Origin of the sequence: Vibrio sp. bablab_jr001 (genome assembly GCF_016464285.1) — a bacterium.
Lineage (GTDB): Bacteria > Pseudomonadota > Gammaproteobacteria > Enterobacterales > Vibrionaceae > Vibrio > Vibrio fluvialis.
Map to the genome: position 1 here is coordinate 633621 of NZ_JACDWZ010000092.1, position 57671 is coordinate 691291.

Genomic DNA, 57671 nt, shown 5'->3' on the forward strand with positions numbered 1-57671 from the left:
ATCGCCATGCGCGCTCCTTTTCGTTAATGACAATAGAATGTTAAAAGTAACCATAAGAAAAAAGCCACTGAATCGTCAGTGGCTTTGAGGAGATTATGGCAGCTCGTCGAGATCTGCACCTTCTTTTTCCACTTGTGGTGGAAGCAGGTGCTCACGGGTAATCCCCAGTCTCAGAGCCAGAGCCGATGCGACGTAGATTGATGAGTAAGTACCGACGGTAATACCCAACAATAGTGCGGTAGCAAAACCATGAATGTTCGCGCCACCCTGTACAAACAGAGCAATCACCACAAACAACGTGGTTCCGGAAGTGATCAGCGTACGGCTCAGCGTTTGTGTGATCGAGATGTTCATGATCTCAGCCGGTTCGCCCTTACGCAATTTGCGGAAGTTTTCACGAATCCGGTCAAAGACCACGATAGTATCGTTGAGCGAGTAACCGACCACCGTCAGCAGTGCCGCGACAATCGTCAAGTCCACTTCGATTTGCAACAGTGAGAACACGCCAAGCGTAATGATGACATCGTGCGCCAGTGACAACACAGCACCGGCCGCCAGACGCCATTCAAAGCGCATTGAGACGTAAATCAGGATACAGATCAGTGATACGATGATCGCCAGACCACCCGCCTCTGTCAGTTCATCACCCACGTTAGGACCGACGAACTCGATACGGCGCATTTCCACCGCTTTACCGGTACCTTCTTTGATAGCATCCAGAATCTGGTTACCCAGTGTCTGGCCTGCCATATCATCACGTGGACGCAGACGTACCATGACTTCACGGGCAGAGCCAAAGTTCTGCACCGTTGCATCACCAAAACCTTTCGCTTCCAACGACGTACGAATCTCTTCAAGGTTCGCAGGCTGCTCAAAACCGACTTCAATCAGCGTACCGCCGGTGAAGTCCAGGCCCCAGTTCAGCCATTTGGTCGACAGCGTGAAGATCGAAGCTCCGATCATCAGCAGCGACAGCATGAAGGTGACCTTTGACCAACGCATGAAGTCGATCGTTTTCTCTGCTTTCAGAATTTGAAACATAATAATTCCTGGCCTTAGATCGACAATTTGTTGATGCGTTTACCGCCGTACAGCAGGTTGACGATGCAACGTGTACCGATGATAGCGGTAAACATGGAGGTCAAAATACCGATAGACAGCGTGACCGCGAAGCCTTTAATCGCACCTGTACCTACGGCAAACAGAATGATTGCCGTGATCAGCGTGGTGATGTTGGCATCAGCAATGGTACTGAACGCGTTAGCATAACCCTGGTGAATCGCTTGCTGAGGATTGCGTCCATCACGCAGCTCTTCACGAATACGCTCGAAGATCAAGACGTTGGCGTCGACCGCCATACCGACTGTCAGAACGATACCCGCAATGCCCGGCAGCGTCATGGTGGCACCTGGAATCATCGACATCACACCGATGATCAGCACCAAGTTTGCCGCAAGTGCAACGTTGGCGATCAGACCAAACTTACGGTAGTACAGCGCAGTGAAGATCATCACCGCCAGCAGACCCCAGATACATGCCTGAATACCCATATCGATGTTTTGCTGACCCATTGATGGACCAATGGTGCGCTCTTCAACGATAGAGATAGGTGCGATCAGTGCGCCTGCACGCAGCAGCAGCGCCAGGTTGTGCGCTTCGGCAACAGAGTTAATCCCGGTGATGCGGAAGTTACGGCCCAGAGCTGACTGAATGGTCGCCTGGTTGATCACTTCTTCATGCTTGGTCAGAATCACTTTGCCTTCAGCGGTTTTCTCGCCACTGTCTTTGTATTCAGCAAACACGGTCGCCATCAACTTGCCGATGTTCTTTTTCGAGAACGCCGCCATTTTGCTGCCGCCTTCGCTGTCGAGCGAAATGTTTACCTGTGGACGGCCGTATTCATCGGTGCTTGAACTTGCATCCGTGATGCTTGAACCGCCCAGAATCACACGTTTTTTCAGCACAACCGGACGGCCTGAACGATCCAGTTTGATTTCACTGCCCGCAGGTACACGACCTGAAGCCGCGGCCGCTAGATCAGCTTTATCATCCACTTCGCGGAATTCAAGCGTGGCCGTTGCGCCTAAGATTTCTTTGGCACGCGCTGTATCCTGAACCCCTGGCAGTTCAACCACGATACGAGTAGCACCCTGACGCTGAACCAGTGGCTCAGCCACACCCAGTTCGTTTACACGGTTACGCAGAATGGTGATGTTCTGTTCAACAGCGTAGTTACGGATTTCCTGCAGACGTGCCTCAGTAAAGGTGGCAGTCAGAATGAAACGACCTTCGGTGTCTGAAGGGACAAACGTCATATCACGGTGCTTGGATTCCAGTGCTTTACGCGCCTGATCGACCTGTTCGGCATCACGCAGCGTAATTTCCACTGAATTCGCCAGAGGACGAATCGCACGGTAACGGATTTTTTCTTCACGCAGTTCGCTGCGGAAAGCTTCTTCCTGCTGACCGATCAATTTCTCCATTGCCGCGTCCATGTCGACTTCCATCAGGAAGTGCACGCCGCCGCGCAGATCGAGACCGAGTTTCATTGGCGCAGCGCCAATCGATTCCAACCAATCCGGAGTTGAAGCAGCCAGGTTTAACGCCACAATCTTGTCACTGCCTAACGCTTCGCTGATCACGTCGCGGGCACTGATTTGAGTATCGGTGTCGTTAAATCGAACAAGAATGGATCCATTTTCGAGAGCAATGGATTTATGAGAAAGGTGCGCCGTATCGAGCGCTTTGGTGACAGCATCCAGCGTTGACATATCTACAGAGGCGCCACGCGCCCCTGTAACTTGAATAGCCGGATCTTCACCGTAGATATTTGGAAGTGCATACAAGGCAGAGATGGCAATGGCGAACACCACCATCAGGTACTTCCATAATGGATAACGGTTTAACACAGCGAGGATCCTCTAGCTGTTTTATAGAGATTTCAGTGTACCTTTTGGCAGCACTGCAGTGACGAAGTCTTTTTTGATCACAACTTCATTGTTTGTGTTCAGTTCGATTGAGATGTAGTCGTTGTCTTCTGCAATCTTCGTGATTTTGCCAACCAGACCACCGCTTGTCAGAACTTCATCACCTTTGCCCATGGAGGACATCAGGTTTTTATGCTCTTTCACACGCTTTGATTGTGGGCGGTAGATCATGAAGTAGAAGATTACCGCGAACATGCCCAGCATGATCAGCATTTCAAAACCACCACCTTGTGGGGCACCTTCACCTGCTGCATGTGCTACAGAAATTAGACTCATTGAGAAACGTCCTCTAAGTTATTGTTGTGTAATTTTCGATTCTATTGGGCTACGCCAGGTTAAATTCAAGCAGCTCAGTGCACAAATCCAACCTGGCGCACGAAATCACGCCTTTTCTTTTTGCAGCGGCGGCACTTCGCGGTCACGACGTGCGTAGAACTCCGTTACAAATTGATCAAAGCGGTCTTCATCAATCGCGCGACGAATGCTCTCCATCAGGCGCTGGTAGTAGCGCAGGTTATGGATCGTATTCAAACGTGCACCCAGGATTTCGTTACAGCGATCCAAGTGGTGCAGATACGATTTAGAATAATTTTTGCAAGTGTAACAGTCACAATGCGGATCCAGAGGTGATGTATCCGTTTTATGTGTTGCATTACGGATCTTGATCACACCGCCAGTCACAAACAGGTGGCCGTTACGTGCGTTACGCGTTGGCATCACGCAGTCAAACATGTCGATACCGCGGCGAACACCTTCTACTAAGTCTTCCGGTTTGCCCACGCCCATCAGGTAACGCGGTTTATCTTCCGGCAGTTGTGGGCAGGTATGTTCCAGAACGCGGTGCATATCTTCTTTCGGTTCACCCACCGCCAAACCACCGACTGCGTAACCGTCAAAACCGATTTCAGTCAGGCCTTTGACCGACACGTCACGCAAGTCTTCATACACGCCGCCCTGAACGATACCAAACAGGTTGTTCGGGTTTTCCAGCTTGTCGAAGTGATCGCGTGAACGACGCGCCCAGCGCAGCGACATTTCCATCGATTTCTTCGCTTCATCGTGCGTCGCCGGGTAAGGTGTACACTCGTCGAAGATCATGACGATGTCAGAGCCGAGGTCTTTCTGGATTTCCATCGACTTTTCCGCGTCCATGAAAATTTTATCGCCGTTCACCGGGTTGCGGAAATGCACCCCTTCTTCGGTGATTTTACGAATATCACCCAGGCTGAACACCTGGAAACCGCCTGAGTCGGTCAGGATCGGACCTTGCCAGTTCATAAAATCATGCAGGTCACCGTGCATTTTCATCACTTCCTGACCCGGGCGAAGCCACAGGTGGAAAGTGTTACCCAGCAGGATTTGCGCGCCCGTCGCTGCCACTTCTTCCGGCGTCATGCCTTTAACCGTACCGTAAGTGCCCACTGGCATAAATGCCGGCGTTTGTACTGTGCCACGCTCAAAGGTCAGTTGACCACGACGAGCGGTGCCGTCTTTCTTTTTCAGTTCGAACTTAAGTTTCACTAAAGCCTCCAAATGTCAGAGAAACAGTCTGACGGATTATGTATCTGTGCCGCGTCAGGCAAGCATCGATACCACATCGCCCGGATAAGTGTCCTGACGATTCATAATAGATTGTGTTTATGACGTCACGCCTGCCGAATTAAGCTTCGACGGTTCGTTTACGGATAAACATCGCATCACCATAGCTAAAGAAGCGATACTGCTGCGTTACCGCATGATCGTATGCGGCCATGGTGTGCTCATAGCCAGCAAAGGCGCTCACCAACATGATGAGTGTCGATTCCGGCAAATGGAAGTTGGTGATCAAGCAATCCACCAACTGGTATTCATAACCAGGGAAGATGAAGATCTCGGTGTCACCAAAAAACGGAACCAGCTCAGTGCCCTTTTTCAGCGCATCTTGCGCTGCGCTTTCCAGCGAACGGACCGACGTGGTTCCTACCGCAATAATGCGGCCGCCACGGGCTTTGGTCGCGGCAATCGCGTCCACTACCTCTTGCGGCACTTCAACGTATTCCGCATGCATGTGGTGATCGTTGATGTTGTCCACGCGCACCGGCTGGAATGTGCCCGCACCCACATGAAGAGTCACGTAAGCAAATTCGACACCTTTCGCCTTGATTTGTTCAAGCAGCGCTTGGTCAAAGTGCAGGCCGGCTGTCGGCGCAGCCACTGCGCCCGGCTTCTGGTTGTAGACGGTCTGATAACGCTCTTTGTCCGCATCGTCGTCAGGACGATCGATGTACGGCGGCAGCGGCATGTGACCAATCTGGTTCAGAATGTCCAGCACCACAGTTTCAGCGGTAAAACGAATCTCAAACAGCGCATCGTGACGCGCTTCCATGATGGCATGGAATTCATCGTTTTCGCCCAGAAACAGTTCGGTGCCTGGCTTGGGTGGCTTAGAGCAGCGCACGTGAGCCAGAATCGAATGTTCATCCAGCATACGTTCCACCAGCACTTCCAGCTTACCGCCAGACGCTTTACGGCCGAACATACGTGCCGGAATGACTCGAGTATTGTTAAACACCAGTAAATCACCCGGTTCAACACAGTTCAGGACATCCTTAAAGGTGCCATCAACCAGCTCACCGGTGTTGCCGTCTAGCTGCAGCAGACGGCTGGCGGTTCGTTCCGCCATCGGATAGCGAGCAATCAGCTCGTCCGGGAGTTCAAAATGAAAATCTGAAACTTGCATGACTCTTTCTTGATTCTCTTGGCTTTCGCCTTTCTCGGGATAGGTGCGACGGTTTATTTCGCGGCGCGGTAGTATATACCCAAGTCATCTCAAGATACAGGATTGTGCACAAGTCAGGCGGGCCTTGAAAAGCAAAGGATTGTAATCAAAAGTGACATGCCAATCGCTCCGCTCAGCCAGTGAGGCCATAAAAACCGACTTAACTCTCAGATAATTACCCACAAAAAAACTATAGTTATAAGCAAAGAAGCCGCCGTCATCGCCGAGCCCAGAAGCTCAGCCTAAAGAGGCGTATGACTTGCGGTCAGATGGGTATTTTACAGTCTCAGAAGAAACAGGAGTTGGTTATGATCAAGGTCGAAGACATGATGACTCGCAACCCTCACACCTTGTTGCGTTCCCATACCTTAGCCGATGCCCGTCATATGATGGAGGCACTGGATATTCGCCATATTCCGGTGGTCGATGCCAACCGTAAACTGCTTGGCATCGTCACTCAGCGCGACATTCTCGCGGCGCAGGAATCCAGCCTGCAAAGATTACCAGCCGAACAATCTTACACCGCCGATACCCCACTCTACGAAATGATGCACACGGAAGTGATGACGGTCGCGCCGCAGGCCGGATTAAAAGAGAGTGCCCTTTATATGCAAAAACATAAAGTGGGCTGTTTGCCGGTGGTGGCAAAAGGTGAGCTGGTTGGCATCATTACCGACAGCGATTTCGTCTCCATTGCCATCAACTTGCTTGAATTGGCCGAAGAAAGTGAACCGGATGAAATTGAGCAAGACAGTGATTTGGACACCACTGAGTTGTGATGAAAAACCAAAAAAAGAGCGACCGAAGCCGCTCAAAGAGTGTTGCACAGATTATCGTTTTTAACTCACTGAGGTAAGGGAACTCAGTTAAAACTGGTCTTCTTCTGTAGAACCAGTCAGGGCAGTGACCGATGACTGACCACCTTGGATGGTGTTGGTCATCTTATCAAAGTAGCCGGTGCCCACTTCTTGTTGGTGGGCCACGAAGGTGTAGCCTTTTTCTGCTGCCTGGAATTCACGACGCTGAACCATTTCCACGTAGTGACGCATGCCTTCACCCTGCGCGTAAGCGTGCGCCAGTTCGAACATGTTGAACCACATGTTGTGAATACCGGCCAGAGTAATGAACTGGTATTTGTAGCCCATGTCCGCCAGTTCCTGCTGGAACTTTGCAATGGTTTCCGCATCCAGATTTTTCTCCCAGTTGAACGATGGCGAGCAGTTGTAAGCCAGCAGTTGATCCGGGTACTGAGCGTGAATCGCTTCTGCGAACTTACGCGCCTCTTCCAGATCCGGTTTTGCCGTTTCACACCACACCAAATCAGCGTATGGCGAGTAAGCCAGACCACGGGCAATCGCCTGATCAATCCCGGCACGCACGCGATAGAACCCTTCTGCGGTGCGCTCACCAACGATGAAATCGGCATCGTATGGATCGCAATCTGAAGTCAGCAGGTCAGCCGCGTTGGCATCGGTACGCGCAATCACCAGAGTGGTGGTACCCGCCACGTCAGCCGCCAGTCGCGCCGCAACCAGTTTTTGCACCGCTTCTTGAGTTGGGACCAATACTTTACCACCCATGTGACCACATTTTTTGACTGACGCCAGTTGGTCTTCGAAGTGCACGCCCGCAGCGCCCGCTTCAATCATCGACTTCATCAGCTCGTAAGCATTCAGAACGCCACCAAAGCCCGCTTCCGCATCCGCCACGATAGGCAGGTAGTAATCAATACCGCCCTCATCTTCTGGTGATTTACCGCCAGACCACTGAATCTGGTCGGCACGGCGGAACGCATTGTTGATGCGCTTCACCACGCTCGGTACAGAGTCAACCGGGTAAAGCGATTGGTCCGGGTACATGGTGCCCGCGGTGTTGTTGTCCGCCGCCACCTGCCAGCCCGACAGATAAATCGCTTCGATACCGGCTTTCGCCTGCTGCACCGCCTGACCACCCGTCAGTGCGCCCAGACAGTTCACATAGCCTTTCTTGGCACTACCATTGACCAGTGACCACAGTTTGTCAGCACCGCGCTGGGCGATTGTATTAGCTGGTGTGACTGAACCACGCAGGTTCACTACTTCTTCGGCGGTATAGGTACGTTTTACGTTTTTCCAGCGTGGGTTAGTTGCCCAATCTTTTTCCAGAGCTTCAATTTGTTGGCGGCGAGTCAGTGTCATAATCTATCCCTTCTTGTAATACGCAGCGCTCGGCATGCGCATGGTCGTCCTTTTCGCTATCAGTACAACAGGCTCTGATATTGAATCGTTAGTTTCACGTTAGTGTTGTTATAAGTGGTATTACGCTAAGTAGTCGTAACCCGGTATGGTTAAGAAATTGGTCAGTTCATCACTGGTGGTCAGTGTTTCCATCAGTTGCGCGGCTTCTTCAAAGCGGCCTGCATTGAAACGTGGCTCACCGATTTCCGCTTTCACCACCTCGATTTCCTCCGCCAGATAATCGCGGAACAACTGTTTGGTCACCTGTTGGCCGTTATCGAGTGATTTACCGTGCTGAATCCATTGCCAGATAGAGGCGCGGGAAATTTCAGCCGTCGCGGCATCTTCCATCAGCCCGTAAATCGGCACACAACCATTGCCAGAGATCCAAGCCTCGATGTATTGCAGCGCAACGCGAATGTTGTGGCGCATACCCGCTTCAGTGCGCGGACCGTCACACGGTTCCAGCAATTCCTCAGCGTGAATCGGTGCATCCGACATGCGGCTGACATCTAACTGATTGCTGCGCTCACCCAGTACTTGGTTGAACACTTCCATTGCGGTATTTGCCAAGCCCGGGTGTGCAACCCAAGTGCCATCGTGGCCGTTGGTCGCTTCCAGCATTTTGTCGTTGCGAATCTTCTCCAGCACCTTGGCATTTTCTGCCGGGTCTTTCGCCGGAATGAAGGCCGCCATACCGCCCATCGCAAACGCGCCGCGTTTATGGCAGGTGTAAATCAGCAAACGTGAGTAGGCGTTGAGGAACGGTTTGTCCATCGTCACCACCTGGCGATCCGGCAGCACACGGTCGCTGTGTTTTTTCAACGTTTTGATGTAGCTAAAGATGTAATCCCAGCGGCCGCAGTTCAGCCCCACGATATGCTCTTTGAGTGAAAACAAAATTTCATCCATCTGGAACACCGCAGGCAGAGTTTCAATCAGCACCGTGGCTTTGATGGTGCCCGTTTCCAGTCCAAAGTAATCTTCGGTGAAGTGGAACACTTCACTCCACCATTTCGCTTCCTGATACGCCTGAAGTTTTGGCAGATAAAAGTACGGGCCACTGCCTTTTTTCAGCAACGCTTTGTAGTTGTTGAAGAAATAGAGCGCGAAGTCGAACAGAGCACCGGGAATTATCTGGCCGCCAAAAGTGACGTGTTTTTCTTTGAGGTGCAGGCCACGCACGCGGCAGATCAGCACCGCAGGGTCGTCCGTCAGTTCGTAACGCTTATCGTTGTCCGGGTTGGTGTAACTGATGGTGCCGTTAACCGCATCACGCAGGTTGATTTGGCCATCCAGTACTTTGTCCCACGCTGGCGCCATTGAGTCTTCAAAATCAGCCATGAACACTTTTACGTTCGCATTCAGCGCGTTAATCACCATTTTGCGATCCGTTGGACCAGTGATTTCTACGCGGCGATCCTGCAAATCTTGCGGAATCCCCAGGATTTTCCAGCTTCCTTCGCGAATATCTTGCGTCTCTTTGAGGAAATCTGGCAGTTGGCCTTGGTCGATCTGACTTTGTTTTTGTTCTCGCGCCGCAAGCAGCGTGTCGACACGTGAGGCAAACTGAGCACACAACTCAGATAAAAAGGTTTGGGCTTCCACAGGGAAAATCGCCTGATGTGCCGAAGACAGAGTTCCGGTCACCTCAAGCATGCCTTCGCTAGTAGTGGATTGGCGGTGTGCTAAATCTTTGTCTGGCGTTTGAGCAAGCATAACGTCCTTCCTTAGAATCGTTCTCAAGACCTCATTTGTAATTTTCAGACTACAAATTTCATCTTGCGTTTATTGGGCTAATTTGTTCCCCCGGTGTCTATACACTCCCTCAGAACCGGGTCATATTCAAGACTTTCTAACCTAGACATAAGTCTTACAAAACTTAATTAAACCTTACCCGATAAGGCGTTAAGCGAAAAGACCAAAAGTTAATCAAAGGTGAAATTTGAAGTTTTATTCCGTTTCAAACTCATGCTTGAAATGCTAGGTAAAAATGTAAGTTATTACGTAATAAAATTACATTAATTCTAAAGTGCAAAATCGATTTAAAACAGCACGGCACCGCATCACGACGTGGATCAAAGGTTGGGTTTTAAAGGCGGGAAGTGAAATCGCAGCGGATTTTTGAAACAACATCCGGTGTGAAATCTGTAAAATTTACTTTGTGAATTTTTACGATTTTATGAAAGGTTCAAAAATAAGTTTCTGTAAAATTTTACAATTAAAAAGTAACCAACAGAGGAATAAACCAGAAAACACGCCAGACTCAGCGTGTTTTCACTAGGATTTTTTTATCTTGCTGGTACGACTATTCGCTATAGCAGTTCAGAAACTACATCTGCCAAGCGTTCAAAAGTGTGACTGCGCGACGAACTCGGTCGCCATACCAAGCCAATTTCACGATACGCCTGTTGTCCTGGTGGGTCGATCACCACCAAATTCTGGTTGTCCAACAAACCATGTTCAATCGCCATCTGCGGAATAAACGTTGTGCCGAGGCCATTGGCCACCATCTGTACCAGCGTATGTAAACTGGTGGCGGTAAAAGGGTTAATTTTCTCTTTGTCGGTCAGTTTACATGCCGAGACCGCATGCTCTGTCAGGCAGTGTTCGTTTTCCAACAGGAACACCGACTCGTCCGGCAAATCATCGTATTTGATGGGTACGCGAATACCATCCGCCTGATGACGACTGATCACCATGCGAAACGGATCCTGGCCAACCACCCGGCTTTCCATATTGCCAATCTCCATCGGCAACGCGAGGATCAGCACATCCAGTTCACCATTACGCAACGCCGTCAGCAGATTAGCCGTGGTGTCTTCACGTAACAGAAGATGCAGGTTGGGATAGCGCACATTCACTTCCTGAACCAGATCGCACAGCAGAAATGGCGCGATGGTCGGAATACAACCCAATTTCAGCTGCCCTTCCATCTCTCCGCCCTGACACTGTTTCCCCAGTTCAATCAGATCCTGACCACGCGCCAACAACTCGCGGCTGCGTTTTACAACCTGTTCGCCCGCATGAGTGAACACCAGCGGACTTTTCTTATCTTTCTTTTCAAATAGCGGGCAACCAATCAGCGCTTCAAGGTTCTGAATGCCTTTACTCAAAGTCGACTGGCTGACAAAACACCGCTCCGCCGCATCACTGAAATGACGAGTCTCATGCAGTGTCACCAGGTAATGCAGTTGCTTCAAACTAGGCCATTTAATCATCGTGTTTTAGTCTTTGTTCTGTATCCATTTTTTTCATCGAGCAAAAGATAAGCTCATCGCTTTTTTCGATTAACTCAATCTATTTAATTCGCTTTTTTCTATACTACATTCTGTACTATAGTTTGTCTCGTACATACACGGACTGGGTCCGCTATTGTCTGCGGTTCCGGAACTAACCATTAATCTTAGGAGCAAAAAAATGGTACTAGTAGGTCGTCAAGCCCCTGATTTTACTGCTGCAGCAGTGCTAGGTAACGGTGAAATCGTTGATAACTTCAACTTCGCTGAATTCACTAAAGGTAAGAAAGCGGTTGTTTTCTTCTACCCACTAGACTTCACTTTCGTTTGCCCATCTGAACTGATCGCATTCGACAAACGTTTCGAAGACTTCAAAGCGAAAGGCGTAGAAGTAATCGGCGTATCTATCGACTCTCAGTTCTCTCACAACGCATGGCGTAACACTGCGATTGAAAACGGCGGTATCGGTGAAGTTCAATACCCACTGGTTGCTGACGTTAAACACGAAATCTGTAAAGCATACGACGTAGAGCACCCAGAAGCGGGCGTTGCTTTCCGTGGTTCTTTCCTGATCGACGAAGACGGCATGGTACGTCACCAAGTAGTTAACGACCTGCCACTAGGCCGTAACATCGACGAAATGCTGCGCATGGTTGACGCTCTGAACTTCCACCAAACTCACGGTGAAGTATGTCCTGCACAGTGGGAAGAAGGTAAAGCTGGTATGAAAGATTCTCCAGCGGGCGTAGCTGCTTACCTGTCTGAGCACACTGCTGACCTAGGCAAAAAATAATTGAAACACTTAAACACCCGCGCTCAACTCGGGTTTGTGGTTGGAATCTTATAAGCGAATAACGCAACGCCAATCAGTTTAAGTAAAGTCATTTCAAGCCCCGGACATTGTCCGGGGCTTTTTTACATCCTTTACCCTGCAATATAGGGAAACATGCACCCACAAAGTTTACCCCTATTTCTCACCCCCGGCAGACAGACGAGACAACTCAGGCTTGCTACACTTCGTCCACTGTTTCTCATGAGTAATCTGACAATGTCTTATCAACTTGAAGTGTGTATCGACAATATTGAATCTCTGCACAATGCGATGGCAGGCGGCGCGACGCGTATTGAACTGTGCTCCTCATTGGCCTTGGGTGGCTTAACTCCCAGCTATGGTTTTATGCAGCAGGCGGCAAAGGTCGCGAACATTCCGGTGTATGCCATGATTCGGCCACGTCAGGGCGATTTCTTCTACAGCGATGAAGACATCGCCATCATGAAGCTGGATATTCACGCCGCACACCAGGCCGGGCTGCAAGGCGTGGTGCTGGGGTTACTCAATCAAGATGGAAGCATTGATGCTAAGCGCAGCCAAGACTTGGTCTCACTGGCACAGTCGCTGGGCTTGGGCGTCACTTTTCACCGCGCGTTCGATCAGTGCAACGATGCGTTTTCCGCACTGGAAACGGTCATTTCGCTGGGTTGCGAACGCATCTTGACCTCAGGACTGGCGCGCACAGCCCCGCAAGGCGCGAACATGCTGACAGAACTGGTTCAACGCAGCGCCGGGCGCATCGCGATCATGGCGGGTGCTGGCGTCAATGCCGACAACGTCGGCCAATTGGCGCAGACTACCGGAGTCACTGAATTGCACTTGTCTGGCAAAACTACACGTGCCAGCCACATGGCTTTTGTTGCTCCAGAGAGCAAAATGGGCGCCAGCGATCAAGACGATTTCATCGTGCCGATCACCGATACCGATGCGATTCGCCGCACGGCATCCGTTCTGAAATCAATCAGCTAGCTCTGTTTATCCCCTCCGTCGGTGCTATGATTTTGTTATCAACGGAGGGAACTATGACCAAACTAAAAAGAAAATTTTATGAGCAGGAGCTGGAGCGTCTGCAAGTTGAGCTGGTGAAACTGCAAGAGTGGGTCAAACACGAAAAACTCAAAGTCGTGGTGATTTTTGAAGGGCGTGATGCTGCGGGCAAAGGCGGCGTCATCAAACGCATTACCGAAAAACTAAACCCGCGGGTGTGCCGCGTGGCCGCGTTGCCGGCTCCCACCGAAAAAGAGAAAACCCAGTGGTACTTTCAGCGTTACGTGACGCATTTACCTGCTGGCGGTGAAATCGTACTGTTTGACCGCAGCTGGTATAACCGCGCCGGAGTCGAGAAAGTGATGGGCTTCTGCACGGGCGAAGAGTACGAAGAGTTTCTGCGATCCTGCCCGGAGTTTGAGCGCATGCTGCAACGTTCCGGCATCATTCTGCTTAAATACTGGTTTTCTGTGTCCGATGAAGAGCAGGAAAAGCGCTTTCTGGAACGGATCAAAACCCCAATCAAACGCTGGAAATTCAGCCCGATGGATCTCGAATCCCGCCACCGCTGGGCCGATTACTCCAAAGCCAAAGACAAGATGTTCGCCTACACCGACACCAAACATTGTCCGTGGTGGGTGGTACCGTCAGACGACAAACGTCGTGCGCGCCTCAACTGCATCAGTCATCTGCTGAGCCAAATTGAGTACCGCAACGTTGAGTATCCGCCAGTCACTCTGCCGGAATTGAATAAAGAGGGTTACGTCCGCTCACCACTAGATGAACAGACGTTTGTGCCGCTGAAATATTGATGGGTGAGTGGTTAGCGCAGGGCGTCATTGATGCCCTGATCGCCTAAATGACGCACGTCTTTGCCTTTGACGAAGTAGATGATGTATTCGCAGATGTTCTGACAGCGATCCCCCACCCGTTCAATCGAGCGCGCCGACCACATGACTTGCAGAATATGCGGAATATTTTTCGGGTCTTCCATCATGTAGGTCATCAACTGACGGATCACCGCTTCGTACTCTTTATCCAGCTTGTCATCGAGCTTGTACACCTCAGCAGCCGATTCCACATCCATGCGCGCAAACGCATCCAGCACCTGATGCAGCATCGCAATCGCCTGACGACACAACGGCTCCAAAGACACCTGAAATTTACTCTCTTTGGTCGACGGACTTTCAATCGCCACATACGCCATTTTGGTCGCCACATCGCCGATGCGTTCCAGATCAGTGATGGTTTTGATGATCGCCATAATCAGGCGCAGATCTTTGGCCGTAGGCTGACGTTTGGCAATAATGCGCGTGCAGGCTTCGTCGATCGACACTTCCATCGCGTTGACTTTGTGATCATCGCGCACCACTTTACGCGCCAGCTCAATATCATCTTTATTGAGCGCCTGCATAGCAAACGACAACTGCTGCTCCACCAATCCACCCATGGTTAATACATGAGTTCGAATAGACTCCAGCTCAACGTTAAACTGCCCTGAGATATGTCGTCCTAATTGCATGATGAATCCTTCGCTTGTTGCCGGTTAGCCGTATCGGCCAGTAATGTAGTCTTCGGTCTGTTTTTTCAATGGTGACGTGAAAATAGAATCGGTATCTGAGTACTCGATCAATTTTCCCATATGGATAAAGGCAGTGTGGTCGCTGACCCTTGCTGCCTGTTGCATATTGTGGGTCACGATCACTACGGTGTATTTGGTTTTCAGATCGTGGATCAGCTCTTCAATCGTGAGCGTCGAAATCGGGTCCAGAGCCGAGGTGGGCTCATCGAGCAGCAACACTTCGGGCTCAATCGCAATCGCACGTGCGATCACCAGACGCTGCTGCTGACCGCCAGACAGACCAAACGCGTTTTCATGCAGGCGGTTTTTCACTTCATCCCACAGGGCGGCCGCGCGCAATGAACGCTCCACCGCATCGTCCAGCGTACGGCTGTTTTTGATCCCCTGAAGGCGCAGTCCGTAGACAACGTTCTCGTAAATAGACTTTGGAAACGGGTTCGGGCGCTGAAACACCATCCCCACCCGGCGGCGCAGAGTCGGCACGTCCACTTCCGGCAGATAGACATTCTTACCGTGCAGTTTGACTTCGCCCTCAACCCGGCAACCTTCCACCAGATCGTTCATGCGGTTAATGCAGCGCAGCAGGGTCGATTTGCCACAGCCCGACGGGCCGATGAACGCCGTGACCTGACCTTTCGGAATCCGCATCGAAATATCGCTCAGCGCACGGGTCTGGTTGTAAAACAGATTTAACCCTTCGATCGCGATCGCGGTCTGTTTGTCGGTTAAGTTGTTGACATCCAGAGGTGGTTGGTACCCCAGTGTTTGGTTGACAGAAAACATGTTTAATCTTGTCCTAAGGTTCGATATTTCTCACGTAAATTATTACGAATGCTGATGGCCGTGAGGTTCAACGCCACAATGACCGTCACCAGTAAAAATGAAGTGGCGTACACCAACGGCCGCGCGGCCTCAATGTTGGTGGTCTGAAAACCGACATCATAGATGTGAAAACCAAGGTGCATGAATTTGCGCTCCAGATGCACAAACGGGAACTCGCCATCCACCGGCAGACTGGACGCCAGTTTGACCGCCCCCACCAGCATCAGTGGTGCCACTTCGCCTGCCGCACGGGCAATCGCCAGAATCAGTCCTGTAATCATAGCAGGGCTCGCCATCGGCAGAACAATGCGCCAGATGGTTTCAAACTGCGTCGCACCCAGTGCCAATGAGCCATGACGTACGGAGATCGGAATGCGCGTCAGGCCCTCTTCGGTCGCCACGATCACGACCGGCAGTGTCAGGACCGCCAGCGTTAGAGCCGACCATAAAAGCCCCGGCGTGCCAAATGTCGGAGCAGGCAAACGCTCGGCATAAAACAGGCTATCGATGGAGGCACCGATGGTATAAACGAAAAAGCCGAGACCAAACACGCCGTATACGATCGATGGTACACCTGCGAGGTTAATTACCGCTACGCGAATGATGCGGGTGAACGCATTATCTTTGGCGTATTCGTGCAGATACACTGCCGCGACCACGCCGAGTGGCATGACGATAATCGACATGATCAACACCAGAAAGACCGTACCGAAAATCGCCGGGAAAACGCCGCCTTCCGAGTTGGACTCGCGCGGATTGTCCGACAGAAAGACCCATACCTGCTTACCCCATTGAACGATTTTCTGCGTCAGGTTCATGTCGTTCGGGAACCAGTAATCAAGGATCTGACTCAGCGGAATACGCACGGTATCGCCTTTCATATCCTGAGCAATCAACACCTGGCGCTCCATCTGAGCACGCAGCGAGTCCAGATGCTCTTCAGCTTTGGCCAGTTGCTGATCCAACTGCGCTTTGCGCTGCTGGTACTGGGTCAGATACGCCTCGTCCAGCTTGCCATTCAATTCGCGGCGCCGCTTTTCCAGTCGCAGCTTTTCAATGCTGCTGCCAATGACACGAATCTGTTCATTGACCACCTGATCGATCTGCTTACGCAGCACATCCGCTTGCTCCAGACCTTGCTCAAGCAGCGTATCAATATGTTCGCTGACATTGCCATTGACCTGTTCATATCCGACAGGCTTACCGTAAAACTGACCGTCACGGGCACGTTCTATCACAATCCAGCCATGCGGCTTGGTCGGCTCAGACAATTTCATGCTCAGCATCGAAACAAAATCAGCGCCATACAATTCGCGGTTGGCCACTTTAATACTTAAGCGGGTCGCTGTGCCTGTATCTTTAACCGCAGCGGGCAGGTCAATCCCCATCTCGCTCAGATGGCTCACGGGCACCGACTCGGTGGCGTACAACTGCCCCACTAACGTTTGGCCGTTGGCGTCTTGCCATTGGTATAAAGGCGCCGGCCAGAAATAGGTTAAACCTTTCCAGCCAATCAACAACAACAAGCCGAGAACGGAAATCAGACTGATACTGACCGCCCCACCCGTTAACCATATCCATGGGGCGCCGGAGCGAACCCAATTTATCGTTTTCATCGCATCCCCCACTACAGCGCACGGTACTTGGCACGCAGTCGCTGGCGTACCCATTCAGCCAGGGAGTTGACTGCAAACGTGAAGATAAATAGCAGCAGGGCTGCCAGGAAAAGAATACGGAAATGCGAACTGCCCACTTCAGACTCCGGCAATTCCACCGCAATCGTCGCCGATAAAGTGCGCATCCCTTCCAGAATGTTCCAGTCAAGGATCGGCGTATTGCCTGTCGCCATCAGCACGATCATGGTTTCACCGACCGCGCGGCCAAGGCCCATCATCACCGCTGAGAAAATACCCGGACTGGCGGTGAGCAGCACCACATGTGTCAGAGTCTGCCAGGGCGTCGCCCCCAGGGCCAGAGAGCCGTCGGACAGATGCTTCGGCACAGAGAAAATCGCATCTTCGGCGATGGTGAAAATGGTTGGGATCACTGCAAAGCCCATCGCAAACCCGACCACCAACGCATTGCGCTGGTCAAAATCGATACCGTGCTGCGCGAGATAGACGCGCACGTCGCCGCTAAACAGCCACAGCTCGATTTCACTGCTGTAGGAGAGAATCGTTGTCGCCACGGCCAACAGAACAGGGATCAGGATCAGCGCATGCCAGCCGCCAGCCATTTTACGCAGCACGGTCTTTGGCAGTTGTGACCACAACAATCCGATGATCACGGTCGACAGCGGCAAAAACAGGAACAGGGCCACGATGGACGTCAGGTGGCTTTCCACCAACGGCGCAAACCACAACCCGGCCAGAAAACCGATAATCACCGTCGGCAGCGCTTCCATTAACTCGATAGTGGGTTTCACCACACGGCGCATTTTCGGCGCCATAAAGTACGCGGTATAAATTGCGCCAAATACCGCCACCGGTACGGCAAAGAGCATCGCATACAGCGCCGCCTTCAGCGTACCAAACGCAATCGGCACCAAACTGAATTTGGCCTCAAATTCATCGCTGGCCGATGTGGACTGCCACACATACTGGGGCTCTGGGTAGCTTTCGTACCACACTTTCTGCCACAGCGAAGAGAATGACACTTCCGGATAACCGTTATCGATTTTGGCGACGCTGATTCTGCCGCTGTCATACGTGGCGAGATAACGTTCGTTGCTCGACATCGCCGCCAGCGCCGGAGCCTGTTGATAGGCGCGCTCGAAAATCACCAATTTTTCACTGGTGGTGTAGTGGCTCTGCACCGTACCGTTGCGATAGAAACTGTAGAAGCCTTTGCGATAGGTATCCGGCAGCAGAAACGTCACTTCGGAAGCCAGTTTGAAATCGCGGATCAACGTCAGATGCCGCTCGCCCTGTTTGAGCACATCAAACCACTGCGTCACCAAACCATCGCGATGCGTCACCAGCAGTGAATACGCACCGGACAACAGATTGATAGTCTGCACCGCATGTTTTTGCTGCCCCTGACTGAGATCCACGATGTCGCGCACCTGATATTGATCGTGTGTCAGCTCGGCAATCACTAACTCAGAACCGCTGCGCAGATACAAGGTTTTGCCATCCGGCGTCAGCAGCATCTGATCCAACTGCTCAAACGACGAAGAAAAAGTAAATTGCTGCGGCACTTGCGGCGCGTCCAGACTTACCCAATGCACCGACACCTGTTGGTTCGACTGATAAACGGCAAAAAATGCCTGACTGTCGGTTACCGCGGCACTGAGCTGGGTTATAGACAGCGAACGGGGAATGAGCGACCAGTTTGCTGGCAGCGACAGCGCTTCAAGCTCGGGAGTGAATACACGGCCATTTTTAGTGACCGAATACGTAAATTGAGGACGCGCGACATAAACATTATTGTCAGCATCCGTGGCCGCAAACCAGCCGCTGTCGGGTGTCGTGGTGGTGAACTTCACAGGCGCGAACGGCAAGCTCTCGCTCCAACGCGGTAAACTGCGTTCATGATTGAGTGACCAGAACTCGGCTTTACCATGGTCACCAACAACAAAGGCATTCTCGCCATACTCGTCAATCGCCAGCATTTTAGGCGCGACCGTGGTGATGGGCTGACTGGCAAAACCGGTCTCTAGTTCCGCATCGGAAAATAGCGGAAAAACCACCATCGCCAGATAGACGAAAATGAGGATCAAGGCGCCGAGAACACTCACGCCACCACCGGTCACTGCAAGACGAACAAGGCGATCTTTAATAAGTCGCTTTCGATCTCGTTCTTTCAATGAAAACTCGGCCTGTGCCATGAATAACTCTACCTTTTTAGTCCAAATAACATAATATTTCGATTAGGTGACAATTATATTACAAGTCACATTAAACAACTGAAAATAAAACAACTCTGCATACTAATCTGTTTTGCAATAAAAGTGTCACATTAAAACCCTAGTTTGCAGTGGTTAATAATTAAAACGTCACTAACAGTCAGAAGGTATCTCATGAGCGCGGAAAAGTTGTATATCGATAAGGAATTGAGCTGGCTATCGTTCAATGAACGAGTCCTTCAGGAAGCCGCCGATAAAACCGTGCCGCTGGTCGAGCGCATCCGCTTTTTGGGGATTTTCTCCAACAACCTGGATGAGTTTTACAAAGTCCGCTTTTCGGATGTGAAACGTCGTATTCTTATCAACCGTGAACGTGGAGGAAACGACAGCTCCAAGCATTTGTTGACCCGCATGCAGAGCAAAGCGCTGAAGCTGAATCAGGACTTCGATAACCTGTACAGCGAAATCATCATGGAGATGGCGCGCCGCCGCATTTTTCTGGTCAACGAAACCCAATTAGATGAAGCGCAGCAGCGCTGGATCACCAAATATTTTCATAAAGAAGTGCTGCCGCATATTACGCCACTGTTAATGAAAGATGACATTGACGTACTGCAATTCCTCAAAGACGAATACGCATACATCGCCGTCGATTTAAAGAAAGGCGACGAATCGCACTACGCGCTGATCGAGATCCCGACCGATCACCTGCCCCGCTTTGTCATGGTACCGGAGCAAAAAGGCAAACGACGTAAAACCATCATTCTGCTCGACAACATCATTCGCCACTGTCTGGATGACATTTTCCGCGGCTTTTTTGACTACGACACGCTGACTGGCTATGCGATGAAGATGACCCGTGACGCGGAATACGACCTCAGCCACGAAGTCGAATACAGCCTGTTGGAACAGATGTCAGAAGGTTTGAGTCAGCGCCTGACCGCGATGCCGGTTCGCTTTGTGTACGAGCGCGAAATGCCGCAAGAGATGCTGCTATTTCTGTGTGAGAAGCTCAAAATCTCCCACTACGACAGTTTGTTACCGGGCGGTCGTTACCACAACTTTAAAGACTTCATCGGTTTTCCGAACGTCGGCCGAGAGTACTTGGAAAACCGTCCGCTGCCTCCGATGAAGTGTGCCGATTTTGAAGGCTTTCCGAATGCCTTTGATGCGATTCGCGCTCAGGACATTCTGCTGCACTACCCATACCACAGCTTTGAACACATTACAGAGCTGGTGCGTCAGGCATCGTTCGACCCGAAAGTGATCAGCATTAAGATCAACATCTACCGTGTGGCGAAAGATTCGCGTTTGATGAACTCGCTGGTCGATGCAGTGCACAACGGCAAGCGTGTGGTGGTGGTGGTTGAACTGCAGGCGCGTTTCGACGAAGAGGCCAACATCGAATGGTCACGTATTCTGACCGAAGCGGGCGTGCAAGTGGTGTTTGGTACGCCGGGCATGAAAATTCACGCCAAGCTGCTGCTGATTACCCGCCGTGAAGAGGGCGAATTTGTGCGTTACGCTCACATCGGTACCGGAAACTTCCACGAAAAAACCGCGCGCATTTATACCGACTTCTCGCTACTGACCGCAGACCGCGAAATCACCAACGAAGTGCGCAACGTGTTTGGCTATATTGAAAACCCGTTCCGTCCGGTGAAATTCAATCATCTCATCGTGTCGCCACGTAACTCGCGCACGCAGCTATACCGTTTGATCGACACCGAGATCGCCAATGTCAAAGCGGGTAAAAAAGGCGCGATCACCCTCAAAGTGAACAATCTGGTCGACCGCGGCCTGGTCAACAAGCTCTATGGTGCCAGCACCGCCGGAGTGCAAATCAAGATGATCATTCGTGGTATGTGTTCGCTGGTACCGGGCATTGAGGGATTGAGCGACAACATTCGTATCATCAGTATTGTCGACCGCTTCCTGGAACACCCGCGCGTGCTGATCACGCACAACGACGGCAACCCGCAAGTGTATATCTCTTCGGCCGACTGGATGACGCGTAACATTGATTACCGAATTGAAGTGATGGCGCCAATACGTGACGAACGCCTTAAACAGCGTATGATAGACATCATCAATCTGCAGTTTACCGATACGGTGAAAGCGCGCGTGATCGACAAAGAGATGAGTAACCGCTACATCAAGCGCGGGAACCGCAAGAAAGTCCGTTCGCAGCTCGCGATTTACGACTATCTTAAAAACGTAGAAAAACAAACGCGTAAGAATAAGGGGCAAACAGACACCCATGAACCAACCCAGCACAACTCGTGACACTATTACTCGTGAAATTGCCGCAATCGATTTAGGTTCTAACAGTTTTCACATGGTGGTCGCCAAGGTGGTGGATCAGGATTTACAACTGATCAGCCGCCATAAACAGCGCGTGCGCCTGGCATCCGGACTGGATGCACAAAAGAACTTAGACAATGCTGCCATCGAACGAGGCCTGGAGTGTCTGGCGATGTTTGCTGAACGTCTGCAAGGCTTTGACGCCGATAATGTACGTATTGCCGCCACGCACACCCTGCGTCAGGCCAACAATGCGCACATTTTTTTGCAGCGCGCGCGCGAAGTAATGCCGTTTCCTATCGAGATCATTCCCGGTACTGAAGAAGCACGTCTGATTTACCTTGGCGTGGCCCACACCCAACCACAAACCGAATCCATGTTGGTGGTTGATATCGGCGGCGGCAGCACCGAAATGATCATCGGTAAAGGCTTTGAAGCCGAACTGGTCAACAGCAAACAGATGGGGTGCGTGAGCTACACCGATCGCTACTTCTCCAACGGCAAACTGTCGAAAAAGAACTTCGCTCAGGCAATCCTCGCCGCCGAACAAAAGCTGGAATCCATCGCCAGCAAATACTGCAAGCTTGGCTGGCAAACCGCATTTGGCTCATCCGGCACCATTAAAGCCATTTATGAAGTACTGATTGGCCTTGGCCATGATGATGGCATCATTACCGCTGAGCGGCTGAACAAGCTCATCGACAAACTGTGCGAATGGGACTCGATTGACGACATTCAGCTCACCGGACTCACCGACGATCGCAAACCCGTGTTTGCTGCTGGCGTCGCGATTTTGGCCGCGATTTTTAAAGATCTGAAAATCAAAGAGATGTTCTTCTCTGACGGCGCCCTACGTGAAGGTCTGTTGTATGAGATGGAAGACAGATTTAAGTATTCCGACATTCGCCTGCGCACCACTGAAAACCTGGCCAGCAAACATCTGGTGGATTTGGAACATGCCGCCAAAGTGAAAGGTCACGCGCGCGAATTTCTCGATCAGGTCGCCGATGAACTCGGTTTGAAAAAGAACAGTGAACTGTTTGATCTCCTGGAATGGGGGGCGCTGTTGCACGAAGTGGGGCTGAGCATCAGCCTGCAGGCATTTCATCGTCACTCCGCGTATATTCTGCGTCACACCAACATGGCGGGTTTTAACAACGAGCAGCAGTTGGTGCTGTCGACGCTGGCGCGCTTTCAGCGCAAGTCGCTCAAGCTCAATGAAATGGAAGACTTTTCGCTGTTTAAGAAAAAGCACATTGTCGGTCTGATTCGTGTATTGCGTCTGGCGATTCTGGTAAACGGGCAACGCAATGACGATCCCCTGCCGGAGTTGACGCTGTCCGCTCACGATGACGAATGGAAGCTTGAATGTGCCGACAAAGAGTGGCTGGAAAACAACAAACTGCTGCACGCGGATCTGCTCAGCGAGCAGGAGTATTGGCACAGCGTCGGCTGGCAACTTGAGTTTTAAGCCGATGAAACATTCAAAAAGCCAGCATGACGCTGGCTTTTTTACTGCTCTTCAATACCGACTTTCACCAGCTCTTCATGAGCAAACTGCGGTGAAATGGGCAGGTAGCCATCTTTTTCCACCAGCGCCTGGCCCTGCTTGGAGAAGATAAAACGAATAAACTCACGTTCAATCGGCGTCAGAGGACGTGTCGGATGCTTGTTGACGTAGACGTACAAATAGCGCGACAGCGGATACTTGCCGGAAAGGATGTTGGCGTGAGTCGGCTCAACATAGTCAGTGCCTTCGCGCGCAATAGGGATCAGTTTCACTCCGGACACCCGGTATCCGACGCCCGAATATCCCAAAGTATTGATCGACGATGCCACCGACTGCACCACCGACGCCGAACCAGGCTGCTCGTTCACGTTGCGTTTGAAATCGCCGCCACACAGCGCATTTTGTTTGAAGTATCCATAAGTACCCGATACCGAATTGCGCCCGAAAAGTTGAATACCGCGCTTAGCCCATTCATACGGCAGACCAAGTTCAGACCAGGTATTGATTGAGTGGTTGGCACCACAACGCAGTGTCGAGGAAAAAATGCTGTCGAGCTGGGTGAAGTTCAACCCCTCAATCGGGTTGTCGCGATGGACGAAAATACCGATCGCATCAATTGCGACCCGCAGCGCCGTCGGTTTATAGCCATGCGTGCGTTCAAACGCTTCAATTTCACGCGTGCGCATCGGGCGACTCATCGGTCCGAATTGCGCAGTGCCTTCCGTCAATGCCGGAGGAGCCGTCGCCGAGCCAGAAGCCTGAACTTGGCCGTTCACGTTGGGATAGATGGATTTGAACTCTTCCACCCACAACGTCGTCATGCCCGCCAGCGTATCAGAGCCGACCGACAGCAAGCTGCCAGCCACACCCGTGGTTTTGTGGTAATCCTGCAGCTCATCGTGCGCCTGAACATGACATGCGATGCCCGACAGAGCGTACAGCGCCAGTTTCACATACAGTTTCATTTCACAACCAGACGCTTAGGTAGCACGAACGAAAAGCGGCTGCCGACACCGACGGTACTCTTAATATCGAGATGCGAATCATGATGGGACAAGGCGTGCTTCACGATCGCGAGCCCGAGACCACTGCCGCCAGTATCACGCGAACGCGCCTTATCAACCCGGTAAAAACGCTCGGTAAGACGATGCAGATGCTGCGGCTCAATACCGTCGCCCTTATCTTCCACTTCCAAACAGGCACCCTGCGGCGTTTGGAACCAGCGCACGTTAATTTCTGCGCCCGGCGGCGTGTATTTCACCGCGTTATAGACCAAGTTGGAAATGGCACTGCGCAGTTGATCTTCATCGGCCAGCACACGCAGCTGCTTATCGATGTCAAACTTGAGCTGATGCTGATCGTCACCGCTAAGGCTCACCGCCTCTTTTTCCAACACTTCAAGCATGGCCGGTACATCGACCACATCTTCCAATTCATGCATCGGCGCCGCTTCAATCTTCGACAGCGTGAGTAATTGATTGACCAAGCTGTTCATGCGGTTGAGCTGCTCGGTCATCACGCCGTGCGCTTTGCCCCACATCGGGCCCACCAGCATATCCGGATCTTCGGTCATTTCCAGATAGCCTTGCAGCACCGTCATCGGTGTGCGCAGTTCGTGCGACACGTTAGCAAAAAAGTTGCGGCGCATGCCTTCCAGCTGTTTCAGTTGGGTCACGTCGCGCACCACCATCAGGTGTTCGCCTTCGGTGTACGGCACAATACGCAATTCAAGGGAGCGCTCCACATTGAGCGGAGAACGCATCTCCAACGGCTCGGTGAAGTCATCTTTTTGCAGGTATTTGATGAAATCCGGTGTGCGGATCAAGTTGGAAATCGGCTGCCCAGCATCATCCGGCCAACGAAATCCTAGCAGATGCTGCGCCAAGCGGTTGCACCACACGATATTGCCTTCACCACGAAACACCACCACCGCATCGGGCAGCGATTCCGCCCCGTTGCGAAAGCGGCGAATCAGGTTGGTTAACTCTTTGCGCTTTTTGCGCTGACGCTGCTGCAAACGGTAAATGCCGTTAAACAAGTATTCCCAGTTGCCGGAACCCGACGGCGGTGTCAGTCGCTTTTCATCCCACAACCACGCCGAGAGGCGCATTTGGTTGTGCAGATGCCACACAAGCTGCAACGCCGTGGCCGCCAACAGCAACCACGGCATGTATCCAAATATCCACCCGACCACAATCCATGGCAGGTAAAAAAAAGCCAGCTCCCAGGCCAGCTTTTTCCAAGTTAACCGTTCAACCATAATACTTCGCAGTGGATCCTCTTACGCTTTGGTTGAGAAACGATAGCCCGCGCCACGCACGGTCTGAATCAGCTTGTCGTGACCCGCTTCTTCGAGGGCTTTACGCAGGCGACGAATGTGCACATCAACCGTGCGGTCTTCCACATACACATTGGTGCCCCACACGTTGTTCAGCAGTTGTTCGCGGCTGTACACACGCTCTTGGTGGGTCATAAAGAAGTGCAGCATTTTAAATTCGGTTGGGCCCATATCGAGTGGCGCGTCGTTGGCCGTGACACGATGCGACACCGGATCCAGCTTCAGACCTTGCACATCAATCACATCTTCGAGTGCCGTTGGTGTTACGCGGCGAATCACCGCTTTGAGGCGAGCCACCAGCTCTTTAGGCGAGAAAGGTTTGGTAATGTAGTCGTCTGCACCCACTTCAAGGCCGCGGACTTTGTCTTCTTCTTCACCCCGCGCCGTGAGCATCACCACCGGAATGTTGCGTGTCAGCTCTTCGCGTTTCATGTGTTTGATGAAGTTGATGCCGCTACCGCCAGGTAACATCCAATCTAACAGAACGAGATCAGGGAAGGGTTCAGCCAGTTTGTTGACGGCAGTGTCATAATCCTCTGCTTCCACGGCCTGGTAACCTTTTTGCTCAAGCACGAAACACAGCATTTCACGAATCGGCGCTTCGTCTTCAACAACCAGAATCCTTCTAGACATAATTGAATAACCTTTATTTTTAATCAACGCCATGCATTATGAGAAATGATTATGACACTTTTGTGACCATTGAAAACAATTTTTAATATAACTTTCTTATCAAATTCATCGTTCTATCTCAGTTGTATCAATCACGGAATTTTGAATTTGAGGTAAGACTTTAGCGCTGAAATCCCCTATGATGTGGGGCTTTCGAACAAGGAAAAGAAATAGATATGTGGTTTAAAAACTGTATGGTTTATCGCGTGAACCGCGAGATTGACTTCAATGCCGATCAGCTGGAAAAACAACTGGCTGAGTTCCGTTTCACGCCATGTGGCAGCCAGGATAAACAGAAGTTTGGCTGGGTTCATGCGATGGGCAGACATGGCGACATGATGACTCACGTCAGCGAAGACCGCATTCTCATCTGTGCCAAGAAAGAAGAAAAAATGTTGCCAGCATCGGTGATCAAAGACTCACTGAACGCCAAAGTGGAAGCGATGGAAGCCGAAGAAGGCCGCCCGCTGAAGAAAAAAGAAAAAGACAACATCAAAGAAGACGTCATTGTCGATCTGCTGCCACGTGCGTTTAGCCGCAGCCACCTGACGCCAGTACTGATCATGCCCAAACAGGGCCTGATTCTGGTCGATGCCAGCAGCTACAAAAAAGCTGAAGACGTCCTGGCGCTACTGCGCAAAACCATGGGTAGCCTGCCTGTTGTCCCTGCAATTCCAGAAGTCGCGGTCGAAACCACACTGACCGAGTGGGTCAAAGAAGGCAATCTGCCACAAGGCTTTAACTTGCTGGACGAAGCAGAGCTGAAATCGATTCTCGATGATGGCGCTACCGTACGTTGCAAGAAGCAAGAGCTGTCGAGCGATGAGATTCTGAGCCACATCGCCGCCAACAAGGTGGTGACCAAGCTGTCCATCAACTGGCAAGATCGCATCAGCTTTATTCTCGCGGAAGATTGCAGCCTGAAACGTCTGGCATTCAGCGATGAACTCAAAGATCAAAACGAAGACATTCCTCGTGAAGATCAAGCTGCGCGTTTCGATGCCGATTTCTCACTGATGTGTGGTGAATTTACGGTGTTCCTGCCAGATCTGTTCAACGCGCTTGGTGGCCTGCCACACGCTGACGCGTAACCCCTTCCCTCATCAGGCTTGCGTCTCACGACCAAGCCTGATGTTTGCTTGCAATCTCAACTGGTCATGCGCCCTCTTTTGGCGTAAAATTTGCGCCCCTTCCAATACCATCAGGTGGTATTGGCCTGACTTGAGATCAGATTGAGAATACAAGCAATGTCTACTGAAAAAACTTTCGTCCCTGAACTGCTGTCACCAGCAGGCAGCCTGAAAAACATGCGTTACGCGTTCGCATACGGTGCCGATGCCGTTTACGCTGGCCAGCCGCGTTACAGCCTTCGCGTACGTAACAACGAATTCAACCACGAAAACCTGCAAATCGGTATTAACGAAGCGCATGCCTTGGGCAAAAAGTTTTACGTGGTGTGCAACATTCAACCGCACAACTCAAAACTCAAAACCTTCATTCGCGATCTGAAACCTGTGGTCGATATGGGCCCAGATGCGCTGATCATGTCAGACCCTGGCCTCATCATGATGGTGCGCGAAGCGTTCCCGGATATGGCGATTCACCTGTCAGTACAGGCGAACGCAGTGAACTGGGCGACCGTCAAATTCTGGGCAGCAAACGGCGTAGAGCGCGTGATCGTGTCTCGTGAGCTGTCACTGGAAGAGATCGAAGAGATCCGCGAGCACTGCCCAGAAACTGAACTGGAAGTGTTTGTGCACGGCGCACTGTGCATGGCGTACTCAGGTCGTTGCCTGCTGTCTGGCTACATCAACAAACGTGACCCGAACCAAGGCACGTGCACCAACGCTTGCCGTTGGGAATACAAAGTTGAGAAAGGCAAAGAAGACGACGCAGGTCAGATCGTGGAAGAGTTCGATCCAAATGCGCCGCAAGCGATTGAAGTGCAGGAAGAGCGTCCTGAAACCACCATCGGTCGTGGCAAGCCAATCGACGACGTGGTGCTATTGTCTGAAAGCCATCGCCCAGAAGAAAAAATGGCCGCGTTTGAAGATGAGCACGGCACTTACATCATGAACTCGAAAGACCTGCGTGCGGTTCAACACGTGGAACGTCTGACGAAGATGGGTGTGCACTCGCTGAAAATCGAAGGTCGAACTAAATCGTTCTACTACTGTGCACGTACCGCGCAGGTTTACCGTAAAGCGATTGATGACGCTGTCGCTGGCAAACCATTTGATGACACGCTGATGGGTACGCTGGAAAGCTTGGCGCACCGTGGTTACACCGAAGGTTTCCTTCGTCGTCACACGCACGATGCATACCAAAACTACGATTACGGCTACTCTGTATCCGACGCGCAGCAGTTCGTGGGTGAGTTCACGGGCAAACGCCGTGGCGACATGGTCGAAGTCGAAGTGAAGAACAAGTTCATCATTGGCGATAGCCTCGAGCTGATGACGCCAAAAGGCAACGTGGTGTTCACGCTAGAAGCGATGGAAAACCGTAAAGGCGAAGCAGTTGATGATGCAAAAGGCAACGGTCACTTCGTTTACATTCCTGTTCCTCAGGATATGGATCTGGAATACGGCCTGCTGATGCGCAACCTTAATGCTGGTCAGGATACCCGTAACCCGACAGGCAAATAATTATGGCACTGCTAATCACAGGTAAATGCACTAACTGTGACATGTGCGAGCCGGAATGCCCGAACGGCGCGATCTCGATGGGTGACAGCATCTACGAGATCAATCCGGATTTGTGTACCGAGTGTAAAGGTCACTATGACAAGCCAACGTGCGAGTCGGTGTGCCCGATCACCAACTGTATCATCACCGATCCAGCGCACATTGAAACGGACGAACAGCTGTTAGAAAAGTTCGTCATCATTCAGGGACTCGCCTGATACAAAAAAACGGCCTTTACGGGCCGTTTTTTTATGTCTGCCATACCGCGTCTTTAACTGTAATCGTCGAGTTGAATCAGTGGCGCACGCAGCGCATTGAGCAGGCACAAGAATGCCAGTGACGCCGCGAGCAGATACCCCGCCTGAAACGCATCAATGATCACCTCGCGCGGAGTCTCCAATAAAGCCGTCAGCGAACTTTCCGCGCTGAATCCCGGAATTTGCGAGTAAATCAGCGTACCAAACACAGCCGTCCCCACTGACGCACCCAATGAGCGCGATAAGCCTGCCATCGAGGTAATCCGCCCCAGATTCGCTTTGCCCGCAATGGTCTGAATGGTGATTTGGGTCGACGGCATAATCGTGCCCAGCCCCAGACAACAGAAAAATCCGATAGCGCTGACGGTGTACGGGCTTAGATCCAGCATCGCCAAGCTGAAAAATGCCACCGAACTGACGGACATACCACACACTGGCACCCACTTCGGCACACCGGTACGGGAAATCACTTTACCCGTGATAAAGGATCCACAAATCACGCCTGCCGAAAGCGGAATCATCAACATCCCCGATTGCGCCACGCTGACGCCGAGGCCAACCTGCAAGAAAATCGGTAGGAAAAACACCAGTGCAAACAAACAGGAAGCAAACAAAAACGTCGAGATGAGCGGAATGTGAATTTCCCGTTTTGCCAGCAGCGTCAACGGCAGAAAGGACTGTTTCACCCGTTGCTGCTGCGTGACAAACAGCGCCACCAGCAGCGCAAATAACCCAAGCAGGATAAAGCTCATACTCGAATTCCAGGCAAAGTAATGACCACCGGCGGAGAGCCAATAAATAATGACGGTCATCAGGCTGGGAAACAGAATCAACCCAAACACATCTATGCGGGCTTTGCTGGCTTTTTCCTGAGTCGATTTGAGCTTAGACAAACGATAGAGCGCAAAACCGACCAGCGGCAGGTTAATCCAGAACAGCCAGTGCCAGGTCAGATAGGTCACAATCACCCCGCCGAGCACCGGACCACCGATACTGGCGAGCGCAAACAACGAAGCGAAATAGCCCTGAAAACGCGCCCGTTGACGCGGCGGCACCAACTCACCAATCAGGGCCTGCGACAAGCTCATCAAGCCACCGCTGCCCAGCCCCTGAACGATTCGTCCGGCGACCAATAGCGGCATATTCACCGCCAAAGCGCACACGATAGAACCGAGCGCAAAAATGCTCAGCGCGATCGCCAACATTTTCTTACGCCCGTATTGATCCCCCAGCCAGCCGTACACAGGCACCGAAGCCGCCCCGGCCAGCATGTAACCCACGGCGATCCAGGAAGAGAGCTGCATGTCGCCAAGATCGCGCACCATGGCGGGGGTTGCGGTGGCGAGCAGTGTCTGGTCCACCGCAGCAAGAAACATCGGCAAAAAGACGGTGGTAAAAATAGTGAGAAAGGTTTTTTTATCAACGGGCTGAGACATAACGCATTCTATGTGGTGAAAACGTCACCATCATACACTGAACGAGAGTAACAAATGCCAGAGAAATGTAGTCCGGCAAAAAAAAGGCCACGCAACGTGGCCAAAATCAAGAAGGAGCTTAGGACTATAATATTTGCCTAGGGGTAAAGACCTTTTCCGAACAGGTTAAAGATGCGCGCCACCCCCTGAGTAAACACCATCGGCTGCGTCAGCACCGTCAGGCATAAACAATCCTGCTGATGCGCGGTTTGCGGTGAATGACGGATTGAGGCGTCACGCTGCAGGAAATCTCCCGCATCATAATGACCATCTTCATCACTGAACGCGCCATGCAGCACCAGAGTCGATTCCATACCACGGTGAGTGTGCTGGGGAATACTGACGCCAGCGCTGATGTACATCAGATTCATATGCACGTCATCATCGTTATGCAGTGGCAGGCTGTACACTTTTCCGCCATAACTGCGCCATTTGGCATTGGGCGAAATCAGTCGCTTGAGCGCACGCGGCACAGGAATCTGTTTGCCGTTAACCGACACCAGCACAGGTTTGTTGCTCAGCGGTTTAGGCACAGGTTTCACCTCATGCGCGGTGATCTGGTTCAACATTTGCTGCCAATTGTGCTCGCTGTCACCAGCCTGCATATTGAGCAGTTCCGCGCCTTGTTGCTCTTCGAACTGCCTGGCCTTATGGCGGCAGCGAGGGCACATTTCCAAATGAGTAGCCACAGCGAGGCCGTGGGTTGCGTCTATTGAGCCTTCGGCATAGGCTTCGATTAATTGAAGATCAGGATGGTAGCTCATAACCGCTCCGCATCGATTGAAGTTCTAAGTTTTTCTACCGCTAAACGCAGGCGAGATTTCACAGTACCCAGAGGAATGTTGAACATTTCCGCTACCTGCTGATGAGGCAGCTCCTCCAAATACACCGCCCGCACCACTTTTTGCTGCGCTTCCGGTAGCGTATCCAAAAATTTCAGCACCTGTTCTTTGAGCATTTCATGCTCCGGTGCGTAGTGTTCCACCATGTCAGGCGGACAAAAATCACTGGGCCAAATGTCATCGGCCAGCACGTGAGGTTCTTTGCCTTTCTGCTTGCGCAGCAGGTCAAAGCACAGATTACGTGCAATCGTGTATATCCAGGTCGATAACGAACTTTTGTTACCATCGAACAGGTGCGACTTTTGCCAAACCGTGGCCATCGTCTCTTGCACCAGCTCCAAAGCGACCTGCTCGTTGCCCAGATGCTTAAAAACAAACTGTTTCAAACGCGGCGAGAAATAGTGAAACACGACCGCAAACGCGTCTTTGTTATGCTGCTTCACTTTTTCCATACACACTGTCCAGTCCTGCCGGCTGAAAGTTTGTGGATTTACACTCGTCATAGGATGTCCTGTCCTTCGCAGCCCGAATTTCGGGCCCTCTGTCACCTAACGTCAACTTCTACGTCAGTACAGCAGATTCGATCACTCTTATCAGTATAGTGGTCTTGTTGCGACGGACTTAATCGTTGTAGGTCTCAATCGTCTGCGTCAGAAATGCCAACGCATGGTGACAATCCTCATGTTGCGACAGAGCATCAAACTGCTGATTCGACAGCGGCAACAGTTCCAGCCAGCGCTGCGCTACCCAACTGGCATCGTCGAAAAAACGATGCGGGTAGAGCTCGCCAATCTGAGGAAACTCTTTGTATAGATTCTGCAGATGATGACTGAGAAACATTTGTGCGTCACCAATGGATTCTGTCGGCCAACTGGGTTGCCATTCCACTTTTGCGCGGCGCAAGCCATCGTACTCCACCCGCACTTTGTGAATGGCGAAACGTTTGATGCCGACCACAGTGATGCCGAGCAATCCGTCACTTAGTGATTCAAAATCAACAATTTTTACCCATGTACCAAATTCAGAAAGTGGATTTGCATTTGGTTTGATTTTGCTATCAAACAAACACATTCCAAAACCGCTGTTCGCTTTGCTGCATTCTGCCACCATACGTTTGTATCTTGGTTCAAAAATGCGCAGTTTCATCTTCCCTTCCGGCAAAACAATTGAGCTCAGCGGGAATAACATGATCTCTTCCATGCCAAATTCCTGTTTCCGAGTGTTTTTTGTGTCTACGAGATTGGCAAATTCTCCGATCACTTACTAAATATGTTGGTTAATCGATGTGCTTAAAACTTCGGTTTACCGCCCACGCAAACGATCAAGATCACAATAAAAATGCAATAAAATGAAATATAAAAAAGTTCCCTAACTTTTATCAATACATGTGATCAATATCACTAAGAGTGATTATTTTTGCATCCTTTATCACTTTTAATTGAGAATTTTGTCGCTATTATTCCCGTCAATTGGAAGAGCCGAGGAATAATTGCTCTTCTGAATTAATACAAACATAGAGAGTCCCCTAATGCGTAAATCACTTTTAGCTCTTAGCCTTCTTGCGGCTACTTCAGCGCCAGTTCTGGCGGCTGACTATTCAGATGGCGATATCCACAAAAACGATTACAAGTGGATGCAATTCAACCTGATGGGTGCGTTTGACGAACTGCCAGGCGAGTCTAGCCACGACTACATGGAGATGGAGTTTGGTGGTCGCTCGGGAATTTTCGACCTGTACGGTTACGTTGACGTATTCAACCTAGCAAGCAAATCAAGCAGCGACAAAGCGACTGCAGGCAGCAAAATCTTCATGAAATTTGCTCCACGTATGTCTCTGGACGCACTGACTGGTAAAGACCTGTCTTTCGGTCCAGTACAAGAGCTGTACATTGCATCTCTGATCGAGTGGGACGGCGCAACTAACTACTCTGATTCATACGCAGTAAACAACCAAAAAATCGGTCTGGGTTCAGACGTGATGGTTCCTTGGTTGGGCAAAATTGGCGTAAACCTATACGCAACTTGGGATGGCGACGGTAAAGAGTGGAACGGTTACCACTTTGCTACTAACTGGTTCAAACCTTTCTACTTCTTTGAAAACGGTTCATTCATCTCTTACCAAGGTTACATCGATTACCAATTCGGTATGAAAGATGAGTTCGCATCTTCAAGCACTGGCGGCGCGATGTTCAACGGTATCTACTGGCACTCAGACCGCTTCGCAGTGGGTTACGGCCTGAAAGGCTACAAAGACGTTTACGGTATCAAAGACTCTGACTCTCTGAAGTCAACTGGCTTTGGTCACTACGTATCTGTAACTTACAAGTTCTAATTCTGACTTGCAGTTACGCAGAAAAGGCGCCGATGGGCGCCTTTTTTATTGCTTTCAGCAAGCTGAGCATTATCCTTAGCGCAAACCCTTAACCAAAGCATGTTCAATGAATATTGTGGTCGTTGGCCCGGGCGCGGTCGGCAGTTTGTGGGCCTACTCTCTGCAACAGGCCGGACATCGCGTGTCACTGTGGGGCACTCAGGATACGTCTCACTGGGCACTTCAGCTTGATGAATCGCCCAGCATCGATTTTGCCTACAATCAACCAGACACCTTACGTCATGCCGATCTGTTGCTGATAACGGTCAAGGCCTGGCAAGTCGAATCTGCCCTACAGCCGCTGCTGCCGCTCATCGAACAAGAGACCATTTTACTGTTTATGCATAATGGGATGGGCGCACTGGATAATCTTGCTGACCGATTGCGCACGTTCCCGGCACTGCTTGCGACGACGACCCATGGTGCGCTGAAGACCTCCGCTCACACGGTAAAACACACTGGTCTTGGACATACTCAGCTAGGCGCGTTTAATCCGCTCGGCGCCCAGTGCGAATTTATCGCCGAGGTGCTCAATCACGCTCTGCCTTCTGTGGCGTGGAACATGCACATCGAACAGGCATTGTGGCAAAAATTGGCGGTGAACTGCGCCATCAACCCGCTGACTGCGATTCATCACATTACCAATGGTGAACTGGCGCAGCCACAGTTCCGCCAGACATTGGATAGTATCGTGGCAGAAGTCGTCAGCGTCATGCAGGCTGAATACATGCCGGTCGATCATGCGGCTCTCCGAGCAACGGTCGACAACGTGATACACGCGACCGCCGCCAATCGTTCTTCGATGCATCAGGATATTTTTCATCGTCGGCGAACCGAGATAGACTTTATTACGGGCTATGTGGTGCGCAAAGCGCAGCAACACGGATTGGCCGTACCTGCCAATCTGGCTCTTTATCAACACATTCAATCAATCGAACAAAGTTGGACACAATCATGACAAAACGAATTCTGGTACCGATCGCTCCGGGCACCGAAGAGATGGAAGCCGTCACCATTATCGACATTCTGGTACGTGCAGGCTATCAGGTGGTTGTCGCCAGCGCTGATTTCGACGGTAAACTGACCATGACCGCCTCGCGCGGCGTGACGCTGACAGCGGAATGCAAGTTGGTCGACGTCGCCGACGACGAATTTGATGCGGTAGTGCTGGCTGGTGGTGTCGGCGGTGCGGAAAACTTTCGTGACAGCACACTGCTGGTCGAAATCATCAAACAGCAAAAATACGATGGTCGTTTGGTGGCCGCGATCTGCGCATCTCCGGCCGTCGTACTGCAACACCACGATCTGTTTCCGGGGGCACTGATGACCTGTCATCCAAATTTTCAGGATCGCATTCCACAGGACTTATGGCGCAACCGCCGCGTGACGTTTGACGTCAACAACAACCTGCTCACCAGTCAAGGGCCAGGTACAGCGCTGGAATTTGCTGTGGAGATCATTGTGCAGTTGTCGGGCAAAGAACTGGCCCGCGAAGTGGCGCTGCCATTGGTTGCTCTGCCACAACTGAACTACGAAAAGCTGGGTGAAGAGTAACATGTTAGACATCGCCGCCATTCGCGCGCAATTTCCCGCCCTCAACCAGACGGTAAATGAGCAGCCGCTGATCTATCTCGACAGCGCCGCGACGACGCAGAAACCTCAGGTCGTGATTGACGCGATTACCCGTTACTACAGCGCGCAAAACGCCAACGTGCACCGCGGCAGCCACAGCCTGACAGCACACGCCACCAGCCAGTTTGAAGCTGCGCGTGAGCGTGTGGCGCAATTTATCGGCGCGCCAAGTACTAAGAGCATCATCTGGACTCGCGGGGCAACCGAAGCACTCAACCTCATCGCACAAACCTACGCACGTAATACACTTAGAGCTGGCGATGAAATTCTGGTCAGCGAAACCGAGCACCACGCCAATATTGTGCCGTGGCAGATTGTCGCCGAACAGACGGGGGCCAAGGTAGTCAAGGTACCGATGACCCGCGACGGTGAATTTGGTCTCGAAGCGTTCCATGAACTGCTGTCGGAACGCTGCAAAATCGTTGCGCTGGCCCACATTACCAATGTCACGGGCACACGCCAGCCGATTGAAGCAGTGATCGCAGCCGCGCATCAAGTGGGTGCCATTGTCGTGGTCGATGGCGCTCAGGGTATTGTGCACGAAACCGTCGACGTGGCAGCTCTGGATGCCGACTTTTATGTCTTCTCCGGCCATAAGCTGTATGCGCCTGCCGGGATCGGCGTGTTGTACGGTAAGCAGGCATTACTGGAAGCGATGCCACCGTGGCATGGTGGCGGCAAGATGGTCGAGAAAGTCTCGTTCGGCGGTACCACTTACTCCGGGCTACCGGGCAAGTTTGAAGCTGGCACACCGAACGTGGCAGGCGCGATTGCACTCAAAGCCGCCATCGACTGGTACAGCCACTTTGAGCGTACTGAGGTTGAAGCGCATCTGCATCATCTGCAAACCCTGACCTATCAAGCACTGAGCAAAATGGAAGATATTCGAGTGCTGGGCTATCAGCCTGATGCCAGCATTCTGAGCGTGGTGATGGAGGGTGTGCACCATCAGGATCTCGCCACCTTACTCGATCAACAAGGCATTGCCGTGCGCGCAGGTCATCACTGTGCTCATCCGTTAATGGAAGCGTTTGGCGTCAAAGGCACCGTGCGGATTTCGTTTGGCATTTACAACTCTGAGCAGGAAGTCGCGCAGCTGATCAAAGCGATCGAAAAAGCGGTCGACATTCTCTAGAAAAAGAGTCGCCACGTGCTGAGACCAATAGGCCGGGCTTAGAGTGAAAAGAAGAGAACTGTCTCAACAGAATTGATTGCTAGACTAACTGATGTATCGCCTCAAAAGGAACGAGCCAGAGATGAGCAAAAAAGTGGGATTGTGGCTACTCATCATGCTCTTTGCCCTGTTTTACTGGGTAGTTCAAGCTCAGCAACAGATATGGTGGGGAGAGAACCTCGCCGCCTATCCGCCGCTTTTTATTCTGCCGTTCGTTATTTTACTGCTGGTCGGCTTGTACCAAAAAGCTTGGCTCGCCGTGTTTGCCTGCATTTTCTTCATTGCCTATCTGGTTCTTGCTGCACCACACGATTCCGCGGTCGTGAATCGCGAGTGCCACCGTCCGGTGCGCATCTTTCAATACAACATGCTGTTTTCCAATCAACATGTGGATCAACTGATTGCGTATCTATCCAAAGAGCAACCGGATCTGGTGGTATTGCAAGAGGTGACGGTTAACCATTTCGAACAATTGCAGTCGCTCGATGAACGCTATCCCTATCGCTTTGGTGGGCAACCCAAAGTCGGTTTACCCTCCCATCAATTGATTTTTTCCCAGCAACATCTGTATGGGATGCACGCCTACTATTACGAGGGTTACCACAATTTCATTCGAGGCATTTGGCAACTGGATGAGAACCATCCCGTGTCACTGCTGATTGCTCATCCCCCCTCGCCTCGCAACAATGAGCTATGGCAAAGAAGAAATGCGCTCATTCAGGCTTTGGAGTATCAAACGACACAAAGCCCAACCGAAGATATTCTTGTCATTGGAGATATGAACTTGTCAGGACAAAGCGCACGCTTTCATACGCTTTTTCGGCAGATGCAGACCGTTCCGATTGCAAGTTGGCCGAATCACCCAAAATTTGCACTGCCTGCGTGGCTAAAAATTTCGATTGATCATTTGTGGCTAAATAGCGAACTCGCTATCTGCAAAAGAGAAACCGTCCAAGAACTGAACGGCTCAGATCATAGCGCGATAATGACTTACGTAGGCCGTTAACGGCTAGGCTGCGTCATGGTTTGGATCTGCTCGACGATGGCGCGCAGACCGTTGCCGCGTGATGGGCTCAAATGGGCAATCAAACCCAGTTGGTCAAAATAGTCATTTATGTCGAAAGCCTGAATCTCAGCGGCCGTTTTTCCGTCAAACGCCGCCAGCACAATCGCAATCAAGCCGCGCACGATACGCGCGTCAGAATCGGCGCAGAAATGCCATACGCCATCTTGCGGCTCACCCACCAGCCACACCAGACTCTCGCAGCCCGATACTGTCACCTGCTCGCTTTTCAGTTCGTCAGGCATCTGAGGGAGTTTTTTCCCCCACTGAACCACCTGACGATAGCGATCTTCCCAGCCGTGCAGGGACTGCATCGTCGTGACGATCTGTTCACTGGTGATTTCACGACCAAACGGAGATGTGGGATAGCGAGACATAACAACCCTGCCTATTTATTTTCTGTGTTTCTGAATCAGTTTTTCGACGATGCGTGAGACCGCAACAAAACCAAAGGTTGCCGTGACGACAGTGGCTGCGCCAAAGCCGCTGGCACAATCCATGCGCTTCGGACCTTCCGCCGTCGATTTCACCGCGCACACACTGCCATCCGCTTGCGGGTACTTGAGCTGCTCGGTTGAAAAAACGCAGTCGATACCAAACTTACGCGCCGGATTGGTCGGGAAATTGTGGAAACGGCGCAAGCGATCTTTGATTTTCTTCGCCAGCGGATCCTGAATGGTTTTGGTCAGATCAGCGACCATGATTTGAGTAGGATCGGTCTGACCGCCCGCACCACCCGTGGTGATCACTTTGATTTTATTGCTGCGACAGTACGCCAGCAACGACGCTTTGGCTTTCACGCTGTCAATAGCATCAAGCACGTAATCGAACTCTTTGCTCAGGTATTCATGCTGATTGTCCGGAGTGATGAAATCGTCAATCAAATTAACTTTGCATTCCGGGTTGATCAGTTTCACCCGTTCTGCCATCACTTCAATCTTGCTCTTGCCGACGTTGCCGCTCAGCGCATGGATCTGACGGTTAATGTTGGTCACACACACGTCGTCCATATCAATCAGCGTCAGTTCGCCAATGCCGGTACGCGCCAGTGCTTCCACCGCCCAGGAACCGACACCGCCGATGCCGATGACACACACATGCGCCGCTCGCAGAATATCGACTTCAGAGTGGCCGTATAAACGGCGGGTACCACCAAAACGCTGGTTGTAACTGTCTGAGGCTGGAGTATCGAGTTCACGCATGTTCATCATCCAAAATCGGGATCGTTAATCCGCAATGATAAGGTTCACAAAAAGAAAGAGTGCGATTTATACGCACTCTTTTCGAAAAAGTCTAGCTGACCGCGGGCTATTGTAACTTCTCTGGCGGCAGAGCCCAAGGCGCTTGTGTCGGTGAGTTTTCGAGCCCCAGTTTCCACACGCGGCCGAAGTGCTTGTAGTGACCGGCTTCAGTGCCAGCACGCGGCCCCATGCCGTGATAGAGATCGAGATGGTTCTGTTTCACCGCTCCGCCGGTATCGAGCACAATCAGCAGACGCAACTGATGCGCGCCCGACCACGTGCCATCGGCATTGAGTAGCGGCACTTCGGCCAGAATCGGTGTGCCCATCGGGAACAGCGAACGGTCGCCAGCGACGGAGGCCATTGGCAATAGTGGAATACCCGCACTGCCCGTCACAGGCGCCGCCGCGCGCGGTTGGAAAAACACGTACGACGGGTTCTGCTCTAACAGCTCTTTGACGGTGGCGTCATCGTTAGCCAGCACCCAGTCTTTGATCGCTTTGAGAGACATCTTTTCACGCTCAACCAACCCGCGTTCAATCAGAATACGGCCGATGCTGACATAAGCCTTGTTGTTCTTGCCGGCGTAGGCAAAGTATTCCAGCGTGTCGTCATCGCCAAAATGGACAAAACCGCTGCCCTGCACTTCCATAATAAATGGGTCGATACGGTTGGCCGCAAAGCCCAGCTCCAGCCCCTGGCCACTCAGTGCACCATCATAGATTTGCGCGCGGGTCGGACACTCAGCATCACAGGCAGGCATGCCATAGACCGGGAAATGGAACTCAGGATCCGGCGTATGACGCAACTCAATCACCGGAGAAAAGTAGCCGGTAAACAGCACGTTGCCCTGCTTATCGCCGCCGCCCAACTGCGCGGCCTGCACGCCAAACTGAGCCAGCTCGGCCGGATCGCCACTTTGTAACACCCAATCATTAAGCTTTTGATACAGCGGCCCATAAATCGCAGCCATCGACGGCGACTTCTCCACCACTTGCTCACTCTGCTTGGCAAACTCGGTGAAATCACGCGGTTTATTGGATTCGATCTGCTCGACTTTGTTCAGCGTCTGCGGGAATTCATCATCCAGATATTGCTGGGCACGATCCGTTGGTTGCGCACAACCGAACAGAACCGTCAGAGGGAGTGCCAGAGTGGCAAATGGGAAAAGACGTTTTATCACTGGAGTTTATCCGTTATCGAAGTTCAGCGAAAAGGATGACAAACTCCAGTAAGAAGCGCAATTGTCGAATTGTTAACGAAGGTTTTTTTGATGTTTTCCTGACAATTGGAAGGTCGGATTGTAATGTGCGGGTGAAATCAGGGTCATTTCGGTGTTCTCTTCATTCAGCATTTTGTAGCGATACTCCTGATCACCGATACGATACTCAAGATAACGACCATTAAAATCGAAGGATGTCGTCACCACGCGTCCTTCGATCACCACGCCTTTCGCTTCCAGTTCGATTTTCTGCGCTGCATAAGGCGCGACATTCTGCTCCACCCACAAACCATAAACATCGCTTTTTGGTGGCAAAAACAGGTCGGCAACGCGTCCGAACACATTGCTGACCATTACGATCACTATGATCGTTCCAACGAGAGCGATCGAGAGCAGCATGCGCTCAATGGCTTTTCGTTTACGTAGACGAAGTTCGTCATTCACTGGCTCTAACGCCTCACTTTTAAGCATTTTGTTTCCATCTGAGTTGACGGTTTACGGCACCCTCGGCCTGACTTCGCTGACAGTCTATCTCAGCCTTATCACACGACTGAAACGTCACGACGATATTTTGCATCAGACTCAAAAAAACCACTTGTCTCAAGATGAATAAAAAGTCATTATTTGGACATATTTAAACATTCAATTCGAGTATCCGGCCGTGAAAATTCGTAGTACCGCCCTTGTTAAGGGCTTCAGACAATCAGCCCCTTATGTCAACGCTCACCGCGGCAAAATCATGGTGGTGATGGTTGGCGGCGAAGCGATTGCTGATAAGAATTTCTCAAACATTATCAGCGACCTGGCACTGCTACATAGTCTGGGCGTCAAGATAGTACTGGTTCACGGCGCGCGCCCACAGATCAATCAGATTTTAGCTACCCACAATCGCTCTACGCCTTATCACAAAGGCATTCGCGTTACCGACGAAGAAGCGCTCAGCTTGGTTATGCAAGCGGCGGGTCAGCTGCAACTGGCGATCACCGCCCGTCTTTCGATGAGCCTCAACAACACACCGATGGCCGGAACTCAGCTCAACGTCGTCAGTGGTAACTTTGTTATCTCTCAACCATTAGGTGTAGATGACGGCATCGATTATTGCCATAGCGGACGCATTCGCCGCATTGACATCGATGGCATCAACCGCACGCTCGATCAGGGTTCTATCGTCGTTCTTGGCCCGATAGCAAGTTCAGTCACTGGAGAATGTTTTAATCTTCTCTCTGAAGAAGTGGCGACCCAAGTGGCGATAAGATTAAAAGCCGATAAGCTGATCGGCTTTTGTTCCACTCAAGGTATCATCGATGAAAATGGTAACTCGATTGCCGAGCTGTTTCCGGCGGATGTCGAGAAAATCGTTAGCCGTTTGGAATCAGAAACCAATCCGGATATTGATGACACCACTGGTACCCTGCGCTTTTTACGCGCGGCGATTGCCGCCTGCCGCGCTGGAGTTCCGCGCAGCCATTTAGTCAGTTACAAGGAAGATGGCGCACTGATTCAGGAGCTGTTCTCGTTTGACGGTATCGGGACTCAGATCGTCATGGCGAGTGCCGAACAAGTACGTCTGGCGCAGATTGACGACATCGGCGGCATCTTCGATTTAATTCGTCCGCTGGAAGAACAAGGGATTCTGGTGCGCCGCTCGCGCGAGCAGCTCGAGCAAGAGATCCACAAATTCACCATCATCGATAAAGATGGCCTGCTGATTGGCTGCGCCGCCTTGTATCCGTATCAGGAAGAGAGCATGGCCGAAATGGCGTGTGTGGCGATTCATCCGGAATACCGTGATGGCAACCGTGGCTTGCTGCTACTCAACCACATGAAGCATCAGGCGAAACAGATGGGCATTCAACGTCTGTTTGTGCTGACGACGCACAGTTTGCACTGGTTCCGCGAACAAGGGTTTATTGAAGTGGGTGTCGATAAATTACCGATGGCAAAACAGAGTCTGTACAACTATCAGCGCCGCTCAAAGATCTTGATTTTGAACCTGTAATCGTCCTTACACAGCCTGTTTTTACCAAACGGACAGCATAAATCGCTAAAATTAAGTCAAACAGAAAGCTGCAATCCATTGCATCTTTCTGTTCATAAAAACACCACTTTTCAAACTGTAAATAACTGTGTAAAATTCGCCCACTTGTGACTTAGATCTACTTTTGAGTTACAAGCTCTAGGACTCTTACTAAGCTTTGGCTGGCTTAGACATCGCATGGATTGCTTTTATTACTAAAACAAGTACTTAAGAGCAAACTTTCTATGAAAACCGTTATTTGTAACTCTCTGCAAAGCTTTTGGGATATGGCCGACAACCAGTTTCTTGAAGGGTTGGATGTACATTGCGTTTTTCCCGTCAGTGAAAATCTCAGGGCTTTTATCCTTGGCTCGAAAGAGCGCTACCGCATTCGTAGTATTACTTTCACGAAAGCGTTCATCTGACAAAATTCAGTCTGGCAGCCTCAATGGCTGCCAGCTTCATTTTGTCGCTCTCAACGATTAGGCGTCGTCGCCCATATCCATCAAACGTTCCACCAATCCACTTGCGCGTTGCGTTTTGAGTTTAATGCCGCGTTTGAGCACTCCCATATCGCAATACAGCGCGAGCTGCTTCTTGGCACGAGTGATACCGGTGTAAATCAACTCACGGGTTAAAATCGGGCTGAATTCCGGCGGCAGAATCATCACAGTGAACTCAAATTCACTGCCCTGCGATTTGTGAATCGTCATCGCATAGGCAGTTTCGTGTTGCGGCACTCGGCTGGGCAACACCGCTTTAACGCTGCCATCGGGCAGTTCAAAGTAAACTTTCAGGCGCTGCTGCTCATCTTGCTCATCGCGCAGACAAATCCCGATATCGCCGTTATACAGGCCAAGACCATGATCGTTGCGCGTCACCATCACCGGGCGTCCGGCATACCAAATTTCATCCTGTACTTTAATTTTCTTGCGCGCAGCCAGCGCCCGCTCAATGCGGTAGTTAAGTCCGCTGACACCAAAATCGCCTTCTCGCACCGCGCACAATAAACGCGCGCGGCCAAAGGCCTGCAACGCATCGCGCGCTTTCTCAGCCATATTTTGCGACGGCGTAAGCGGCGTTGCCATCAATGCCAGATACGGCGAATAGGCGCCCACCAGAGATTGCAACATCTGGTTGTAGTGCTCGCTGCTGAGCGCAAAGTGTTGGATGTCGCTAAATGCTTCCTGCCATACTTTATCCACCCACAAGGCCTGACCACTGTTGATGGCTTTCGCCAACTGACCAATGCCGGAGCGCGCATCAAACCGGTAACTCTTTTGCAGCATGCATAAGCTATCGGCAATGCGATGATCGGCGTGACGCGGGCTGAGCGCCGCAGACTGAAAACCGGTCAGCTCAGACAACAAACGGCTCTGCTCTTTGCTGTAACCTTGGTAAAGAAACGAGCAGATATCGCCCAGCACGGCGCCCGCTTCCACCGACGCCAACTGATCTTTATCGCCGAGTAAAATCAGCCGCGCACTGTCCGGCAGCGCATCGACCAATTTGACCATCATGGGCAAATCGACCATCGACGCCTCATCGACCACCAGCACATCAAGGTGCAGGCGATTGCCTGCATGATGACGAAACTCGGCGCTGTCGGGAATCGCTCCCAACAAGCGGTGAATGGTGCTCGATTCGGTAGGGATCAGCGCTTTGAGCTCAGGCTCTACGGCTAAGCTTGCCACCGCTTTACCGATCGATTCGGTCAGCCGCGCGGCCGCTTTACCCGTCGGTGCCACCAGTTTGATGGTCGGCGTGTGCTGCGCTTGTTGCGCCTGACTGATCAACGCCGCCAGCAATTTGGTCACGGTGGTCGTTTTGCCCGTACCGGGACCGCCGGAAATCACCGCAAAACGGCGCGTCAGCGCAATCGCGGCCGCCACTTTCTGCCAGTTCAGACAGTGCGCTTGGGGCACCAAGGTATCCAGCGGCGCGAAATCCTCGCTGCGTTTGGCCTGTTGCAACACGCCATCAATCGCTTCCCAATCGAGCCCGGACTCGTCGACCACATCAAGTAAGTCGCACACCAAACGTTGACGCGCCACCTGATTCAATGCCAACGCTGCCCCCTTGCGTTGCAAGGCTTGTTGTAAAAAACGATAGTCGCGGGCAAACAACGTATCGAGTCGCTGGCGAAGGTTTTGGACTGCCATAGGCTTTAAGATCATGGGTGTCCCAAAGCTCTGCAAACGCGCCGCCAAAGTCACTTCATAATGCCAATAACGATGCAGGTACAAGCGCTGACCATCAAACATCAGCGGCACCGCTTCACCGCGTGCGCCAATCAGCGGCGTGCGCGCCACCAGCGCTGCCCAATCCACAGACAACCACAGCTGATTCAGCGGCAGGGCAGCGTCGCCATACATACCCAATTTACTCGCCAGTTCAACCCGGTTGCCCTGCTCATCGACCAGCGGCAAACAGATATGACCACGCCCCAGTTCGGCACTGACCGCCGCAGCGGCTAACATCAACGCCGCGCGCTCGTGATCGCTCAGCGTCCCCGCGTCGGTTTGTTGTGCGAGGAAATGAGCAAACTGGTAATCGAGCTGGCGCAGTGCGCCCTGCGCCGCCAGTTGCTTTAACTGCGCGCTCACCTGCGCGAAATCCAAACGGACATCCATCATAAATCCAACTCCATCTGTCCGGCGGACGTGGTGCGCGAAGTCATCTCTTTACCTTGAATCAGATAATCCAGCTCTTCCAACATTGCCTGACTCGGCTTAGCGCTGAAAATGCCGTGTTGCGACGTGCCATCCATACCGCGTAAAAACAGGTAATAAACGCCGCCAAAGTGCTGCTGATAGTCATAGCCCGCCAAACGGCTTCGCAGAAAACGGTGCAGCGCCAACGCATAGAGCTGATACTGCAAATCGTAGCGGTGCTCGACCATCGCCTGCGCTAACCGTTCGCCCTGATACGCGGCGACTTCATCGCCCAGATGGTTGGATTTCCAGTCCAGCACGTAATATTTGCCCTGATGTTCAAACACCAAGTCGATAAATCCTTTCAGCATGCCCTGTACGGTGTAGAAGCCGAGATCGCCCGCTTTAGCCGACAGCGGGTCATGGCGCTGCACCACACGGTTCAGGGCAGGCGCACTGAGTACTTCGATGGGCAGTAAAAACTCCATTTCGGTCAGGCGCTGATGCGGCGCTTTTTGGTTAAGGCACAAATCTTTGCCGTTAAGCGGCGTGCGCAGCACGGTATCCACCAGCGATTGCAGCACTGGCAGCCAGTCGGTATCGATCTGCTCGCGTTCCATCAAGTCGGTAATGATGCGCGTGTTGTGTTCATCGCCAGCCGGTTGCGTGAACTCCACTTCTTCAAACAGGCTGTGCAGAAATGTGCCGGGCTGCGCGCCGCGCGGGAAGGTGAAAATCGAGCGCTCGGGTTCAGCCAATGCCGCCTCATCGTGCTCATCCGCCGAGTCGACATCAAAGCCGCCGATTTCAAAGCTCGCATCATGCTGATGACTGCCCTGTTTGACCAAACCGGAATAACTGGTGATGCGCCACAGGCGATCAATCTCGTGGCTCAGCGAACGCGCGCTCAATGGCGGCAACGGCTCTGCCAACGGCACAAACACCGACTCTGGCACGGCGGGCGGCTCCGTCACCGCAACACACGCCAGCGCCGTCTGTTGATGCAATGATTCTGCGAGCAGCGTCAGGCCGCCTTGCTGGGCATTTTGCAGCAAATAGCCCAGCGCGCTGTGATGCACGCCAGTTGGTTCTTTGCTGGAACGGCCGTTGCGCAGCGGCGCCACACCAATAAAGCAGCCGTACACGGCGCGGGTCAGCGCCACATAAATCAGACGTAGATCTTCCGCCAGACGCTCTTTGTCCGCCTGTTGAATCGAGGCTTCCTGACCGCTGATGTCCAGCAAAGTCTGGCCGCTGCTGGCATCGTAATACTTGCCTTCGCTCGCTTCGCGATAGCTGAGTACAAAGGGTAAAAACACCAGTTCGTACTCCAGACCTTTGGATTTGTGGATGGTGACGATCTGCACCAGATTACGCTCAGATTCAAGGCGTTGAATCGCCTCATCGCTGCCGCCCAGCCCTTGTTCGGCATCAGCGATCGACTGCGCCAACCAGCGCAGCAGGCCATGATCGCTGTCGATCTCCTGTGTCGCCTGTTGTAGCAATTCACTCAGGTGCATGAAATCCGTCAGTTGGCGTTCGCCGTCAGGTTCTTCCAGCCAACGCTCGGCAATGTGGCGCAGGCTCAGCACCGCGCGCAGCATCGGCAGCACGCCGCGATCGAGCCACAACTGACGATACTGTTTGAATTCGTTCAGCGCATTTTCCCACTCATTTTCATCGTTATTGAGGGCGTCCAACTGCTGCGCATTGAGCGCAAACAAGGGGGAAGCGAGCGCCGCGCGCATGGCGCGATCGTTATCCGGGGTCAGCACTGCTTGCAGCAGACGCTGCATATCCGGCGCAATCGTACTGGTAAACACGCTGTCGCGGTTCGAGAGATACACGCTGGCAATGCCTTGCTGAGCCAGCGCGTCTTTGATCAGGCGCCCTTCATTCCCGGTGCGCACCAGCACTGCGATGTCACCCGCTTGAATGTTTTTGCCGTGACTAAACTGCGCCTGCCCTTGCTGCGCCGCTGTCAGAATGGTTTGAATCTGGCTTGCGGTTGCCGCCGCCATGGTGTCGAGATACGCGCCTTTGGTCACTGGCGCGTCGGCCGTCATTGACCAGTAGGTCAGCACAGGCTGCACCTCTCCGTTCAGCAGCCAAGCACGGCCACCCGCTTTCGGGCTGGCGCTGACCGGCAAAAACGGAATGTCGTTGTCGTAAATAAACGGGCTGTCCGGCAGGGTGAATATCTGATTCACCGCCGCGACCATATCGGCGCTGGAGCGCCAGTTGGTGCCGAGCGTGTAGTGCGCGCTCACCTGATTGCGCGCCTTGATGTAGGTAAAAATGTCTGCGCCGCGAAAACCGTAAATCGCCTGTTTCGGGTCGCCGATCATAAACAGACCGCACTGCGGATGCGGCAGATAAATGCGGCTGAAAATGCTGTATTGCAGCGGGTCGGTGTCCTGGAATTCGTCGATCATCGCCACCGGATAGAGCGTGCGAATGCGCGCTGCCAGTGTGCCTTCATCGTCACCATCCAGCGATGCGGACAACTGAGTCAGCAGGTCATCGAACGACAGCCACTGCTTGCTGGCTTTGGCTTTCGCCAGCAGCGTGCGACAGTGAGTGATCGCGTGCGCCAGCAGCGGCGCTTCCAAGCTGACTGGCTCCGCCAAAAACGCCTGCACGGCCTCAAACACCGCATGACGCGGCGCATCGCCCGATGGCGTTTTCTCCACCAGCACATCCTGAGCAAAACGCTCCAGCTTGTCCGACACCTCGTAACCATGGGTTGGCTGCGCCGCCCAGTCCGACACCGCGGCGATCCACTCCGGCAATGATTTCTTGGTGTAGCTGCGCTTGTTAATGCCGGAATTGGCGATGCAATCGTGAATGTCATCGGCCGCCGCCAGCCACGCTGCTTTCATCGCCTCAATGCGAGTCAGGTTGTGCTGATGCAACGCCGCGAGGTCGCCCTCCATCACCGGTGTTGTCAGAGACAGCGGCGCGCCGGTCAGATAGCCGCCGATTTTTTCCAGCAGCGCCGCCGGCGATGCCCACAAGCGGCGCACTTCCGCCGCCAGATTAAGCGGCAACGGATAAAATTGACGGCGCCAGTAATCGGCCACCACTTGCGCTTTTAAATGGCTTTCATCGGTGACAAATTCGTTGTTGAAACGGCTGCCGGACTCAAATGCGTTTTGCGTCAGCATGCGCTGACAAAAGCCGTGAATGGTGTAGACCGCCGCTTCATCCATTTGGCGCTCCGCGTTGAGCAGGAGTCGTGTCGCCAGTTGATGATCGGCAAATTCCGCCAACAGCGGCTGAATCACCGGGTCATCACTTTTCCCGCGGCTGAACGCCAGACGCGCATCGTGAATGCGGGCGCGAATTCGGTCTCGCAACTCAGCGGTCGCCGCTTCGGTAAAGGTCACCACCAGAATCTGATCGACCGTCAATGCGCTGGCATGACGGGTGTGTTCTGTCCCATGGCCGAGCAGCAAACGCAGATACAATCCGGCGATGGTAAAGGTTTTGCCGGTACCCGCCGACGCTTCAATCAGACGCGCGCCGTGCAGTGGAAACGTCATGGTTTCCAGTGGCGTCGCAGTTATGTTGGCAGTGACACTCATATTTCCAGTTGCCTTTGGGTCATTATTCGAAAATTTATGTGATCCGAATTAAATAATTCTATGAATCTGTGCAAAAACTTGCCCAGGCAGAAGGTTATGGGATCGGACTCACAGCGCGCACCATATTGGATCATTACACTGCACCCCATTGATGCAAGCCCAGCTTGCCATCTACCGAATCATGGTCCCTCTGACCTGTGGCCGTACAGCGAACGCCCTACACCAATAATGATTTTCTGGCGGCCACTCTACTTTATTCCCTACATTCGATGCTTCCCAACATTCGATGCTAACCATCATTCCTGACTAGCCTTCTCGATTGAGATGTGGTCGGCGTAATCGCGCAACTGTAAACGCGGTGCCTGTAAGACCAAACTCGCCAACACACGCACCTGATGCGCCAATTCGTCCGTCCATTGCGGCCACAAACGCGCGATGTAATGGTTGTTGCCTTCACCGCTGGTCATGAAACCGTCATTGAATGTCTCAGCCATCTTCTTGAGCGATTTTTCTTCATCGTCGACCCATTGCCCGCGGCTGAATCCCGCTTCAACACCGGCCAACGCTGTTTTCGGGAAATAGGCCAGCGGCGCAGTCATGCCTTGGTAATAGAGTCGCGCCAATTCGTTCAGTTGCGCCATTGCCAGAGCCGCGCTTTCACTTGAATGACTACTGAGTGGCGGCAGAACCTGATGCACCACGCCTTCTTTGCGATCGTAGCCAATCACATGCGTGGTCAGGTTGGCACCTGATGCTGCGGCCGCCAGATGATCAATCCACGCCGCCAGAATATCTTCCGATCGAATCGCGCCGCTGCGATAACGCACCAGCCCCGATTGATAACGCCGCGTCAGCCAGCCGCTCAAGCGTACCGGGCGTGACTGGCCGAGCGCCGTGAGGGTCAGGTTGACATCGAGATCATCAAGCGGCGCCTGACAAAGAAACTGGATTTTTTCGACCAGCTCTTCGGCTTGCACGCGGTTGGTTTCAAATTCCAGCTCACCAAACGCGCCGACCGGCAGTTTGCCTTGCGCGCGCTGCTGCTTGTTGAACTGCGCCAACACCTCATCACGCGCCTGCGCCGAGGGAGCATTGAGCAAGCCGTCCAACAGCGCGTCACGCAGCTGATAGCTGGCAAGGCCACCGAGTGCGAACGGCTCATCGTCTTCCATCACTGGCAAAGGCGGCTCAAACACCACTTTCAGGCGGCGATTGAAGAAATATTGCACCGGTAAGCGCCAAAAACGTTGCAGCTCGACCAGATCCAATTCCAACGGATAAACCGCATCGAGTAGATAATCATCCAACGCGCGATGGAACGGGCCACTCGCGGTGCCTTGGCGCAGCGCGGCAGGCAGCCACTCTTTGGCATAGCTGCCGACATCGGTCAAAAACGCTTGTGGGCTGAAGGGCACCATGGCGTGGGTGAACTGCAACTGTTCAATCAGGTGCGCGCCAGAGTCATCACTCGGCAGCGCTTCATCGCCCGCCAAGCAATAGTTCTGCTGGCAATATTCCAGCAATTCGGTCACCAGCACTGACGGCACGCGCTCGGTGTTGTCCTGAATCGAGCGGCCCACGTAACTGATGTACAGGGTGTGCTGCGCGGAAAGCATCGCTTCGAGGAACAGATAACGGTCGTCATCGCGGCGCGAGCGATCGCCCGGACGCGTACGGCCGTTCATTAAATCAAACCCTTCCGGCGGCATGGAACGCGGGTAAACCCCATCGTTCATCCCAAGCAGACAGACAACGTTAAACGGAATCGAACGCATCGGCATCAGGGTACAGAAGTTGACCTGACCGGCGAGAAAACGCTGACTGACGCGCGTACCGGACAGTTTGTCGTGCAGGTACTGACTCATGATGGCGGGCGATATCGCGTCGTCGAATCCGGCGTCGGCAAGCTGCTCTTTGAGCGCCGCGAGCGTGTCGCGAATCGATTTGAGCGCCATCTCGCCGTCCAGATCGACGCTGAAACAGTCATCAAGCAGCGACGACAGCAGCTCGCGCCACGCCTCAATGGGCTGCGTTTGCGCCAGGCGCTGACGGTAATCACTGATGGTGTCGATGAAATGCGCCAGTTTGCCAGCGAGTTCCGCGCTCATGCCCTGCACTTCGTTGTACGGTGCCATGGCGTGACCGCCCGCTTCAAACAAACCAACCGATGACGGCATCGCATAGCCCAGCAACATGCGGGCAATGCCGAACTGCCAGGTGTTCTGATGGGTCTGCGGCAGCTCAAACTCTTGCGCGGTCGCGTCGTTGAGCCCCCAGCGAATCCCCGACTCTTCAACCCAGCGTTTCGCGGTGTCAAATTCGCTCGCATCAAGCGCAAAGCGCGCCATCATCGCTGGCGTTTCGAGAAGTTCCAGTAATTCCGACGCCAGACAGCGTGATTGCGGCAACGCGACCAACTGCATAAACGCATTGAGAATCGGACTTTCCTGATCGGCGGTGCGGTCGGAAATCGAATACGGAATGAAACGTTCTCCCGGCGCGTTACCAAACACCGCCTGAATATAAGGGCTGTAGGCGTTGATGTCGGCCACCATCACAATGATGTCGCGCGGTTTGAGTTCCGGATCGCGGTCAAACATCGCCAGCAATTCGTCGTGCAGCACTTCCACTTCCCGCATCGGGCTGTGGCAAGCATGCAGCGTCAGTGAGCGATCGCCGTGAGGCAGTGCTGGCTTATGCGCACTGCTGTCCAGCCGCGTGTCGTCTTGATGCTCTTCCAGATGCAGAATGTCGGCCTGCAACTGATGCAGCAGCGAATCCCGCGGCACATCAATAAACAGTTCATGCTCTTCGTTGTCGCTTTGCGCCAGCAAATAGAGGTTATCGCGCCCGAGTTTGCCCATCGAGGCCAACAAGCTGTTACCGACGGCTTGCGCGGTGTGCAGTTCATCGCCCGCGTAATCGTCCAGCTCGCCTTTCAGTGGCGAGACTTCTCCCTCCACCGTGAAGGTTTGTGCCTCCGCATTGGGATGGAGAACCAATTGTTTGCGGCGCTGACTTTCCACCCGCGCCAGATATTTACGGTCGCGAATATCGCCCCAGTAATGCTGACATGGGTTGGTAAACATCAGATGCACGTCAATGTGTTCGCCAAGCGCTTTAAGGGCGTCCATATAACGGGGGGGTAGCGACGAGATGCCAAAGATAAACAGGCGTTTTGGCAGCGCAGCGCGCAGCGCCTCATCGTGTGTCAGGTCGATGTGCGCTAAGGCGTCGATAAAGCTTTGGTAGAGATTGGCACGGTGATAATGCGATTGGCCTTGCGCCAGCGTGTAGTCGTAGAGCGCTTTCCACAACACCGGCTGCCACGGGTGCTCCCCATCGATTTCAGCCACGCTTTCCCCCGCTTCCCAACTGGCGATCCAGTCGGGGCGATACACCAAGTAACCATCGAAAATATCGGCGATTTTTTCTGCCAGTTGATAGAGCTTCGACTGGTCGGCATCGTCTTGCAGATAGCGGCGCAGCGGCGCGAATACATCCAGATCCAGCTGCGATGGCAGCAGTTCCATCAGTTTCCAGGTCATCGCTTCTTTGTTGAAGGCACTGCGTTTGGGCACGTTCGGCAACACCTGAGTGAACATCTCCCATATGAAGGTTGCCGGCAGCGGAAAATCGAGATTGGCCGCGACACCGAGCTCTTGCGCCAGCGCCATTTTCAGCCACTGCGACATCCCCGGGCTTTGTACCAGAATCTGCTCTTTCTCAAACGGATTGGCCAGTGGATCGTTTTTAATCAGATGCACCAGCAGAATCTTCAGCGTATCAACTTTGTTGGAGTGGTAAACGGTAAACACAATGCACTCATGCTGCTCTAGCTTTCATAGCCACTGAGATTAGCATAAGTGCATTTGAGGAATGACAATTTTGCGGTTTTCGATGCGCAAAGGGTTACGCATTGCTCATAATTCGAGGCGCTGGCTGATAATACATCACATAACGCAGCGCCACGTAACTGACCACCATGGTGGCGACCAGCAGTTCCACCATCGCCAACGCGTGAACTTGATGAACGTAATGTTCCGCCATGCCGATACTCTCCATCCAGTGCGCCATTTTGAACAGCGCAGTGGCACCAATCACCATCGGAAAGGTGAATGCGGCGTAGCCCGGGCTAAACGGCAAGCGCAGCAAGCGGGTGAACGCCAAGTAGATGATCGCAGTCATCAACACCGCAATTCCAAACAGCAGCGCAATCACCACTGGCGATGGCGTGGCGGTTACGGTCAGATAACCAGCCATCGACAGGCTGGCTGGCGCGGCCAGAATTGCCATGGTGGGTTTAGCCGCATCCGGCACTTCTTGGGTGAACATAAAGCGATAAATCATCACCGGCAGCATCACCGCGTAAGCCAACATGCCAAACAGCAGCGCGCCATGAGCAATCGGAGCCAGCGCTGGGTTACCGGAAAACGCGACGTCTGCGACGATAATGCCCACTGGCGGCACAAACCAGCTTGGCACCATGTGGTGCAGTTCGAACGCTTTGGCGCGGTGGTACACAAAACTCGCCAGAAAAATCACATGCAGCACCACGGCCATCAGCCACAATGCATTGCCTGCAACGGGGAAAAACTGGCCGACGGAATGGCTGACAACCATGGTCGCCATCGCATAAGTGGGCACCACGCTACCGACCACCGGATGGGCCAAATCTTGGCGCAATAGATGACCGTGGCACAGAAACTTAACGGTCAGGATCAGCAGCAGCACGCTGGCCAGCGCCGCACCAGTCCATTGACCGACGCCATGCAAATCGGCGGCATTTTCCCAGCACCAGCCCAAACTGGCGATACCGAGCGCCAAACCCGCCATCGGAGTTGGCGCGCCCATCACTTTGTTTTTCGCAGTTCGAATCATAACCACCTCATCACTCGGTTACTTCAACAACACGACGAAACCGGTCATCAACCGCGTCGTATTCGGGAATGGGGGCATAATACGCTTGCACTACGTTTGAATATATCTAATTATTCCTAACAGACGTTCAATCTAACTTAACGAAAATGGCATCCAATATTTCCCTCAAACAGTTGCGCGTGTTCACCACCATCACGCAGCACAAAACCCTGACGGCGGCGGCCGAGGTGCTGTTCCTCTCCAAAGCGGCGGTCAGCATGGCGCTCTCGGAATTGGAGAAGCAACTCGGGCACGCGCTGTTTGATCGGGTCAACAACCGGTTGATCCTCAATCAGGAAGGGCAAAAGCTCTTGCCGTTGGCCGATGAACTGCTCAGCCGCGCCAAAGATCTCGATCACCTGTTTGAAGATAACCAAACCCTTTCCGGCCAACTGCGCATCGGCGCCAGTGACACCATCGGCAATCAGGTCGCGCCCTATTTACTCAGCGCCTTTCGCGCCCAGTTTCAGCATCAGTCGCAAAGCCTGTTTATTTCCAACTCGGCGCTGATCTGTCAGAAACTGGTCGACTACGAGCTCGATATTGCGCTGATTGAAGGTAAAACCCTGCACCCGCAATTGATGTCGACTCAATTCAGTCAGGACGAAATGTGCATCGTGTGCGCGCCGAATCATCCGCTGGCGAGCAAAGACAAAATTGTGCTCAGCGACTTTGAGCACAGTGAATGGGTGCTGCGCGAAGCCGGTTCCGGCTCACGAGAGTTTTTCCTGCGCGTGATGGCACCGCGCATTGAGCAGTGGCACGAAGCGTTTGAACTCAACACCACCGAAGCGCTGATCAACAGTGTTTCCGCCGGGCTGGGCTTTGGCTGCCTGTCGCGCCTTGCGGCGCAAACCGCGATTCGTGACGGGCGCGTGCACGTGCTCAATGTGCCACTCGACATGAAGCGTCGCTTTTGGGTTCTGGTGCATAAAGAGAAATATCAGAGCCCGCTGCTCAAGCGTTTCATCGAATTCTGCCATGACTGGCCAGCATGATGCGGCAGCTCTCAGTTTGACGTCGCTGGCTGGACTTTTGAGTTTAAAAACTGTATAAACAGCCAGTAATTTTTTAGCAAAATAATGTAGAGGATGAACCATGGCTGTCATCGTTAAGTACGTGGTGGAACGCAACGGAGAAGAGAAAATGACTTTTACCTCGAAAGCCGAAGCTGACGCTTATGACAAAATGCTGGACACAGCAGATGAGCTGTTCGAGCTACTGGGTAAAAGTGAACTGATCGAAGACGAAGCGAAACAGGAAGAGCTGGCAATGTTCCTGGCACAGAACAAAGAAGAGATTCTTTACGCTCTGGGCGCAAAACGTAAACCGACCCCAAAAAAGCCTAAAGCGGTAAAAACCGAAGACGCGGTTGATGACGCAGCTTAACTAGACGCTAAGCCGCTGCTCAGGCAGCGGTTTTTTTATCTCTGTCGTTCAGACAGGTCAGCACTGGGGTATGTTTGACACCCTACTTCCATCTAAAGAGATATGTCTCCAAAAAGACAAAAAGTATCGTTCTACGGACGGATCCTTTTTTTACCCTTTCTTCTCCGAAAGAGTCTCTCTATGATGATTTCAACGCATTATGCGGTAGCGACGACGCTCAACTCGCCGCTATCAGGAAATAATTTTAAAGCTTAACGTTTAATGGAGACCAACATGGCGAACTTTGCACTGGGCTTTGGTACTGCAACCAAAAACCGCGACGGAAAAATCATTGAAGTATTCTTCCCGACTCCGATTCTGAACCCAAGCGATCAGCTGGTTGCTGATTTGGCGGCAGTGGCTGGCTACAGCGAAGGCAACCAAGCGTTGGAAATCACCGCAGCGCAAAGTGCCGAGCTGGCCAAAGTATTTGCGGCCAACGATCAGGCGGCAAGCGCAGCGTTTGCGGAAAAAGCAGCCGCTTCGGCCCAGCCTTTGGTGTTGGTAATTCTGGCGTCAGATGACAAACCACAAAGCGTGGCAGAAGGCTTTTTGAAACTGCAACTGATCTCAAACCGTCTGGTTCAGCCTCACGGCACCGTACTGGATGGCATTTTTGGTCTGCTGCACAACATCGCCTGGACCAACGAAGGCCCAATCGACTTACCTGAACTGGCAGAGCGCCAAATCGAAGCTCGTCTGGCTGGTCGTACGCTGAGCGTCGATTGTGTCGACAAATTCCCGAAAATGGTGGACTACGTGGTGCCAACTGGCATTCGTATCGCCGATACCTCGCGCGTTCGTCTGGGCGCACACGTGGGTGAAGGCACCACCGTGATGCACGAAGGTTTCATCAACTTCAACGCAGGTACAACCGGCGTGAGCATGGTTGAAGGCCGTATTTCTGCGGGTGTACTGGTGGGCAACGGTTCTGATATCGGCGGCGGCGCATCGATCATGGGTACTCTGTCTGGCGGCGGTAAAGTCGTGGTGTCTATCGGTGAAAACTCACTGCTGGGTGCCAACTCAGGTCTGGGCTTCCCGCTGGGCGACCGTTGTACTGTGGAATCGGGTCTGTACGTGACTGCCGGTACTAAAGTACGCATGCTAGATAAAGATGGCAACGAAGTGGAAATCATCAAAGCACGCGATCTGGCTGGCGTGTCTGACCTGCTGTTCCGCCGTAACTCTCAGACCGGTCAGGTTGAGTGTCTGGCGAACAAATCTGCGGTTGAACTGAACAGCGAACTGCACAGCAACAACTAAGTCAGCGAAAAGCCATGAACTTGCCACGAATGCGTCGGCAAAATTCAAAAGGATAACGGTAAAAGGTCAGCTATTGGGTTGGCCTTTTTTGTTATCAAAATTCAGAGGGTTGAAAAAGGTTTCTGCTCAATAGTGGCGTTTTGGCTCGATTCGGTTATCATTTAATGAATTTCCGCATGCAATTCAATGCCTCTCGGGCGACGAGAACTCGTCAGTGGCGAGACGCGGAAATCAGCATTGTTGCTTCGTATAACCCCACTGATAGGGTGTGGGGGTCTCTACCAGAATCCGTAAAATTCTGATTACGAAGAGTTAAGCGCACGATCGCTTTTCTCTTTGTATGGCCCAACCAAACCACCCAAGGTGAAAAGCGATTAATCTCAACTTTTTGATTAAGAGCCAATATATGAAAGAATTTATTCAGCAACTACCGAAAGTAGAACTTCACCTGCACATTGAAGGGTCGCTGGAGCCTGAACTGATGTTCGACCTCGCCCAGCGTAACCAGATTGCGATTCCCTTTTCTTCCCCGGATGAAGTGCGTGCGGCCTACCAGTTTTCTAATCTGCAATCTTTCCTCGATATTTACTACCAAGGCGCCAACGTTCTGATCCACGAGCAAGACTTTTTCGACCTCACTTGGGCTTACCTGCTGCGTTGCCAACAAGACAACGTAATGCACACCGAAATTTTCTTCGATCTGCAAACGCACACCGCGCGCGGCATCGCGTTTGAAACGGTAATTAATGGCATTACGCAGGCGCTGGAGAAAGGACAACAAGAACTGGGCATCTCCAGCCAGCTCATCATGTGTTTCCTGCGCCATCTGAGCGAAGCCGACGCCATGCTCACTCTGCAACAGGCATTGCCGTACAAAGACAAGATTGTCGGTGTCGGTCTCGATTCTTCGGAACAGGGTCATCCGCCGGAAAAATTTCAGCAGGTATTCCGTCAGGCGCGCGAAGCGGGCTTTATTGCCGTGGCGCATGCTGGTGAAGAAGGGCCGGCACTGAATATTCGCAACGCGATTGATCTGCTTGGTGTACAACGCGTCGATCACGGCGTGCGCTGTGTCGAAGATGCCGCTCTGGTACAGGAGCTGAAACAGACCCGAATGCCGCTGACGGTCTGCCCGCTCTCCAATCTGAAACTCAAAGTATTTACTGAAATGGAGCAGCACAACATTGTCGATCTGCTGCGCCAAGGGCTATGCGTGACCATCAACTCTGATGATCCGGCCTACTTCGGCGGTTACATGACCGATAACTTTATGGCGGTGGCCAACGCACACCCGATGTCACACCGAGAACTGGCCCAATTTACCCTCAATGCAATTGAAGCGAGCTTCATCTCTGACGCTGAAAAAGCGCACATGAACGCGAAAGTGCATGAAGTGCTGGCGCGCTTTGCGTAAGCGCTGACTACCCCAGAAACACAAAAGCTGCGCCCTGCGCAGCTTTTTCTTTTCATCTTATGCTTAGCCGGGATGGCCGTCCGCCCTTGGTGTCAGCAACATAACACCAAACCGTGCCACAAACAGGCCAAATGCCAGCGCCCACAAACTGGCGCTAAGGTTCAGCCATAACATCATATGCACTGGCCAGAAGGCAACGCCAATACTGCGCACCAACGCCGCCAAGAGCAGCGCAGAAAATGCCAGCACCATGTTCGGCCCCTGATAAATGGCACGGCCGGTATGGCCCATGGTTACACGCGCGATCATTGCCAGAATCAGCCCTGC

Annotated in this window: 49 protein-coding genes and 1 riboswitch (2 of these 50 cut by a window edge); of the genes, 20 read left to right on the forward strand and 29 right to left on the reverse strand. The window is 52.3% G+C overall.

What is annotated here, in order from left to right; translation table 11 throughout:
* From JIG40_RS16580 to queA, 6 genes are all read right to left on the reverse strand, one after another.
* Window positions 1-8, reverse strand: the 5' end (the start) of a protein-coding gene (locus tag JIG40_RS16580; protein WP_158151447.1) for an isochorismatase family protein. Its footprint begins 541 nt before the window's first position; 8 of the gene's 549 nt are visible here — the first part of the coding sequence; its start codon is at window positions 6-8; its stop codon lies beyond the left edge, outside the window.
* Between the two features lie 85 nt (window positions 9-93).
* Window positions 94-1041, reverse strand: a complete 948-nt coding sequence (gene secF, locus JIG40_RS16585) for a protein translocase subunit SecF (protein WP_020330637.1) — start codon at window positions 1039-1041, stop codon at window positions 94-96.
* Window positions 1042-1055: 14 nt separating this feature from the next.
* On the reverse strand, window positions 1056-2909 hold the full coding sequence (gene secD / locus JIG40_RS16590; protein WP_075988854.1) for a protein translocase subunit SecD: 1854 nt from the start codon (window positions 2907-2909) through the stop codon (window positions 1056-1058).
* A gap of 21 nt (window positions 2910-2930) precedes the next feature.
* Window positions 2931-3263, reverse strand: a complete 333-nt coding sequence (yajC, locus tag JIG40_RS16595) for a preprotein translocase subunit YajC (RefSeq protein ID WP_020330635.1) — start codon at window positions 3261-3263, stop codon at window positions 2931-2933.
* Between the two features lie 105 nt (window positions 3264-3368).
* Complete coding sequence (tgt, locus tag JIG40_RS16600) at window positions 3369-4508, reverse strand: tRNA guanosine(34) transglycosylase Tgt (RefSeq protein WP_020330634.1); 1140 nt, start codon at window positions 4506-4508, stop codon at window positions 3369-3371.
* 139 nt (window positions 4509-4647) lie between these two features.
* Window positions 4648-5706, reverse strand: coding sequence for a tRNA preQ1(34) S-adenosylmethionine ribosyltransferase-isomerase QueA (gene queA, locus JIG40_RS16605; RefSeq protein ID WP_020330633.1), 1059 nt, complete (start codon window positions 5704-5706; stop codon window positions 4648-4650).
* A 347-nt stretch (window positions 5707-6053) separates the two neighbouring features.
* Here queA and JIG40_RS16610 point away from each other — a divergent pair, with 347 nt between their 5' ends.
* Window positions 6054-6524 carry a CBS domain-containing protein gene (locus JIG40_RS16610; protein WP_020429889.1) on the forward strand — a complete coding sequence of 157 codons (471 nt, stop codon included), beginning with the start codon at window positions 6054-6056 and terminating at the stop codon, window positions 6522-6524.
* Between the two features lie 87 nt (window positions 6525-6611).
* On the opposite strand, the gene aceA is transcribed toward JIG40_RS16610, so the two are convergent.
* The 3 genes from aceA to JIG40_RS16625 form a co-directional block, all read right to left on the reverse strand.
* Window positions 6612-7922 (reverse strand): isocitrate lyase, encoded by a 1311-nt coding sequence (aceA, locus tag JIG40_RS16615; RefSeq protein ID WP_199465670.1) that lies wholly within the window; start codon window positions 7920-7922, stop codon window positions 6612-6614.
* A gap of 120 nt (window positions 7923-8042) precedes the next feature.
* Window positions 8043-9680, reverse strand: coding sequence for a malate synthase A (gene aceB / locus JIG40_RS16620; protein WP_199465671.1), 1638 nt, complete (start codon window positions 9678-9680; stop codon window positions 8043-8045).
* A gap of 596 nt (window positions 9681-10276) precedes the next feature.
* Complete coding sequence (locus JIG40_RS16625; RefSeq protein WP_020330629.1) at window positions 10277-11182, reverse strand: hydrogen peroxide-inducible genes activator; 906 nt, start codon at window positions 11180-11182, stop codon at window positions 10277-10279.
* 199 nt (window positions 11183-11381) lie between these two features.
* Here JIG40_RS16625 and JIG40_RS16630 point away from each other — a divergent pair, with 199 nt between their 5' ends.
* From JIG40_RS16630 to ppk2, 3 genes are all read left to right on the forward strand, one after another.
* Entirely contained in the window at window positions 11382-11993 is a 612-nt protein-coding gene (locus tag JIG40_RS16630; protein ID WP_020330628.1) for a peroxiredoxin C, read from the forward strand.
* 255 nt (window positions 11994-12248) lie between these two features.
* Entirely contained in the window at window positions 12249-13001 is a 753-nt protein-coding gene (locus tag JIG40_RS16635) for a copper homeostasis protein CutC (protein WP_199465672.1), read from the forward strand.
* A gap of 53 nt (window positions 13002-13054) precedes the next feature.
* Window positions 13055-13831: a polyphosphate kinase 2 gene (gene ppk2 / locus JIG40_RS16640; protein ID WP_143683376.1), complete on the forward strand. Its 777-nt coding sequence runs from the start codon at window positions 13055-13057 to the stop codon at window positions 13829-13831.
* A gap of 11 nt (window positions 13832-13842) precedes the next feature.
* Here ppk2 and phoU read toward each other — a convergent pair whose 3' ends face one another.
* From phoU to JIG40_RS16660, 4 genes are read right to left on the reverse strand one after another with little or no spacing between them, the layout of a single operon-like run.
* Window positions 13843-14541, reverse strand: a complete 699-nt coding sequence (gene phoU, locus JIG40_RS16645; RefSeq protein WP_004729452.1) for a phosphate signaling complex protein PhoU — start codon at window positions 14539-14541, stop codon at window positions 13843-13845.
* 24 nt (window positions 14542-14565) lie between these two features.
* Complete coding sequence (pstB, locus tag JIG40_RS16650) at window positions 14566-15384, reverse strand: phosphate ABC transporter ATP-binding protein PstB (RefSeq protein ID WP_020429880.1); 819 nt, start codon at window positions 15382-15384, stop codon at window positions 14566-14568.
* Between the two features lie 2 nt (window positions 15385-15386).
* On the reverse strand, window positions 15387-17039 hold the full coding sequence (gene pstA / locus JIG40_RS16655; RefSeq protein ID WP_199465673.1) for a phosphate ABC transporter permease PstA: 1653 nt from the start codon (window positions 17037-17039) through the stop codon (window positions 15387-15389).
* Between the two features lie 11 nt (window positions 17040-17050).
* Entirely contained in the window at window positions 17051-19252 is a 2202-nt protein-coding gene (locus JIG40_RS16660; RefSeq protein WP_158142349.1) for an ABC transporter permease subunit, read from the reverse strand.
* Between the two features lie 192 nt (window positions 19253-19444).
* Between JIG40_RS16660 and ppk1 the strand changes: the two genes are divergently transcribed.
* Entirely contained in the window at window positions 19445-21556 is a 2112-nt protein-coding gene (gene ppk1 / locus JIG40_RS16665; protein ID WP_020330621.1) for a polyphosphate kinase 1, read from the forward strand.
* A complete protein-coding gene (gene ppx, locus JIG40_RS16670) occupies window positions 21531-23045 on the forward strand; it encodes an exopolyphosphatase (RefSeq protein WP_199465674.1) in 1515 nt (504 codons plus the stop codon). The genes ppk1 and ppx overlap by 26 nt, the downstream gene beginning before the upstream one ends.
* 41 nt (window positions 23046-23086) lie before the next feature.
* On the opposite strand, the gene JIG40_RS16675 is transcribed toward ppx, so the two are convergent.
* From JIG40_RS16675 to phoB, 3 genes are read right to left on the reverse strand one after another with little or no spacing between them, the layout of a single operon-like run.
* On the reverse strand, window positions 23087-24049 hold the full coding sequence (locus JIG40_RS16675; protein ID WP_024373809.1) for a phosphate ABC transporter substrate-binding protein: 963 nt from the start codon (window positions 24047-24049) through the stop codon (window positions 23087-23089).
* Complete coding sequence (phoR, locus tag JIG40_RS16680) at window positions 24046-25344, reverse strand: phosphate regulon sensor histidine kinase PhoR (RefSeq protein ID WP_199465675.1); 1299 nt, start codon at window positions 25342-25344, stop codon at window positions 24046-24048. Before phoR ends, JIG40_RS16675 begins: the two co-directional genes overlap by 4 nt.
* Window positions 25345-25365: 21 nt before the next feature.
* Window positions 25366-26055 carry a phosphate regulon transcriptional regulator PhoB gene (gene phoB, locus JIG40_RS16685; protein ID WP_004729465.1) on the reverse strand — a complete coding sequence of 230 codons (690 nt, stop codon included), beginning with the start codon at window positions 26053-26055 and terminating at the stop codon, window positions 25366-25368.
* 215 nt (window positions 26056-26270) lie between these two features.
* On the opposite strand from phoB, the gene rdgC reads away from it, so the two are divergent.
* From rdgC to JIG40_RS16700, 3 genes are all read left to right on the forward strand, one after another.
* Window positions 26271-27185: a recombination-associated protein RdgC gene (gene rdgC, locus JIG40_RS16690; RefSeq protein WP_199465676.1), complete on the forward strand. Its 915-nt coding sequence runs from the start codon at window positions 26271-26273 to the stop codon at window positions 27183-27185.
* 156 nt (window positions 27186-27341) lie between these two features.
* The gene (gene yegQ, locus JIG40_RS16695; protein WP_199465677.1) at window positions 27342-28742 is read left to right on the forward strand and encodes a tRNA 5-hydroxyuridine modification protein YegQ; all 1401 of its coding nucleotides are present in this window, start codon (window positions 27342-27344) and stop codon (window positions 28740-28742) included.
* Window positions 28743-28744: 2 nt separating this feature from the next.
* Complete coding sequence (locus JIG40_RS16700) at window positions 28745-28999, forward strand: YfhL family 4Fe-4S dicluster ferredoxin (RefSeq protein WP_014205669.1); 255 nt, start codon at window positions 28745-28747, stop codon at window positions 28997-28999.
* 53 nt (window positions 29000-29052) lie between these two features.
* Here the strand turns inward: JIG40_RS16700 and JIG40_RS16705 are convergent, their stop codons facing one another.
* From JIG40_RS16705 to JIG40_RS16720, 4 genes are all read right to left on the reverse strand, one after another.
* Window positions 29053-30474, reverse strand: a complete 1422-nt coding sequence (locus tag JIG40_RS16705) for an MDR family MFS transporter (protein ID WP_020330612.1) — start codon at window positions 30472-30474, stop codon at window positions 29053-29055.
* Between the two features lie 137 nt (window positions 30475-30611).
* Complete coding sequence (locus JIG40_RS16710) at window positions 30612-31277, reverse strand: ChrR family anti-sigma-E factor (protein WP_154184695.1); 666 nt, start codon at window positions 31275-31277, stop codon at window positions 30612-30614.
* On the reverse strand, window positions 31274-31858 hold the full coding sequence (locus JIG40_RS16715; RefSeq protein WP_199465678.1) for an RNA polymerase sigma factor: 585 nt from the start codon (window positions 31856-31858) through the stop codon (window positions 31274-31276). The genes JIG40_RS16710 and JIG40_RS16715 overlap by 4 nt, the downstream gene beginning before the upstream one ends.
* 118 nt (window positions 31859-31976) lie before the next feature.
* Window positions 31977-32555, reverse strand: a complete 579-nt coding sequence (locus JIG40_RS16720; protein WP_199465679.1) for an LON peptidase substrate-binding domain-containing protein — start codon at window positions 32553-32555, stop codon at window positions 31977-31979.
* 328 nt (window positions 32556-32883) lie between these two features.
* Here JIG40_RS16720 and JIG40_RS16725 point away from each other — a divergent pair, with 328 nt between their 5' ends.
* The 5 genes from JIG40_RS16725 to JIG40_RS16745 all read left to right on the forward strand — a co-directional run bounded on the left by JIG40_RS16725 (window position 32884) and on the right by JIG40_RS16745 (window position 37538).
* Complete coding sequence (locus JIG40_RS16725) at window positions 32884-33687, forward strand: outer membrane protein OmpK (RefSeq protein WP_024373812.1); 804 nt, start codon at window positions 32884-32886, stop codon at window positions 33685-33687.
* Between the two features lie 106 nt (window positions 33688-33793).
* Window positions 33794-34684, forward strand: a complete 891-nt coding sequence (panE, locus tag JIG40_RS16730) for a 2-dehydropantoate 2-reductase (RefSeq protein WP_055452478.1) — start codon at window positions 33794-33796, stop codon at window positions 34682-34684.
* Complete coding sequence (locus tag JIG40_RS16735; RefSeq protein ID WP_020330605.1) at window positions 34681-35280, forward strand: DJ-1 family glyoxalase III; 600 nt, start codon at window positions 34681-34683, stop codon at window positions 35278-35280. The genes panE and JIG40_RS16735 overlap by 4 nt, the downstream gene beginning before the upstream one ends.
* A 1-nt stretch (window position 35281) precedes the next feature.
* Window positions 35282-36493, forward strand: a complete 1212-nt coding sequence (gene csdA, locus JIG40_RS16740) for a cysteine desulfurase CsdA (RefSeq protein ID WP_199465680.1) — start codon at window positions 35282-35284, stop codon at window positions 36491-36493.
* Between the two features lie 121 nt (window positions 36494-36614).
* Window positions 36615-37538, forward strand: coding sequence for an endonuclease/exonuclease/phosphatase family protein (locus JIG40_RS16745; RefSeq protein WP_199465681.1), 924 nt, complete (start codon window positions 36615-36617; stop codon window positions 37536-37538).
* On the opposite strand, the gene csdE is transcribed toward JIG40_RS16745, so the two are convergent.
* The 4 genes from csdE to JIG40_RS16765 all read right to left on the reverse strand — a co-directional run bounded on the left by csdE (window position 37535) and on the right by JIG40_RS16765 (window position 40529).
* Window positions 37535-37972 carry a cysteine desulfurase sulfur acceptor subunit CsdE gene (gene csdE / locus JIG40_RS16750; protein WP_024373816.1) on the reverse strand — a complete coding sequence of 146 codons (438 nt, stop codon included), beginning with the start codon at window positions 37970-37972 and terminating at the stop codon, window positions 37535-37537. The genes JIG40_RS16745 and csdE overlap by 4 nt on opposite strands.
* A 15-nt stretch (window positions 37973-37987) precedes the next feature.
* Complete coding sequence (gene tcdA / locus JIG40_RS16755) at window positions 37988-38797, reverse strand: tRNA cyclic N6-threonylcarbamoyladenosine(37) synthase TcdA (RefSeq protein WP_024373817.1); 810 nt, start codon at window positions 38795-38797, stop codon at window positions 37988-37990.
* A gap of 106 nt (window positions 38798-38903) precedes the next feature.
* A complete protein-coding gene (gene mltA / locus JIG40_RS16760) occupies window positions 38904-40019 on the reverse strand; it encodes a murein transglycosylase A (RefSeq protein WP_020330601.1) in 1116 nt (371 codons plus the stop codon).
* 72 nt (window positions 40020-40091) lie between these two features.
* Window positions 40092-40529, reverse strand: a complete 438-nt coding sequence (locus JIG40_RS16765) for a DUF2850 domain-containing protein (protein ID WP_020429846.1) — start codon at window positions 40527-40529, stop codon at window positions 40092-40094.
* Window positions 40530-40719: 190 nt separating this feature from the next.
* Here JIG40_RS16765 and argA point away from each other — a divergent pair, with 190 nt between their 5' ends.
* A complete protein-coding gene (gene argA, locus JIG40_RS16770; RefSeq protein ID WP_024373819.1) occupies window positions 40720-42057 on the forward strand; it encodes an amino-acid N-acetyltransferase in 1338 nt (445 codons plus the stop codon).
* A 263-nt stretch (window positions 42058-42320) separates the two neighbouring features.
* Window positions 42321-42500, forward strand: a complete 180-nt coding sequence (locus tag JIG40_RS16775) for a hypothetical protein (protein WP_020330596.1) — start codon at window positions 42321-42323, stop codon at window positions 42498-42500.
* Between the two features lie 57 nt (window positions 42501-42557).
* Here the strand turns inward: JIG40_RS16775 and recD are convergent, their stop codons facing one another.
* The 4 genes from recD to JIG40_RS16795 form a co-directional block, all read right to left on the reverse strand.
* Window positions 42558-44711 carry an exodeoxyribonuclease V subunit alpha gene (gene recD, locus JIG40_RS16780; RefSeq protein WP_199465682.1) on the reverse strand — a complete coding sequence of 718 codons (2154 nt, stop codon included), beginning with the start codon at window positions 44709-44711 and terminating at the stop codon, window positions 42558-42560.
* Complete coding sequence (gene recB / locus JIG40_RS16785) at window positions 44708-48316, reverse strand: exodeoxyribonuclease V subunit beta (protein WP_199465683.1); 3609 nt, start codon at window positions 48314-48316, stop codon at window positions 44708-44710. Before recB ends, recD begins: the two co-directional genes overlap by 4 nt.
* Before the next feature lie 296 nt (window positions 48317-48612).
* Complete coding sequence (recC, locus tag JIG40_RS16790) at window positions 48613-52134, reverse strand: exodeoxyribonuclease V subunit gamma (protein ID WP_199465684.1); 3522 nt, start codon at window positions 52132-52134, stop codon at window positions 48613-48615.
* Window positions 52135-52228: 94 nt separating this feature from the next.
* A complete protein-coding gene (locus JIG40_RS16795) occupies window positions 52229-53197 on the reverse strand; it encodes a TDT family transporter (protein ID WP_199465685.1) in 969 nt (322 codons plus the stop codon).
* Window positions 53198-53343: 146 nt separating this feature from the next.
* On the opposite strand from JIG40_RS16795, the gene JIG40_RS16800 reads away from it, so the two are divergent.
* The 4 genes from JIG40_RS16800 to JIG40_RS16815 all read left to right on the forward strand — a co-directional run bounded on the left by JIG40_RS16800 (window position 53344) and on the right by JIG40_RS16815 (window position 57344).
* Window positions 53344-54234 carry a LysR family transcriptional regulator gene (locus tag JIG40_RS16800; RefSeq protein WP_020330587.1) on the forward strand — a complete coding sequence of 297 codons (891 nt, stop codon included), beginning with the start codon at window positions 53344-53346 and terminating at the stop codon, window positions 54232-54234.
* A 100-nt stretch (window positions 54235-54334) separates the two neighbouring features.
* On the forward strand, window positions 54335-54625 hold the full coding sequence (locus JIG40_RS16805; RefSeq protein ID WP_004729512.1) for a YebG family protein: 291 nt from the start codon (window positions 54335-54337) through the stop codon (window positions 54623-54625).
* A 273-nt stretch (window positions 54626-54898) separates the two neighbouring features.
* On the forward strand, window positions 54899-55930 hold the full coding sequence (gene dapD, locus JIG40_RS16810; RefSeq protein WP_020429831.1) for a 2,3,4,5-tetrahydropyridine-2,6-dicarboxylate N-succinyltransferase: 1032 nt from the start codon (window positions 54899-54901) through the stop codon (window positions 55928-55930).
* A gap of 225 nt (window positions 55931-56155) precedes the next feature.
* Window positions 56156-56255, forward strand: a riboswitch (purine riboswitch).
* A gap of 81 nt (window positions 56256-56336) precedes the next feature.
* On the forward strand, window positions 56337-57344 hold the full coding sequence (locus JIG40_RS16815; protein WP_199465686.1) for an adenosine deaminase: 1008 nt from the start codon (window positions 56337-56339) through the stop codon (window positions 57342-57344).
* Between the two features lie 63 nt (window positions 57345-57407).
* Here the strand turns inward: JIG40_RS16815 and JIG40_RS16820 are convergent, their stop codons facing one another.
* Window positions 57408-57671: the end of an NnrS family protein gene (locus JIG40_RS16820; RefSeq protein ID WP_199465687.1), read on the reverse strand. The gene runs 921 nt beyond the window's last position; the window shows 264 of its 1185 coding nt (coding positions 922-1185); its start codon lies beyond the right edge, outside the window — the gene reads right to left on this strand; it ends in the stop codon at window positions 57408-57410.

What these genes read in the sequence shown, in the direction of transcription:
- phoR (WP_199465675.1), bottom strand. Translation starts at nt 25,344, where the DNA reads ATGGTTGAACGGTTAACTTGGAAAAAGCTGGCCTGGGAGCTGGCTTTT.
- ppx (WP_199465674.1), top strand. Translation starts at nt 21,531, where the DNA reads ATGAACCAACCCAGCACAACTCGTGACACTATTACTCGTGAAATTGCC.
- aceB (WP_199465671.1), bottom strand. Translation starts at nt 9,680, where the DNA reads ATGCTTGCTCAAACGCCAGACAAAGATTTAGCACACCGCCAATCCACT.
- csdA (WP_199465680.1), top strand. Translation starts at nt 35,282, where the DNA reads ATGTTAGACATCGCCGCCATTCGCGCGCAATTTCCCGCCCTCAACCAG.
- JIG40_RS16795 (WP_199465685.1), bottom strand. Translation starts at nt 53,197, where the DNA reads ATGATTCGAACTGCGAAAAACAAAGTGATGGGCGCGCCAACTCCGATG.
- JIG40_RS16815 (WP_199465686.1), top strand. Translation starts at nt 56,337, where the DNA reads ATGAAAGAATTTATTCAGCAACTACCGAAAGTAGAACTTCACCTGCAC.
- yajC (WP_020330635.1), bottom strand. Translation starts at nt 3,263, where the DNA reads ATGAGTCTAATTTCTGTAGCACATGCAGCAGGTGAAGGTGCCCCACAA.
- recD (WP_199465682.1), bottom strand. Translation starts at nt 44,711, where the DNA reads ATGATGGATGTCCGTTTGGATTTCGCGCAGGTGAGCGCGCAGTTAAAG.
- yegQ (WP_199465677.1), top strand. Translation starts at nt 27,342, where the DNA reads ATGTCTACTGAAAAAACTTTCGTCCCTGAACTGCTGTCACCAGCAGGC.
- queA (WP_020330633.1), bottom strand. Translation starts at nt 5,706, where the DNA reads ATGCAAGTTTCAGATTTTCATTTTGAACTCCCGGACGAGCTGATTGCT.
- JIG40_RS16675 (WP_024373809.1), bottom strand. Translation starts at nt 24,049, where the DNA reads ATGAAACTGTATGTGAAACTGGCGCTGTACGCTCTGTCGGGCATCGCA.
- JIG40_RS16610 (WP_020429889.1), top strand. Translation starts at nt 6,054, where the DNA reads ATGATCAAGGTCGAAGACATGATGACTCGCAACCCTCACACCTTGTTG.
- phoB (WP_004729465.1), bottom strand. Translation starts at nt 26,055, where the DNA reads ATGTCTAGAAGGATTCTGGTTGTTGAAGACGAAGCGCCGATTCGTGAA.
- JIG40_RS16800 (WP_020330587.1), top strand. Translation starts at nt 53,344, where the DNA reads ATGGCATCCAATATTTCCCTCAAACAGTTGCGCGTGTTCACCACCATC.
- pstA (WP_199465673.1), bottom strand. Translation starts at nt 17,039, where the DNA reads ATGAAAACGATAAATTGGGTTCGCTCCGGCGCCCCATGGATATGGTTA.
- JIG40_RS16700 (WP_014205669.1), top strand. Translation starts at nt 28,745, where the DNA reads ATGGCACTGCTAATCACAGGTAAATGCACTAACTGTGACATGTGCGAG.
- JIG40_RS16625 (WP_020330629.1), bottom strand. Translation starts at nt 11,182, where the DNA reads ATGATTAAATGGCCTAGTTTGAAGCAACTGCATTACCTGGTGACACTG.
- tcdA (WP_024373817.1), bottom strand. Translation starts at nt 38,797, where the DNA reads ATGCGTGAACTCGATACTCCAGCCTCAGACAGTTACAACCAGCGTTTT.
- JIG40_RS16630 (WP_020330628.1), top strand. Translation starts at nt 11,382, where the DNA reads ATGGTACTAGTAGGTCGTCAAGCCCCTGATTTTACTGCTGCAGCAGTG.
- ppk1 (WP_020330621.1), top strand. Translation starts at nt 19,445, where the DNA reads ATGAGCGCGGAAAAGTTGTATATCGATAAGGAATTGAGCTGGCTATCG.
- panE (WP_055452478.1), top strand. Translation starts at nt 33,794, where the DNA reads ATGAATATTGTGGTCGTTGGCCCGGGCGCGGTCGGCAGTTTGTGGGCC.
- JIG40_RS16715 (WP_199465678.1), bottom strand. Translation starts at nt 31,858, where the DNA reads ATGACGAGTGTAAATCCACAAACTTTCAGCCGGCAGGACTGGACAGTG.
- recB (WP_199465683.1), bottom strand. Translation starts at nt 48,316, where the DNA reads ATGAGTGTCACTGCCAACATAACTGCGACGCCACTGGAAACCATGACG.
- JIG40_RS16735 (WP_020330605.1), top strand. Translation starts at nt 34,681, where the DNA reads ATGACAAAACGAATTCTGGTACCGATCGCTCCGGGCACCGAAGAGATG.
- pstB (WP_020429880.1), bottom strand. Translation starts at nt 15,384, where the DNA reads ATGTTTTCTGTCAACCAAACACTGGGGTACCAACCACCTCTGGATGTC.
- phoU (WP_004729452.1), bottom strand. Translation starts at nt 14,541, where the DNA reads ATGCAATTAGGACGACATATCTCAGGGCAGTTTAACGTTGAGCTGGAG.
- ppk2 (WP_143683376.1), top strand. Translation starts at nt 13,055, where the DNA reads ATGACCAAACTAAAAAGAAAATTTTATGAGCAGGAGCTGGAGCGTCTG.
- JIG40_RS16635 (WP_199465672.1), top strand. Translation starts at nt 12,249, where the DNA reads ATGTCTTATCAACTTGAAGTGTGTATCGACAATATTGAATCTCTGCAC.
- JIG40_RS16775 (WP_020330596.1), top strand. Translation starts at nt 42,321, where the DNA reads ATGAAAACCGTTATTTGTAACTCTCTGCAAAGCTTTTGGGATATGGCC.
- JIG40_RS16720 (WP_199465679.1), bottom strand. Translation starts at nt 32,555, where the DNA reads ATGGAAGAGATCATGTTATTCCCGCTGAGCTCAATTGTTTTGCCGGAA.
- dapD (WP_020429831.1), top strand. Translation starts at nt 54,899, where the DNA reads ATGGCGAACTTTGCACTGGGCTTTGGTACTGCAACCAAAAACCGCGAC.
- csdE (WP_024373816.1), bottom strand. Translation starts at nt 37,972, where the DNA reads ATGTCTCGCTATCCCACATCTCCGTTTGGTCGTGAAATCACCAGTGAA.
- JIG40_RS16705 (WP_020330612.1), bottom strand. Translation starts at nt 30,474, where the DNA reads ATGTCTCAGCCCGTTGATAAAAAAACCTTTCTCACTATTTTTACCACC.
- JIG40_RS16765 (WP_020429846.1), bottom strand. Translation starts at nt 40,529, where the DNA reads ATGCTTAAAAGTGAGGCGTTAGAGCCAGTGAATGACGAACTTCGTCTA.
- JIG40_RS16805 (WP_004729512.1), top strand. Translation starts at nt 54,335, where the DNA reads ATGGCTGTCATCGTTAAGTACGTGGTGGAACGCAACGGAGAAGAGAAA.
- JIG40_RS16660 (WP_158142349.1), bottom strand. Translation starts at nt 19,252, where the DNA reads ATGGCACAGGCCGAGTTTTCATTGAAAGAACGAGATCGAAAGCGACTT.
- JIG40_RS16725 (WP_024373812.1), top strand. Translation starts at nt 32,884, where the DNA reads ATGCGTAAATCACTTTTAGCTCTTAGCCTTCTTGCGGCTACTTCAGCG.
- JIG40_RS16710 (WP_154184695.1), bottom strand. Translation starts at nt 31,277, where the DNA reads ATGAGCTACCATCCTGATCTTCAATTAATCGAAGCCTATGCCGAAGGC.
- aceA (WP_199465670.1), bottom strand. Translation starts at nt 7,922, where the DNA reads ATGACACTGACTCGCCGCCAACAAATTGAAGCTCTGGAAAAAGATTGG.
- JIG40_RS16745 (WP_199465681.1), top strand. Translation starts at nt 36,615, where the DNA reads ATGAGCAAAAAAGTGGGATTGTGGCTACTCATCATGCTCTTTGCCCTG.
- secF (WP_020330637.1), bottom strand. Translation starts at nt 1,041, where the DNA reads ATGTTTCAAATTCTGAAAGCAGAGAAAACGATCGACTTCATGCGTTGG.
- rdgC (WP_199465676.1), top strand. Translation starts at nt 26,271, where the DNA reads ATGTGGTTTAAAAACTGTATGGTTTATCGCGTGAACCGCGAGATTGAC.